General features: G+C 73.7%; 44 protein-coding genes and 2 tRNA genes (2 of these 46 cut by a window edge). 17 read left to right on the top strand and 29 right to left on the bottom strand.

Annotated elements, in window-relative coordinates:
• Window positions 1–1495 carry the 5' portion of a protein kinase domain-containing protein gene (locus tag B124_RS10235; protein WP_496502408.1) on the bottom strand. 1274 nt of this gene lie to the left of the window's left edge, so the window shows 1495 of its 2769 coding nt (coding positions 1–1495); its start codon is at window positions 1493–1495; the stop codon falls past the left edge of the window.
• A 360-nt stretch (window positions 1496–1855) separates the two neighbouring features.
• On the opposite strand from B124_RS10235, the gene B124_RS10230 reads away from it, so the two are divergent.
• Window positions 1856–2743: an MIP/aquaporin family protein gene (locus B124_RS10230; RefSeq protein ID WP_496502407.1), complete on the top strand. Its 888-nt coding sequence runs from the start codon at window positions 1856–1858 to the stop codon at window positions 2741–2743.
• Window positions 2744–3188: 445 nt separating this feature from the next.
• Here the strand turns inward: B124_RS10230 and B124_RS10225 are convergent.
• Window positions 3189–3262, bottom strand: a tRNA-Ile gene (locus B124_RS10225).
• Window positions 3263–3483: 221 nt separating this feature from the next.
• Window positions 3484–3556 (bottom strand) — tRNA-Asn (locus B124_RS10220).
• 183 nt (window positions 3557–3739) lie between these two features.
• On the opposite strand from B124_RS10220, the gene B124_RS10215 reads away from it, so the two are divergent.
• Both B124_RS10215 and B124_RS10210 read left to right on the top strand, forming a co-directional pair.
• Window positions 3740–4060 carry a YtxH domain-containing protein gene (locus B124_RS10215; protein WP_496502406.1) on the top strand — a complete coding sequence of 107 codons (321 nt, stop codon included), beginning with the start codon at window positions 3740–3742 and terminating at the stop codon, window positions 4058–4060.
• 133 nt (window positions 4061–4193) lie between these two features.
• On the top strand, window positions 4194–5888 hold the full coding sequence (locus B124_RS10210; protein ID WP_496502405.1) for an FGGY family carbohydrate kinase: 1695 nt from the start codon (window positions 4194–4196) through the stop codon (window positions 5886–5888).
• An 845-nt stretch (window positions 5889–6733) separates the two neighbouring features.
• On the opposite strand, the gene B124_RS10205 is transcribed toward B124_RS10210, so the two are convergent.
• The 7 genes from B124_RS10205 to B124_RS10175 all read right to left on the bottom strand — a co-directional run bounded on the left by B124_RS10205 (window position 6734) and on the right by B124_RS10175 (window position 18742).
• The gene (locus B124_RS10205; protein WP_496502404.1) at window positions 6734–8776 is read right to left on the bottom strand and encodes a metallophosphoesterase family protein; all 2043 of its coding nucleotides are present in this window, start codon (window positions 8774–8776) and stop codon (window positions 6734–6736) included.
• On the bottom strand, window positions 8773–12993 hold the full coding sequence (locus B124_RS10200; protein WP_496502403.1) for an FtsK/SpoIIIE domain-containing protein: 4221 nt from the start codon (window positions 12991–12993) through the stop codon (window positions 8773–8775). Before B124_RS10200 ends, B124_RS10205 begins: the two co-directional genes overlap by 4 nt.
• Before the next feature lie 7 nt (window positions 12994–13000).
• On the bottom strand, window positions 13001–13654 hold the full coding sequence (locus B124_RS10195) for an SLATT domain-containing protein (protein WP_496502402.1): 654 nt from the start codon (window positions 13652–13654) through the stop codon (window positions 13001–13003).
• Window positions 13655–13799: 145 nt separating this feature from the next.
• Window positions 13800–15494, bottom strand: a complete 1695-nt coding sequence (locus B124_RS10190) for a glycoside hydrolase family 13 protein (RefSeq protein WP_496502401.1) — start codon at window positions 15492–15494, stop codon at window positions 13800–13802.
• A gap of 91 nt (window positions 15495–15585) precedes the next feature.
• Window positions 15586–16494 carry a sugar ABC transporter permease gene (locus tag B124_RS10185; RefSeq protein ID WP_496502400.1) on the bottom strand — a complete coding sequence of 303 codons (909 nt, stop codon included), beginning with the start codon at window positions 16492–16494 and terminating at the stop codon, window positions 15586–15588.
• Window positions 16491–17378, bottom strand: a complete 888-nt coding sequence (locus B124_RS10180) for a carbohydrate ABC transporter permease (RefSeq protein ID WP_496502462.1) — start codon at window positions 17376–17378, stop codon at window positions 16491–16493. Before B124_RS10180 ends, B124_RS10185 begins: the two co-directional genes overlap by 4 nt.
• Before the next feature lie 80 nt (window positions 17379–17458).
• Window positions 17459–18742: an extracellular solute-binding protein gene (locus B124_RS10175; RefSeq protein ID WP_496502399.1), complete on the bottom strand. Its 1284-nt coding sequence runs from the start codon at window positions 18740–18742 to the stop codon at window positions 17459–17461.
• A gap of 150 nt (window positions 18743–18892) precedes the next feature.
• On the opposite strand from B124_RS10175, the gene B124_RS10170 reads away from it, so the two are divergent.
• Window positions 18893–19933 (top strand): LacI family DNA-binding transcriptional regulator, encoded by a 1041-nt coding sequence (locus B124_RS10170; RefSeq protein WP_496502398.1) that lies wholly within the window; start codon window positions 18893–18895, stop codon window positions 19931–19933.
• A gap of 81 nt (window positions 19934–20014) precedes the next feature.
• Here the strand turns inward: B124_RS10170 and B124_RS10165 are convergent, their stop codons facing one another.
• Both B124_RS10165 and B124_RS10160 read right to left on the bottom strand, forming a co-directional pair.
• Window positions 20015–21436 (bottom strand): alpha-amylase, encoded by a 1422-nt coding sequence (locus B124_RS10165; RefSeq protein WP_496502397.1) that lies wholly within the window; start codon window positions 21434–21436, stop codon window positions 20015–20017.
• Window positions 21437–21678: 242 nt separating this feature from the next.
• On the bottom strand, window positions 21679–22779 hold the full coding sequence (locus B124_RS10160; RefSeq protein WP_496502396.1) for an RNA polymerase sigma factor: 1101 nt from the start codon (window positions 22777–22779) through the stop codon (window positions 21679–21681).
• Between the two features lie 353 nt (window positions 22780–23132).
• Between B124_RS10160 and B124_RS10155 the strand changes: the two genes are divergently transcribed.
• Window positions 23133–23456, top strand: coding sequence for a hypothetical protein (locus B124_RS10155; RefSeq protein ID WP_496502395.1), 324 nt, complete (start codon window positions 23133–23135; stop codon window positions 23454–23456).
• A 25-nt stretch (window positions 23457–23481) separates the two neighbouring features.
• Here B124_RS10155 and dnaG read toward each other — a convergent pair whose 3' ends face one another.
• The 7 genes from dnaG to B124_RS10120 form a co-directional block, all read right to left on the bottom strand.
• Window positions 23482–25425: a DNA primase gene (gene dnaG / locus B124_RS10150; RefSeq protein ID WP_496502394.1), complete on the bottom strand. Its 1944-nt coding sequence runs from the start codon at window positions 25423–25425 to the stop codon at window positions 23482–23484.
• A 110-nt stretch (window positions 25426–25535) separates the two neighbouring features.
• Window positions 25536–25988 (bottom strand): GNAT family N-acetyltransferase, encoded by a 453-nt coding sequence (locus tag B124_RS10145; RefSeq protein ID WP_496502393.1) that lies wholly within the window; start codon window positions 25986–25988, stop codon window positions 25536–25538.
• Between the two features lie 167 nt (window positions 25989–26155).
• The gene (locus tag B124_RS10140; protein ID WP_496502392.1) at window positions 26156–27463 is read right to left on the bottom strand and encodes an NAD(P)/FAD-dependent oxidoreductase; all 1308 of its coding nucleotides are present in this window, start codon (window positions 27461–27463) and stop codon (window positions 26156–26158) included.
• Between the two features lie 559 nt (window positions 27464–28022).
• Entirely contained in the window at window positions 28023–29312 is a 1290-nt protein-coding gene (locus B124_RS10135; RefSeq protein ID WP_496502391.1) for a deoxyguanosinetriphosphate triphosphohydrolase, read from the bottom strand.
• A gap of 192 nt (window positions 29313–29504) precedes the next feature.
• Window positions 29505–29885 carry a nitrite reductase small subunit NirD gene (gene nirD, locus B124_RS10130; RefSeq protein ID WP_496502390.1) on the bottom strand — a complete coding sequence of 127 codons (381 nt, stop codon included), beginning with the start codon at window positions 29883–29885 and terminating at the stop codon, window positions 29505–29507.
• The gene (gene nirB, locus B124_RS10125) at window positions 29882–32512 is read right to left on the bottom strand and encodes a nitrite reductase large subunit NirB (RefSeq protein WP_496502389.1); all 2631 of its coding nucleotides are present in this window, start codon (window positions 32510–32512) and stop codon (window positions 29882–29884) included. The genes nirD and nirB overlap by 4 nt, the downstream gene beginning before the upstream one ends.
• A gap of 2 nt (window positions 32513–32514) precedes the next feature.
• The gene (locus B124_RS10120) at window positions 32515–34116 is read right to left on the bottom strand and encodes an NAD(P)/FAD-dependent oxidoreductase (RefSeq protein ID WP_496502388.1); all 1602 of its coding nucleotides are present in this window, start codon (window positions 34114–34116) and stop codon (window positions 32515–32517) included.
• On the opposite strand from B124_RS10120, the gene B124_RS10115 reads away from it, so the two are divergent.
• Together B124_RS10115 and B124_RS10110 are read left to right on the top strand one after the other, a co-directional pair.
• Complete coding sequence (locus B124_RS10115; RefSeq protein ID WP_496502387.1) at window positions 34028–34477, top strand: Scr1 family TA system antitoxin-like transcriptional regulator; 450 nt, start codon at window positions 34028–34030, stop codon at window positions 34475–34477. The two genes, B124_RS10120 and B124_RS10115, sit on opposite strands and share 89 nt — an antisense overlap.
• A complete protein-coding gene (locus B124_RS10110) occupies window positions 34474–34689 on the top strand; it encodes a DUF397 domain-containing protein (RefSeq protein WP_496502386.1) in 216 nt (71 codons plus the stop codon). Before B124_RS10115 ends, B124_RS10110 begins: the two co-directional genes overlap by 4 nt.
• A gap of 55 nt (window positions 34690–34744) precedes the next feature.
• On the opposite strand, the gene B124_RS10105 is transcribed toward B124_RS10110, so the two are convergent.
• Both B124_RS10105 and B124_RS10100 read right to left on the bottom strand, forming a co-directional pair.
• Window positions 34745–35599, bottom strand: coding sequence for a helix-turn-helix domain-containing protein (locus B124_RS10105; protein WP_496502385.1), 855 nt, complete (start codon window positions 35597–35599; stop codon window positions 34745–34747).
• 5 nt (window positions 35600–35604) lie between these two features.
• Entirely contained in the window at window positions 35605–36120 is a 516-nt protein-coding gene (locus B124_RS10100) for a DUF6879 family protein (protein ID WP_496502384.1), read from the bottom strand.
• A gap of 634 nt (window positions 36121–36754) precedes the next feature.
• Between B124_RS10100 and B124_RS10095 the strand changes: the two genes are divergently transcribed.
• From B124_RS10095 to B124_RS10085, 3 genes are all read left to right on the top strand, one after another.
• On the top strand, window positions 36755–36913 hold the full coding sequence (locus B124_RS10095) for a hypothetical protein (protein WP_496502383.1): 159 nt from the start codon (window positions 36755–36757) through the stop codon (window positions 36911–36913).
• 175 nt (window positions 36914–37088) lie between these two features.
• Window positions 37089–37214: a hypothetical protein gene (locus tag B124_RS10090; protein ID WP_496502382.1), complete on the top strand. Its 126-nt coding sequence runs from the start codon at window positions 37089–37091 to the stop codon at window positions 37212–37214.
• Window positions 37215–37282: 68 nt separating this feature from the next.
• Window positions 37283–37720, top strand: a complete 438-nt coding sequence (locus tag B124_RS10085; RefSeq protein WP_496502381.1) for a hypothetical protein — start codon at window positions 37283–37285, stop codon at window positions 37718–37720.
• Window positions 37721–37798: 78 nt separating this feature from the next.
• Here the strand turns inward: B124_RS10085 and B124_RS10080 are convergent, their stop codons facing one another.
• Entirely contained in the window at window positions 37799–38518 is a 720-nt protein-coding gene (locus B124_RS10080) for a SanA/YdcF family protein (protein WP_496502461.1), read from the bottom strand.
• Window positions 38519–38825: 307 nt separating this feature from the next.
• Here B124_RS10080 and B124_RS10075 point away from each other — a divergent pair, with 307 nt between their 5' ends.
• Window positions 38826–39605 (top strand): sulfite exporter TauE/SafE family protein, encoded by a 780-nt coding sequence (locus B124_RS10075; protein WP_496502380.1) that lies wholly within the window; start codon window positions 38826–38828, stop codon window positions 39603–39605.
• A complete protein-coding gene (cutA, locus tag B124_RS10070; RefSeq protein ID WP_496502379.1) occupies window positions 39602–39925 on the top strand; it encodes a divalent-cation tolerance protein CutA in 324 nt (107 codons plus the stop codon). Before B124_RS10075 ends, cutA begins: the two co-directional genes overlap by 4 nt.
• Before the next feature lie 107 nt (window positions 39926–40032).
• Here cutA and B124_RS10065 read toward each other — a convergent pair whose 3' ends face one another.
• Window positions 40033–42126: a molybdopterin oxidoreductase family protein gene (locus tag B124_RS10065; RefSeq protein ID WP_496502378.1), complete on the bottom strand. Its 2094-nt coding sequence runs from the start codon at window positions 42124–42126 to the stop codon at window positions 40033–40035.
• A gap of 159 nt (window positions 42127–42285) precedes the next feature.
• On the opposite strand from B124_RS10065, the gene B124_RS10060 reads away from it, so the two are divergent.
• Together B124_RS10060 and B124_RS10055 are read left to right on the top strand one after the other, a co-directional pair.
• Complete coding sequence (locus tag B124_RS10060) at window positions 42286–43296, top strand: sirohydrochlorin chelatase (RefSeq protein WP_496502377.1); 1011 nt, start codon at window positions 42286–42288, stop codon at window positions 43294–43296.
• A 163-nt stretch (window positions 43297–43459) separates the two neighbouring features.
• Window positions 43460–44134 carry a hypothetical protein gene (locus tag B124_RS10055; RefSeq protein WP_496502376.1) on the top strand — a complete coding sequence of 225 codons (675 nt, stop codon included), beginning with the start codon at window positions 43460–43462 and terminating at the stop codon, window positions 44132–44134.
• Window positions 44135–44193: 59 nt separating this feature from the next.
• Here B124_RS10055 and B124_RS10050 read toward each other — a convergent pair whose 3' ends face one another.
• Window positions 44194–46452, bottom strand: coding sequence for a WD40 repeat domain-containing serine/threonine protein kinase (locus tag B124_RS10050; protein ID WP_496502375.1), 2259 nt, complete (start codon window positions 46450–46452; stop codon window positions 44194–44196).
• Window positions 46453–47053: 601 nt separating this feature from the next.
• On the opposite strand from B124_RS10050, the gene B124_RS10045 reads away from it, so the two are divergent.
• A complete protein-coding gene (locus B124_RS10045; protein WP_496502374.1) occupies window positions 47054–47488 on the top strand; it encodes a DUF6196 family protein in 435 nt (144 codons plus the stop codon).
• Between the two features lie 157 nt (window positions 47489–47645).
• On the opposite strand, the gene B124_RS10040 is transcribed toward B124_RS10045, so the two are convergent.
• The 3 genes from B124_RS10040 to ppdK form a co-directional block, all read right to left on the bottom strand.
• Window positions 47646–48185 (bottom strand): NUDIX domain-containing protein, encoded by a 540-nt coding sequence (locus B124_RS10040; RefSeq protein ID WP_496502373.1) that lies wholly within the window; start codon window positions 48183–48185, stop codon window positions 47646–47648.
• Between the two features lie 23 nt (window positions 48186–48208).
• Window positions 48209–49432: an NsdA family TPR-like regulatory protein gene (locus B124_RS10035; RefSeq protein ID WP_496502460.1), complete on the bottom strand. Its 1224-nt coding sequence runs from the start codon at window positions 49430–49432 to the stop codon at window positions 48209–48211.
• Window positions 49433–50428: 996 nt separating this feature from the next.
• On the bottom strand, window positions 50429–53263 hold the full coding sequence (gene ppdK / locus B124_RS10030) for a pyruvate, phosphate dikinase (RefSeq protein WP_496502372.1): 2835 nt from the start codon (window positions 53261–53263) through the stop codon (window positions 50429–50431).
• A gap of 539 nt (window positions 53264–53802) precedes the next feature.
• Between ppdK and B124_RS10025 the strand changes: the two genes are divergently transcribed.
• Window positions 53803–55797: an amylo-alpha-1,6-glucosidase gene (locus tag B124_RS10025; protein WP_496502371.1), complete on the top strand. Its 1995-nt coding sequence runs from the start codon at window positions 53803–53805 to the stop codon at window positions 55795–55797.
• An 82-nt stretch (window positions 55798–55879) separates the two neighbouring features.
• Window positions 55880–56443 (top strand): dihydrofolate reductase family protein, encoded by a 564-nt coding sequence (locus B124_RS10020; RefSeq protein ID WP_496502370.1) that lies wholly within the window; start codon window positions 55880–55882, stop codon window positions 56441–56443.
• On the opposite strand, the gene B124_RS10015 is transcribed toward B124_RS10020, so the two are convergent.
• Window positions 56440–56916 carry an NUDIX hydrolase gene (locus B124_RS10015; protein ID WP_496502369.1) on the bottom strand — a complete coding sequence of 159 codons (477 nt, stop codon included), beginning with the start codon at window positions 56914–56916 and terminating at the stop codon, window positions 56440–56442. The two genes, B124_RS10020 and B124_RS10015, sit on opposite strands and share 4 nt — an antisense overlap.
• 142 nt (window positions 56917–57058) lie before the next feature.
• Window positions 57059–57671, bottom strand: the 3' portion of a protein-coding gene (gene dusB, locus B124_RS10010; RefSeq protein WP_496502368.1) for a tRNA dihydrouridine synthase DusB. It continues 524 nt past the right edge of the window; only the last 613 of its 1137 coding nucleotides appear in the window; the start codon falls outside the window, past its right edge; it ends in the stop codon at window positions 57059–57061.

Raw genomic sequence — 57671 nt, 5'->3', positions numbered from 1 at the left:
CGGTCATGTCCGCCCGGCCCGCCTCGCTGACGACCTCCAGCACGTTGAAGCGCGTCAGATGGCGCAGCAGGCGCTCGGCGGTGGGGCTGTCCATCCGCAGCAGCGGATCGATCCCGGGCTCGTTCCCGCCGCCGCCGAAGATGTCCGCGGCGGTGAAGGAGCGGCCCCTGCTGCGCAGTGCCCAGTCGACCACGTGGTAGCCGCCGAGCCGCCAGCGGTCCTGGTCCAGGGGTACGGCGGTCAGGCCGGCGGGTCTGCCGTCGGACACGGCCGCGGCCACGAGCAGTTCCAGCTCGCTGTAGAACTTGATGCGCTCCCAGTCCTCGGCGGGGATGCGCAGGCACGGCGCGCTGTTCTCCCAGGCGACCAGGCCGTTGAACTCCTGCAGGAGACGCCGCGTCAGCCCGCGCGCCTTGTAGCTGAGATAGCGGACGAACTCGGCCCGCCGCCACGGGTTCAGGCCGCCCTCGACGGCCTCCGGCCGGGCCCCGGCCGGAGGCCGGGAACCGCTCTGGGCGCTCCGGTCCGGGGAGGTCAGCGATCGTACGAGCCGCTCGGGCGCCTCCCACAGGCACGGGACGTACATCCGCCAGGCGAAGACGCTGTCGTAGACGCCGTTGCCGCGTTCGGCGTCGCGGATCGCCCGCTCGTGCAGGTCGATCCCGGCGACGAGGACGAAGTGCGCGCCCCGCGCGGTCAGCACGTTCTTGAGCCGGGCGAGCAGCGTCTCCAGATCCGCCAGCGCCTCCTCGCGGTTGTCGGTGAGTCTGTCGATCTCGTCGAGCACCACGACGGGGTGGATCCGCAGCGGTCCGGGCCGCCTCCGGCGGCGGAGCAGCCGGCGGCGCGGCCGGGCCGTCCGCCCTTCCCTGCCGGAGAGCAGCCGGATGATGCGCAGCAGGTCGTACTCGACGTCGGTCTCGGAGTAGGCGAGGAACGCCGCCTCGGTGGCCTGCGCCTGGATACGCCTGCCGCTGAGGCTGAGCGAGGGGGCCAGGGCGGCGAGACCGCCGCGCCGCACGCCCGCGCCGAGGGTGGCGCCGCGTTCGGTGCTCTCGGAGTGCGTCTGGGTGTACGACAGCGAGGTGCGCATGTACGCGAGCAGCAGCTTGTCCTGCACGTCGGGCGGCAGGCGCTGGAGCAGCTCCCGGTCGTCGAGGGTCTCGACGATCCGCCGCACGATGGCGAACAGCAGCTCGTCCGCCGTCATCGCCCGCGCCACCGTCAGATGGACCGCGAGCAGTTCCTCGTCACCCCGCCACTCCCCCGCGGCCGCGGTCAGCGCCCGGCCCACCAGGGTGGACTTGCCGACCCCGCGGAACCCGGTGACGAGGAAGGCACCGCCGTGCGAGTAGCGCAGGCGCTCGTCGAGCGCGCCGATCAGCTCCTCGTGGCCGAGGGTGGGTAACGCGCTGTCGCCAGCGGGTAATGGCTCGTGGATATACCGGAAATCCCGGTGCAGTTGCACGTCCAGCACCGCAGGCGCCCCCCACATCGTCTCTTCGCTCCCAGCTTAGGGCCCGCAGCCGCGGAGGGTGGGGTGGTCGCGGGCGACGGCGGAGGGTGGGGCGGGTGGGACTCGAACCCACGACCGGCGGTACGGAACCTGGCGGGCGGCAAGCAGCGCGGCACGGCCGGGGTCGGTCAAGGTAACGGGTTGGCCGACGTTCTGGGGCGGCTGGTGTCCCGGGTGACCAGACTTCGTTGAACCCCCTGCGCCATAGCCTCACTGCCTGTCGCGCGGGTTGCTCCGTATAGGTGAAATCTGCGGATTCACCGGCGCGTCTACCCCGAATAACCCTGCGTTTCGGGTGAGGAATTGAAGGTCCCGTGGCTTTCTGACCGAGGAGGGTACATGGCTGAACGCATCGTTCGTCGACGCGGGTATCGAGAAGGACTCGGCGGCGAGATGGCAGCCGAGTTCCTGGGCACGTTCGTGCTGATTCTGCTGGGTATCGGGTCGGTGGCTGTCGCAGTCGCCGGCCTGCCGGGATCAGGCCGGCAAACCGGCGACTTCGGGCCCGCCAACTGGCTCATCATCTCGTGGGGATGGGGCCTCGGCGTGGTATTCGGCGTGTATGTGGCAGGAGGTATCAGTGGAGCCCACATCAATCCCGCAGTGACCCTCGCCTTCGCGGCTCGACGGGTTTTCCCCTGGAGGAAGGTCCTGCCCTACTGGCTGGCGCAGGTCGTGGGCGCCTTCGTCGCCGCAGCGCTCGTCTACGCGACCTACAGGTGGGCCATCGACGCGGCCATCACAAAAGAGGGTGTCCCGCGGGACAAATCACTGTCCACATACTCGATCTTCGCCACGTTCCCCGCCGAATACTTCGGAGACTCCTGGTGGGGTCCCTTGCTCGACCAGATCGTGGGGACCGGCATCCTGCTTCTGCTGATCTGCGCACTCATCGACAAGCGCAATACGGCTCCGATGTCCAACCTCCATCCGTTCCTCATCGGTTTGGTGGTCGTCGTGATCGGTTTGACTTTCGGCACAAACGCGGGGTACGCAATCAATCCAGCACGTGACTTCGGCCCCCGATTGTTGACGTATTTCGAAGGCTGGGGCTCTATTGCTCTCCCCGGTACGTTCGAGTGGTTCAGCAGCTATTGGTGGATCCCCATCGTCGGCCCGCTCATCGGCGGACTCGTCGGTGTCGCGGTGTACGACCTGATCATCTCCCCGCTGATCAGGGCCAGGGGTGCAGAGCCCGAAGAAGGCCCCGCCACCGAGGAGCCGTAGAACACGAAGCAGGCTGTCCGCCGTTCCCGGGCAGCTACTGGCCGAGCCGCCCAGCCCAGGCTGTCCCCTGCTCAGCACTCCCGCGGCCTCGCAGGAGTGCTGAGCGCCTACAGGGCCAGGCCGTAGCCCGGTCACTCCCACGGACCCATGGGAACGCTCGGGAACCCTGCCGGCCACCACCCCGGAGGGGGGCACTTGCCATCGTAGAACGCCCGGCCCGCCCCGAGCCGCTCCGCGAGATCGCAGCGTGTCCCCACCGCGTGCGCATGGCGGACCGGTGGTGGCTGCCGTGAGTCCCTCCGCGGCGCGGCGAACTCAAGATCGCTTAGCGTTCGGGCCAGCAGCGGGCCGGCAAACGATCTCCACGGCTGCCCGGAACGCGTGCGCCGACCAGAGCTGAGCAGGAAAGCCCTGGTCAGAACGACCCTCTGGGTGAGCCTCCGGGTGGGGCGGGTGGGACTCGAACCCACGACCGACGGATTATGAGTCCGTTGCTCTAACCGGCTGAGCTACCGCCCCGTACGGCGCGTCACGTACAGATGTGCGCGCCGTCTGCCGCAGCATAGCCGCTCATACGATCTGTCGCCCGGAGACCCCTTCGTCGGGGTGAGGCCGGGCCGCTGCGCATGTCCGGAAAGACGCGGGCGGACCGCGTCCGGTTCCGGGGGCGGCGGTGGGGCTGGGAGGGTGGCGCGGGCAGAAAAGGCGCGAAGGCCCCGGTCGGGGCCTTCGCGCACCTGCTCCCCCGACTGGACTCGAACCAGTAACCTGCCGGTTAACAGCCGGCTGCTCTGCCGATTGAGCTACGGAGGACTGCTCCGCACGGAGGCCCTTCCGGCTCCCGGGGGGCGCTCCTGTGCTGCTCGCAATACATTAGCGCATGGCTGGGTCCGCTCCGAAATCGGTATTCACCCCTGCCCCCTCTCCCGGGTAGCCGTACCGGTGACGGCAGGGCGGCACAGCCCAGTCGTGGCAGTCCGAGGGAAGGTGGAGACCATGCGGTACCGGGTGAGCTTCGTTGCGGGGATCGCAGTCGGGTACGTCCTGGGCAGTCGGGCCGGGCGGGAGCGCTACGAGCAGCTACGGAAGGCGGCGCAGCAGTTCAGCGAGAACCCCGCCGTGCGCAACGCCGCCGAGGCCGCCGCGCTGACCAGCCGGGACGCCGTGACGAAGGCGGCGAACTCGCTCTCCACGAAGTTCGCGGACGTCGTGCCGGAGAACCTCGCCTCGCGCGTCCACCTCCGCCACGGGAACGGACACGCGAACGGCAGCGGCCGGCGCGAGGAGTCCGACGACTGGGGTACGACGAACACGTGACCCCTCGGCCGCCCGCCGGGCGGGGGCGCCGGTCCTGGCTCCCCCGTCCCCGGGCAGGCCGGATCCCGCCGGTCCCGCGGCCGAAACCGCTCCGGTGCCCGGGCGGCCCCGCCGATAGGAAATAATCTGCGGCATGGGGATAGTCGCCGGTCTGGACAGCTCGCCTGAAGGCACCAACATCGTCGTCTGCGACGCCGACACCGGCGCGGTACTCAAGCAGGGCTACGCCCCGCATCCGGCGTCCGAGCCGGCCGACGAGGCGGGGGCGGCATACGCGGCATACACCGCCGACCCGCAGACGTGGCTCCTCTCGCTCGGCGAGGCCGCCGACGGCGGCCTGCTGGAGGGCGTGCAGGCCATCGGGGTCGCCGCCCAGCAGCACGCCGTCATCCCGCTGGACGCCTCGGGCGCGCCCGTACACCACGCGCTCACCGGCAACGACAAGCGGGCCCAGGGCGCCGCCGCCGACCTCGTCGGCGAGTTCGGCGGCCGGGCGGCGTGGGCGGAGGCCGTCGGCGCCCTGCCGGACGCCAAGCTGCCCGTCACCAAGCTGCGCCGCTTCGCCGCCACCGAACCCGACCACGCCAAGCGCACCGCGCAGCTCATGACCCCGCACGACTGGCTCGTCTGGCAACTGCTCGGCAAGCCGTCGCGCCGCACCACCGACCGCGGCTCCGCCTCCACCACCGGCTACTGGTCCGCGTACACCGGCGAGTGGCGCCGCGACCTCGTCGAGCTGGCCCTCGGCCACGAGGCCGGCCTGCCGGACGTGCTCGGCCCCGCCGAGGCCGCCGGCCGCACCCCCGAGGGGCTGCTGATCTCCGCCGGCACCGGCGAGACGATGGCCGCCGTCTTCGGCCTCGGCCTCGGCGCCGGCGACGCGGTCGTCACCCTCGGCGCCTCCGGCTCCGTCTACGCCGTGCACGACGCGGCGCTGCCCGACACCGGCGGCACCGTCACCGCGCTCGCCGACGCCACCGGCATGCACCTGCCGGTCGTCCACACCCTCAACGCCCTACGCGCCCTGCGCGGCGCCGCGGAGCTGCTGGGCCTGGCGCCGACCGACCTGGAGCGGCTCTCCGAGATGGCGCTGAACTCCACGCCCGGCGCCCACGGGCTCGTCCTCCTGCCGTACCTCGACGGCGAACGCACCCCGAGCCTCCCCCAGACCGCCGGCTCCCTGCACGGCCTGCGCCGCGAGAGCATGCGGCCCGATCACCTGGCACGCGCGGCGTTCGAGGGCATGTTGTGCGGCCTCGCGGACGCCTTGGAGGTGCTGCGGGCGCGGGGCGTCACCGTACGCCGCGTCTTCCTCCTCGGCGCCGCCGCGAACCTCCCGGCGGTGCAGGCGCTGGCGCCGGCCGTCCTCCAGGCGCAGGTCGTGGTCCCGGCGTCCGCCGACTACGCGGCGCTCGGCGCGGCCCGGCAGGCGGCGTGGGCGCTGGGGGTCGCGGAGGGGCGGCTGAGCGCGGAGGCACCTCCGGTGTGGGAGACGGGGCCGCACGAGACGTTCGAGGCGGACGAGGACCTGGCGCTGGGCCACGCGGTACGGCAGCAGTACGCGGCGGTGCGGGAGTCCGTGCACCCGGGTGCGCTGGGCCTGGCGGCCGGCACGGGGTCGCCTGCGGCGGGCACGGGGTCGCCTGCGGCGGGCACGGGGTCGCCTGCGGCGGGCACGGGGTCGCCTGCCGCGGGCACGGGGTCGCCTGCCGCGGGCACGCCGGGGCCTGCAGCGGGGGCGACGGCGGGTGGTGCCGCGGATGCGGCGGCGGGGGCGGGGCAGGAGGAGCAGGGCCAGGGGGCAGGGCAGGAAGCGGTGCAGAGCTGAGCCGACGGTTCCACGGGACGTCGGCCAGGGTCCGTGCCACGCGGAAGTCGCCGCGCGGTGCGGAGAGACGCCGGGCTCGGGAGTACGGCTTCGGCGGGCCCCGGCCAGGGGCACCCCGCCGCGAACACCGCCGACAGCGGGCCGGGGCCGCCGCGGCGGGCGACCGGCCGGGCCACCGGCGCTGACGTACACCCGGCGCCGCGTGCGGCTGCGCCGCGGCAGGCACCGGCCGCCGGTCGGCGGCGGATGCCGGTCGGCGGCGGATGCCGGCGGTGCACGTCGTTCGGGGCGGGCCGCGGTTTCGCCCGGCTGGCGACGGGCGCCTTCGGCGCCGTCGGTGCGGTGCCGGGTGCGCGGGCGTGAGCGCGGCGCTCTTCCGCGCACCGTGCCGCAGCCAGCGGCCCCGGCCCGGCGCAGCCGCGGCACGGCCGGGAACCGGCCGGACCACCAAGCGCCAGAACACGCGGAGCACCGCGCGCCCTTCCTCCCGCGCAGCGTCGCCGCGTGTCACGGCCTCGACCCGGTCGACGTTGCGGCACCGCCGGGACCACATCGGCTTCGTTCCGGTCGACGTTGCGGCACCGCCGGGACCACAGGACCACCGGGCGCCAGAACACACGGAGCACCGCGCGCCGGACCCCTCCCCCGCCGTCGCCGCACGCCACGGCCCCGGCCCGGCCCACGTTGCGGCACCGCCGGGACCACAGGACCACCGGGCGCCAGAACACACGGAGCACCGCGCGCCGGACCCCTCCCCCGCCGTCGCCGCACGCCACGGCCCCGGCCCGGCCCACGTTGCGGCACCGCCGGGACCACCGGACCACCGGGCGCCAGCGCGCTGGGCGTCACGCGGGGTCGTGGCAGAGGGTGGGCAGGGGGGTTTCGTCTGGGGCGCCTGGGGTGAAGCCGACGGTGGGGCCCGGGGTCCAGGTGCCTGCCTCGTAGCGGACCGTGCGCAGTGCCAGCGCGTGGTCGCCGCCCTCGCGGGCGACGAAGACCTCGTTGTAGCCGTTGCGCTCGTCCGACTCGCGGCTCCCCAGCGCCGGGGCGCCCGCGATGCGGGTGGTCCAGGGGCGGGCGGTGCCCAGCAGGCGTTCGGCCGCGGTGAAGCCCAGGTGGGTGTGGCCGTGCAGGACCAGGGACGTGGCGGCCTCCGCCAGCGTCCACTTCGCCTGGCCCGCGTTGACCACCCCCGAGTACGGGGCGATCTCCACCGCCGGCACCGGCGACAGCGGGTGGTGCAGGGCCGCCAGGGTGACGTAGCCCGGTGCGCGCGTGAGCCGGTCGAGTACGCCCCGGGCGATGATCCCGGGGTCGTGGCGCTCGAAGTCCAGCACGATCCGGTGTACGGCCTCTCCGTCCGCCGCGTCCGCCGCCGCCACGTACCTCTCGCGGAACCGCTCCAGCCGCTCCCGGTCCCGGTCGTGCGCCGGTTCGCCGCCGGACTCGGCGGTGCCGAGGAGGGCCACCCGCAGCCCGGCGTCCGGGTAGGTGACGTAGGCCCGGCGCCTCGCGGTGTCGGGCTCGTGCAGGTCGGGGTGCGGGTAGGGGGCGAAGACCCGGGCGAACCAGCGGTGCCGCGCCTGCGGGTCCTCGTCCAGGCACAGCTCCCACGACACGTCGTGGTTGCCGCCGGTCAGGAGCACCCGCGGGTCGTCGGGGCGCAGGTCGGCGTGGTCGGCGAGCTGGTCCTGGAGCGCGCGCAGCCACGCGAGCGCCGTCTCGCCGTCGGCGTCGACGGGGCGGTTGACGAGGTCGCCCGTGGCGATGATCAGGTGCGGCGCGCGGCCCTGCCCGGCGAGCTGGCGCACGTGGTCCAGGTACGCGTCCAGCGGCGAGCCCGCGCCCGCCAGCTCCGCGAGCCGCTGCCCGGCCTGCGAGGTGTCCTTGGCGTCCACGTTGGCGCGCAGCCCGCCGCCGTGGTGGAGGTCGGTGACGTGGTGGACGCGCAGCACGTCGGGCAGGTGGCGGACGAGCACCGGGTCGTCCGCGGGCGGCGTGTGCGCGGCCCGTACGGCGACCTCCACGCCCGCGTCGCGCCACCGCCGCGCCCGCAGCGCCGCCCGGTGCTCGGGGGCCAGGCCGTCGTGGAACCACTGCGGCACGTACTGGTGCCGGCCGCACGCCTCCTCGTACGCGGCCGTCGCCAGCCGCGCCGCGTCGGTGCGCAGCGCGGGGTGCTCTTCGGCGGTCTGCAGGGCGAGTTCGAGGAGGAACGGCGTGTGCAGCCACGCGGGTTCGACGCCACGCAGCAGCTCGACGACCCCGGGCGCCCACTCCGGGGCGCGGGCGGCCATGCGCGCGCACTCGTCGTCCGCGAGCGGCGGCGGGCGCAGCACGTCCTTGGGTGCGTCGGCACCGAGGTGCGGGGCGAGCAGCAACTGCTCGGCGGGGGTGGCGAAGACGACGGGCACGGCGCCCACGTCACGCACCTGCTCAAGACCGGCGGCCAGCGCCGCGGGGTCGACTCCGGCCGGGGGCGGGGGCGCGGGGCTGCGCAGTGCGGCGCGGGTGAGGGGATGCGTACGGGCCGGGCCGCCGGCGCCCTCCGCGCGCCGCGCCAGCGCCGGCTCGTCGACCAGCACCACGCACCCGTGCGGCACCCCCGGCGGCTGCCGGGTGCCCCGCAGGCACGACAGGCCCCGGCGCCGTATCGTCTCGGCGGTCGAGCGCAGGTCCACCCGGCGCGACGGCTGCTCGCCCCGGGCCCGTGCGACGGCATGCGCCAGCCACGTCTTGCCCGCCCGGCGGGGCAGCTCCACCAGCCACGCGGCGGAGTTGGGCAACTGGCCCTCGACCAGGGGCCGCGCCCAGCCGGGCAGGTGATCGCCGGGGAACCGGACGTCCAGCTCGGGCTGGTAGGCCCGGCTCGGCCGGAAGCAGCTCATGGGGCTGGCTCCTCATCACTGTCGCTACGGGGGCCGTCGCCCCGTGGGTTGTCCGCCGACGGCCCGGCGGGGCCGGGAGCGGAGGCGGGGCCGGGAGCAGGGGTGGCCGGAGGCTGGCGGCCTCCGGCCCGGAACGACTCGTCCCGCAGGCTCACCTGGCTCAGCGCGATCCACTCGAAGAACGGCCGGTCCGCCAGCCACACGTCCCCCGGCCGCAGCAGCCCGACGTCCCGCAGCTCCATCCGCTGCGCCGGCGCCGGCTCCGGCGGGGGCGCGCCGGGGGACTGCAGCAGCGCGGCGCGGCCGGCGGGGCCGATCTCCGCCCAGCGGGACTGGAACTGCTCGCTGCGCCCGATCAGCAGCTCCTGCCGGCACAGCTCTTCGAGCGCCGGCCCGCTCGTCAGCGGACGGCGGTCGTCCGCCTGGACGGCCCGTACCACCGCGTCGCCCATCACCTGGAGGTAGAACGGCCAGGTGCCGACCAGCGCCAGGATGCGCGCGCCCGCGCGGCCGGGCTCGATGTCGACGCCGAGGTTCGCGGCCGTGCCGGTGAGGAACGCCAGCGCATGCGGCTCGCCGAGGGGGCCGAGGATGCGTTTGTCGACGTCGTTGCCGAAGCTGGAGCCGGGGGCGGTGAGCGCGGAGCGCACGACGGTCTGCCAGTCCTTCTCGGTGCCGGTGTAGACGAGCCACGCGCCGGCCTGGCCGAGGTCGCGCAGCCAGGAGACGGCCGCGGGGTGGTATTCGGCGAGCCGGCCGACCTCGTCGAGCAGGAACGCCTCCCGGTCGGCGTGCGCCGCGCGCTCGGCGGCCCGCGTGAGCAGCGCCTCGGCGGGGCTCGTCGCGCCGCGCACGGCGGGGTCGAGGAGGGCGGCCAGCTCGTCCGGGCTGTCCACCTGGCTGGCGCGGTGGGGGATGGTGAGCTTGCGGACCCGGCGCGCGCCGTCCGCGACGAGGCGCCGCTCCAGCTCGCCGAGCACCCACGTCTTGCCCGCCCGGCGCGGGCCGAGCAGCGCGACCGAGGTGCCGGTGGCGTACCGGTCGCGCAGCCATGCCAGCTCCGCGTCCCGGCCCACCGGCCGGCCCGTACCGCCGCCGACGTGGAAGCGGTCGGCGGCGAAGTCCAGCGCGTCCACCCGGAACGGGCGCTGTGTCAGCGGCACTTGGGCGTCCCGTTCCCGGGCCGCCTCGCCGATCCTGGCCAGCGCCTCGGCCTGGCCGCGGGCCGTGGGAACGCCGGGCAGGAGCGCGACCTGCATGACGGTACGGTCCCGGCCCTGGGCGGAAAGGGCGCGGCCGGGGGGCAGGTACTCCGGCACCCGGCGGGGGTTGATGCCCGCCTCCTCGTAATCCCGGTGGTCGCTGAACGGCAGCACGAGCGTGTTCGAGGCCGTCCTCCTGATCCGGGCGGACAGCACCGCCCGGCCGCCGGCGACGACCGGGTGGACGCCGACCCGCGGCCCTTCCCGGAAGAGCCAGCGGCAGTCATCGACGTACTTGCCGTGCTCCGCGTCCTCGAGCACCTCCTGCAGGCCTTCCCAGCCGTCCAGGAGCACCAGCAGATACGGCAGCCGCCGGTGCGTCGCCACCGCCTGCCGCTGTGCGGCGATGTCGGGGAACGCCCCGGCGGCGAGCTGCGACTGCCGTACCCGCACAGTGGTGGTGAGCCGGTCCAGCAGCCTGGTGAGCCGGTCGCGTTCGCTGCGGGAGACGACCGCACCGCAGTGCGGCAGTTCGCCGAGCACCTGCAGCGCGCCGCTGCCGCAGTCGATGCCGTAGAGGTGCACGTCGACCAGGCTGTGCCGGCGGGCGACGGCGCCGGCCACGGTGCGCAGGAGCTGCGAGCGCCCGCTGCGTGGGCCGCCGGCGACGAACAGCGGCGTGTTGTCGGACAGATCCAGCATCGCGAGGTCCTGCCGCTGGGCGTCGGGGGCGTCCGCCAGGCCGATCGGCACGGGCACCAGGTCGCGCCACCGCTCGGGCTGCGCGTCCGGCGCGGGCCGGCCCGCGGACAGCGCGTCCAGGTCGATCTCCTCGCGGAGCGGGGGCGGCAGCAGCGCCGTGGGCCTGGGGATGCCGGCGGCAGCGACGGCATCGCGGATGACGTCCACGAGGGTGGCGAGATCCGTCCGCCCGGTCGGTTCCGGCTCGACGCGAAGGGATCTGCCGCCCTCCTCGTCGCCCGCCCACGGGGCGCCGCGTACCCGCACGAGCGGCTCACCGCCCGGGCCGACCACCGAGAGCACGCCGACACGCGCGGTGCGCAGCCGCACGAGCGCCTCGGCGCCGGTGCGTACGTACGCGGCCCCGGGCTCGGACGTGTCGAGCCAGGCCGCGTTCGGCGCGTCGATCACGTCGATGCTCTCGCCCTCGGCCGCGACCCGCAGGGCGATACGCAGGTTGGTGTTGGCGCGGATCTCAGTGGTCGCCACGGCGCCGGGCCGCTGGGTGGCGAGCACCAGGTGGACGCCGAGGGAGCGACCGCGCCGCGCAACCTCCACGAGGCCGCGGACGAAGTCGGGTAACTCACTGATGAGCGCCGCGGCCTCGTCCACGACGAGCACCAGCCGGGGCAGCGGGTCACGGGCGCGTTCGTCCCCGGCCGCGTATAGGTCGGCGTAGCCGCTGATGTCACGCGCTCCGGCCCTCATCAGCAGTCCCTCGCGTCTGCGTAGTTCGGCGGCGAGGCCGGTGAGGGTGCGTTCGACGAGATAGCCGTCGAGGTCGGAGAGCATCTCGACGGTGTGCGGCAGCCGGACGCAGTCGGAGAACGCGCTGCCGCCCTTGTAGTCCACCAGCACGAACGACACGGCGTCGGGCGGGTGGGCGGTGGCCATGGAGGCGATCCAGGTGCGCAGGAACTCCGTCTTGCCGGAGCCGGTCGTGCCGGCGACGAGGGCGTGCGGGCCGTCGCGTACAAGGTCAATGGCGACCGGGACGCCCTGGGACTCGCCGACCGGGGCGGAAAGCTCGGGGGGAAGTCCCCACCGGCCCCGGCGTTGCTCGTTGACGTCGTACGGCGGAAGGTCGAGCAGGTCGAGCAGGCGGGGGCTGCCCGGCTCCGCGAAGACTGCGGGGTCGCGGAGGGGTGCGAGGATGCGGCCGATGCGATCGGTCTGTGCGCGGCTGGCCCGGTGCGCGTGCCAGCCCTCGTGTGCGGGCCTTCCCTCCTGCAGCAGCCGGGGGGTTCCGTCGATCTCGCCTGTCGCGCGGCACTCCGAGGGCAGCAGCCGCGCGTACTCCTCCAGGCAGATCGAGAACACCGCGTGCTCGGGTCCGTGCTGGAGCAGTTCCGAGACCGCCGGCAGCGCACGCAGCCTGCGGGCTCCGTCGAGCACGAGCACGGCCGCGGTCGGCTGGGGGCTTCCGGGCGGGGCGGAGCCGCGGCTCAGGAGGTCGTGGATGTGCCGGGCAGCCGTCTCGGCGTCGTAGGCGATCCGCGGGCCGGACGAGGGGGTGTGCGGGATCAGGCGGAGGAAGTCCCAGACGCGGCGGTCCCGGCCGCTGGTCAGGACGTGCACGTCGACGTCTGCGGGGCTGTGCGTGGCCAGGATGGAGGCGACGAGCCACGCGCCGGCCTCGCCCGCCTGCTCACCCGCGAGGCCGAGGACCCCGACGTCGGGCAGGTCCACCAGGACCGGCACCGGCTGCCTCGGCTCGGGGAGGTCGAAGTCGTAACCCAGCATGAGCTGGAGGAACGGCGCGCTGCCCGGAGCCCGATGCCATAACTGTGCCTCGCCGAAGAGCAGGCTGCGGGGGTCCTGGAACCATGACTGGCCGCCGGGCTCCCTGTCCGGATCCTGTCGCCTGCCCGGCAGCAGGCGCCGCCAGCCACTGCGCCCGGGCCTCGGGACGTCCGGGTCACCTCCGCGGCGGGAGACCAGGAGCGTGCCGCCGTCGCGCGGTTCCGCGACTCCCTTCTTGAGGAGCTGGCGGTGGATGAACTCGGGCGTGACGTGGTTCCACACCGGTTCGGCGGGCGGTTCACCGAGCCAGAGCCGGGTGCCGGGGCGCACGGGCACGTCCGCGAGCGTGGCGTCGGGCGGCAGTTGGCTGGCGTCGGCGAAAAAGAGCGGATGCGGGCCGGGTGGGCGGCGGCACCAGTCCGCGAGCCGCCGCGCCACCATCGCCACCGACGTGTTGTCGGGCGCCTCCAGCACGACATCCTGCTCCGCACCGTCCGGCAGGACGACCGTCAGCATCCGCTCCGTGGCCACCCGCGCCTCACGCCCCCGCGGCCATCGGCGGCCCCGCGTGGTCCTGGAGCTGCTGCGCCGTGGCCCGGAACTCCGTCAGCCACTCCGCCGTCTCCGCCTCCACGTGCCGTCGTACGGCCTCGACCAGCGACGTCAGCATGGCGAGCCGGCGCTCCAGCACTGCCGGATCGAGGGCGCCCGCGGCCTCGTCCGTACGCTCAGCCGACCGCAGGTGCTCCGCCGCCCACGCCAGCCGGAAGTCGTTCAGCGCCGCGCGCAGCGCCTGCGCCGCGGCGATGTCGCGCATCCAGCCCGAGGACAGCCCGAAGAAGTGGTCGAAGCCCTTACAGCCCGCGGCCAGCGCCAGCAGCACGTATCCCCAGCCCTGCGGCGGGCCGCCGGAGAGGACGCTCGCCAGCGGGACGAGCGTGCCGGCGACGGCGAGGAGGATCGTCAGGGCGCTGATGACGCGGGAGCCGAGGCGTTTGCGGCGCTTGTCGGCCAGATACCACTCGATGGCGTCCTCGGCCTCCTGCTCGGCCCAGGCCCGCAGCTCCCGAAGGATCTCCGTCTGGCCGCCGGCGGCCTCGAGCGCGGCGCGGGGGAAGGTGCGGCCCCGCAGGTCCCGGCGTCTGCCCCGCCCGCCCCCGGCGTCCGGCGTCCCCGTCTCCTGACCCGGCATCAACTGCCTCCGCGCTCGCCTCAGTCCAGCTCATCGAGGCTATCGGCAACGGGTCGCCCGGGTGGTGGCTCAGGGGGAGGAATCCGCCACCACCCGGGCGTGGCAACCTGTCGTACGTCGGGGGTGTGCGCCCGGTGCGTACCGCTCAGGCTCCCTCCGCCGACCACCACACCGTGGTGTCCGCCGGCAGCTCCACCTCGCCGCCGGACTCCCCGCCCGGCTCCCCGCCCGTCGCATCCGCACTCGCCAGCAGCATCCGCCCCGCCGGCACCGTGATCCGCACCGCCGCCCCCGTGGTGTTCGCCGCGCAGACGAACGCGGGACCGCTGCTTGGCGTCCGCCGGAACAGCAGCACCCCCGCCGGCGCGGCCAGCCACTCCACCCCGTCGCCCGCACCCAGCGCCGGGTGTTGGCGGCGCAGCGCCAGCGCCGCCCGGTACAGCTCCAGCGTGGAGCCCGGGTCGCCGGTCTGCGCCTCGACGCTCAGCTCGCCCCAGCCCGCCGGCTGCGGCAGCCAACTGCCGCCGGCGCCGAAGCCGTACGAACTGCCCGCCACCGTCCACGGGATGGGCACCCGGCAGCCGTCGCGGAACCCGTCCTGTCCCGCCCCGCGCGCGAACGCCGGGTCCTGCCGCACCTCGTCGGGCAGGTCGGTGACGTCCGGCAGGCCCAGCTCCTCGCCCTGGTAGAGGTACGCGGAGCCGGGCAGCGCGAGCATCAGCAGCGTCGCGGCGCGGGCGCGGCGCAGGCCGAGAGCGGAGTCCCCCGCGGACCGCAACTGGGTGCCCAGGCCCGCCGGGTTGGCGAAGCGGGTGGTGTGGCGGGTGACGTCGTGGTTGGACAGCACCCAGGTCGCGGGGGCGCCGACGGGGCGCATGGCGGCCAGCGAATCGTCGATGACGGGGCGCAGCTCGGCGGCGTCCCAGTACGTGCCGAGGTACTGGAAGTTGAACGCCTGGTGCAGCTCGTCGGGGCGTACGTAGTTGGCGGTGCGCTCCACCGTCGGCGTCCACGCCTCGGCGACGGCGATGCGCCGGCCGGGGTACTCCTCCAGCACGCGGCGCCAACTGCGGTAGACGGCGTGCACGCCGTCCTGGTCGAAGTACGGCATGGCGGCGTTGCCGAGCAGCCTGAGCTGGTCTTCGCCGCCGATGTCGGGCAGCCCGGCGGCCTTGACCAGGCCGTGGGCGACGTCCACGCGGAAGCCGTCCACGCCCATGTCGAGCCAGAAGCGCAGGATGGAGCGGAACTCGTCGGCGACCGCCGGGTGGTCCCAGTTGAAGTCGGGCTGCTCGGGCGCGAACAGGTGCAGGTACCACTCGCCGTCGGGGCAGCGGGTCCAGGCGGGGCCGCCGAAGATCGACTCCCAGTCGTTGGGCGGCAGTTCGCCGTCCGCGCCCTTTCCCGGGCGGAAGTGGTAGCGGGCGCGCAGCGGGGAGCCGGGGCCTTCGGCGAGGGCGCGGCGGAACCACTCGTACCGGTCGGAGGAGTGGTTGGGCACGACGTCCACGATGATCCGCAGGCCCAGTTCGTGGGCGTCGCGGATGAGGGCGTCGGCGTCGTGGAGGGTGCCGTAGACGGGGTCGATGGCGCGGTAGTCGGCGACGTCGTAGCCGCCGTCGGCCTGCGGGGAGGCGTAGAACGGGCTGAGCCACACCGCGTCCACGCCGAGTTCGGCGAGGTAGGGCAGCCGGGCGCGGATGCCGGGCAGGTCGCCGGTGCCGTCGCCGTCGCCGTCGGCGAAGCTGCGCGGATAGACCTGGTAGATCACCGCGTCGCGCCACCAGTCGAGGGCGTCGGCGGAGTCGGCGGCCGTACGGGCGGCAAGGTGCTGGGTCATGTCTTCCCCGGGTCGTCGGTGGGCGGGCGGCCTGCGGGCCGCGTCCAGTGGCTTGCGGGTGGGGGCGGGGCTAAGGGTGCGGGAGGGCCGTTCACGACTTGGCGGCGCCGGCCGTCAGGCCGGTCACCAGGTGGCGCTGGACGAGGTAGAAGAACGCCGCGGCCGGGATCCCGATGAGCACGCCGGTGGCGGCCATCAGGTTCCACTGCTGGTCGTGCTCGCTGACGAAGGTCGCCAGGCCGATGGGCAGGGTGTACTTGTCGGAGCTGAGCATGAACACCGACGCGAAGGCGAACTCAGCCCACGAGGTGATGAAGGTGTAGAACGCCGCGACGGCCATGCCCGGCCGGGCCAGCGGCAGCACCAGCCGCCAGAACGTGCCGAAGGGCGTGAGCCCGTCGACCCTGCCGGCCTCGTCGATCTCGTGCGGGATGGTGTCGAAGTAGCCCCTGAGCAGCCAGGCGCAGTACGGCACGGCCTGGGTGAGGTTGACGGCGATCAGCGCCCAGTACGTGTCCAGCAGGTCGAGCCCGGCCAGGATGTTGTACAGCGGCACGATGAGGATGGCGAACGGGAACATCTGCGTGACCAGGAAGGTCCACATGAGCTGCCGGTGGCCGGGGAAGCGCATGCGCGAGACGGCGTACGCGGCGCTGGCGGAGACGAAGACGCCGATCAGGCAGGTGCCGAGGCTGACGATCAGCGAGTTGCCGACCCACTGCAGGAAGTCGGTGTCGGACAGCACGGTCGTGTAGTTCGACAGGCTCATCTTCCCGGCTATGTCGCCGGCGTGCAGGAAGTCGGTCTTGTCGGGGCCGAGGGAGACCCAGGCGAGCCAGGCGACCGGGAAGAGCGCGACGAAGCTCGCGGCGAGCAGCGTGCCGTGCAGTGCGACGGACGCGGCCGTGCTGCGCTCGCCACGGCCGCGCGGGCGGGGGCGGGGGCGGGGGCGCGGGCGCGGGCGCGGGCGCGGGCGCGGGCGGGAGGGTACGCGGGTCATCGGACGGCCGCCTCCTCGTTGCGGTTCAGCCAGCGGCGGTAGACCGACACCAGCACGACGAGCATGGACAGGATGATCACGCCGTACGCGGCGGAGCCCGCGTAGTCCCGCGGCGTCTGGCCGAAGCCGAGCCGGTACGCCCAGGTGACCAGGATCTCGGTGTCGGGCGCGGTGGAGCCGAACAGCAGGAAGATGACGATGAACTGGTTGAACGTCCAGATCACGCCCAGCATGATCACCGTGCTGCTCACCGCGCGCAGGCCGGGCAGCGTCACGTACCGGAAGCGCTGCCAGGGCGTGGCGCCGTCGGTCTCCGCGGCCTCGTACAGCTCGTCGGGGATGGATTGCAGCCCGCCGAGCAGCGAGACCATCATGAACGGCACCCCGCACCAGGTGTTGACGACGATCGCCGCCGTGCGCTGCCAGAACGGCTCGCTGAGCCAGGCCGGTTCCGGCATGCCGACGGAGGCGAACGCGGAGTTCAGCACGCCTCCGTCGGCGAGGATCATCCGCCAGGAGAAGACGGTGACGAACGTCGGCACCGCCCACGGCAGGATCAGCGCCAGCCGGTACAGGGTCCGCCCGCGCATCTTGCGGTTGAGCAGCACGGCGAGGCCCAGGCCGATGCCGTAGTGGAGGGTGACGCAGGCGGCGGTCCAGAAGAGCGTCCAGACGAACTGCTTCCAGAAGGTGTCGGCGGCGCTGCCGGTGAGGATCTCGACGTAGTGGTCGAAGCCGACGAAGGAGAAGCTGTCCGGGATCTTGTTGACGCCGATGGTGCGGCCGACGTTGTCGCTGGTGGCGTCGGTCAGCGACAGGTAGACGCCGCGGCCCAGCGGGTACGCCACGAGCACGCCGAGGACGGCGGCGACCGGGGCCACCATGGCATAGGCGTACCAGTGGCGGTTGTACGACTTCTTGAGGCTGCTGATCACTTCGGTGCCCTTCCGCGCGCGCCGCTGCTCTACGCGAAGTCGGGGACCAGCTCGCCGAACTCCTCGGCGGTGGCGTCGAGTCCGTCCTTGACGCCGGAATCGCCCTTGAAGACCTTGGCGAGGTTCTGCTTGAAGGCGTCGCCGAGCAGCGTGCTGTACTCGGGCAGCGCGGGGCGCGGCTGCGCGGTCTCGGCGAGGACCTGCCGGTAGCCGGCGATGCCCGGGTCGGCCGTGACCTCGTCGGTGTAGGCGGAGGTGCGGGTGGGCAGGGTGCCGTTCTCCAGCGCGATCTTCGACTGGGTCTTGGCGGAGGTCATCCAGCCGGTGAACTCGATGGCGGCTTCCTTGTGCGCCTCGTCGGAGCCGTTGTAGACGGAGAGGTTGTGGCCGCCGGTGGGTGCGCCGGCTTCGCCGGTGGAGCCGGCCGGGACGGGGGCGACGCCGAGGTTGGCCTTGTCCTTGAAGGCCGGTCCGGCGTAGACGTTGGTCAGCTCCCAGGGCCCCTGGATGATCATGGCGACCTTGCCGTTGACGAAGGCGTCCTGCATGTGGGCGTAGGCGTCGGCGGTGACGTCCAGGTCGGCGGTGCCGGGGGCGTCGACGATCTCCTTGGCCTTCTCGACGCCGGTGACGGCCTCGGGCGAGTTGACGGTGATCTCCTCCGCGCCGGTGTCGACCATGTCGGTGCCCTCGCCGAAGAGGAACGGCAGCGTGTAGTACGGGTCCTGGTTGAGCCAGAAGCCGTCGGCGCCGGCCTTGGACTCGACGTCGGCGGCGATGTCCATCAACTCGTCCCAGTCGGCGGGGGGCGCGTCGTGGCCGGCCTTCTTCAGCAGGTCCTTGTTCCACATCAGCGCGAGCGTGTCGGTGACGATGGGGGCGCCGTAGGTGGTGCCCTCGTACTGCGCCTGCTCCAGCAGCGACGGCGTGAAGTCGTCCGGCTTCGCCAGGGCCGCGGTGTCGTCGAGCGGGGCGAGGAACTGCGACTTGGCCCAGGAGGCGGTCCAGCCGACCTCGGTGCGGATCACGTCCGGGGCGCCCTTGGTGCCGGCGGCGGTGGTGAACTTGTTCTGCGCCTGGTCGAAGGGGACGTTGACGTACTCGACCTTGATGTCCGGGTGGGCCTTCTCGAACTCCTTGATCAGCGCCTTGTACGTGGGCGCCTCGTTGGTGGCGTTGGAGGTGTCCCACCAGGTGATCGTCACCTGGCCGCCGGCGCTCCCGCCGCCGTCGCCGTCGCCGTCGTCACCGCAGGCCGTCGCCACCAGCGCAAGTGAGGCGGCCAGGGCGGTGGCGGCTATGCCACGTCGCATAGTGAACTCTCCTTCAGCAGGGGAACCGCGACCGCACAGCGCGGCGCCGGACGCCGAGGAAGTTAACAGGATTGAAAGCCGACCGAAAGACCTTGCAAGAGATTTCTGCAAGGAGTTACGGTCGCATCCGAGAACCAGGGAGGACACGACGTGCGCCAGGAACAGTCAGGTCCCGCGACCGCGCGGCTCGCCGACATCGCGGCCCAGGCCGGGGTGAGTGAGGCCACGGTCAGCCGGGTGCTGAACGGCAGGCCGGGCGTGGCGGACACCACCCGGCAGGCCGTGCTGGCCGCGCTCGACGTGCTCGGCTACGAGCGGCCGGTGAAGCTGCGCCGGCGCAGCGCGGGCCTGATCGGGCTGCTCATCCCCGAGTTGGACAACCCGATCTTCCCCGGCTTCGCCCAGGTCATCGGCCAGGCGCTGACCCGGCAGGGCTACACCCCGGTGCTGGCCGCGCAGACGCCGGGCGGCTCGACGGAGGACGAGCTGACCGAGATGCTCGTGGAGCGCGGCGTGGACGGCATCGTCTTCGTCTCCGGGCTGCACGCCGACACCACCGCCGACATGGAGCGGTACACGCGGCTGCGCGGCCAGGGCGTGCCGTTCGTGATGATCAACGGCTACTCGGAGAAGTTCCAGGGCACGTTCATCTCCCCCGACGACCGGGACGCCATGCGGCTGTCGGTGACCCACCTGGCCTCCCTGGGCCACCGCCGCATCGGGCTCGCGCTCGGACCGGGCCGCTTCGTGCCCGTACAGCGGAAGGTCGAGGGGTTCCTCGACTCCATGCGCACCGTGCTGTCCGTACCGGAGGAGGAGGCGCGGGCGGGGATCGAGCACTCGCTGTACTCGCTGGAGGGCGGGCAGGCCGCGGCGGCGGCGCTGCTGGACCGCGGCTGCACGGGGATCGTGTGCGCCAGCGACATGATGGCGCTGGGCGCGATCCGCGCGGCCCGCCAGCGCGGACTCGCGGTGCCGGCGCAGGTGTCGGTGGTGGGCTACGACGACTCCCCGCTGATCGCCTTCACCGACCCGCCGCTGACCACGGTGCGCCAGCCGGTGACGGCGATGGGCCAGGCGGCGGTGCGGGCCCTGCTGGAGGAGATCGGCGGCACCCCGGCGCCGCACGCCGAGTTCGTCTTCCACCCGGAGCTGGTGGTACGCGGCTCGACGGCCTCGGCGCCCGCGTAAGCGGCTCGCCGGGCCCGGGTGCCGAAAGCGGCTCCACCGGGCCCGGTGCCGATGAATCCGGGGGCCGTGCCCCCAGACCCCCTACGGATGGAACGCGACGGCGCCCTTGGCGGGCAGGTCGAGCGTGACCCGTCCGCCCGCGACGGTGACCTCGGTGGCGCAGCCGTCGAGGACGTTGCAGTACGTGCCGTCCGCGACCGCCGTGCCGAACTCCTGGCTCACCGGGTCCGCCGTGTTGTTGAGCGCCACGAACCCGCGGTCGCCGCGGCCGAAGCCGACGACGTTGGCGCGCGGCGACTGCCAGTCGGTGACGTCCGCATCGCCGGTGGCGTTGCGCCAGCCGACCATCCCCGTGATCCGCGGGTCGCGGTCCAGGCAGTACCAGCCGGCGCCGCAGTCGGTGCCGGTGACGAAACCCCCGGAGTCGGCGGGCGGCGAGTCGTCCTTTCCGGCGAACTCGAAGCCCGCGTAGACGGTGGGCGGGGCGTGCTTCCAGCCCAGTTGGAAGACGTTGGCGAGGACGGCGGTGTCGCCGTCCTTGTACGTCAGGTGGCGGCCGTCGCGCTCGGTGTCGTGGTTGGTGACGAACGACACCGAGTTCTGCGCGGGCAGCAGCCCCTGGTCGGGGCCGAGGTTCTCCAACTGGGCGATGTCGCCGAGGAACGCGGCCTTCAGCCGGTCGCCGAAGGTGAAGTCCAGCACCCTGCCGCTGCCGAAGTACTCCTCGGGCGCGGGGGTGCCGCCGGGGAAGACTTCGTGGAAGACGAACGGCCGGGAGCCGGCCGCGGTGTCGTCCAGCCGGCCGGTGATCGCTTCCAGGTCGGCGGCCGGGATGTGCTTGGCGGCGTCCACGCGGAAGCCGGAGACGCCGCGGGCGATCTGCGCGTTGAGATACCCGGCGATCTTGTCGCGGACGGCGTCGCTGCCGGTCTTCAGGTCCGGCAGGCCGAGCAGTTCGCAGTTCTGCACCTCCCACTTGTCGTTCCAGTTGCTGATCTCGTGGTCGCAGACGTCGACGTTGTAGTCCGCCCGGGAGTACATGGGCGGCGCGTACTTGTCGCCGAGCGCGGTGCCGGCGTAGCCGGTGCCGGTCTGCGCGGCGGTGTGGTTGACGACGGCGTCGGTGTAGACGGCGACGCCGGCGCCGTTGCAGGCGGCGGTCATGGCGGTGAAGTCGGCCTCGCTGCCCAGCCGGCCGTTCAGGGCGTAGCTGTAGGGCTGGTAGACGTCCCACCAGTGGTGCTGGGGGTGGGACAGGGATTCCGCGGGCGGCGCCACCCACACGGCGGCGTACCCGGCGGGGCCGAGGACGTCGGTGCACTCGGTGGCGACCGACGACCAGTTCCAGGACCACAGATTGGCGATGACGTCGTTGCCGGCGGCGGCCGGCCTGGCGCTCGCCTGGGTCGCGGCGGCGGGCAGCAGCGCGAGCACGAGACCGGCGAGTGCCGTCCCGGCCAGCAGGCGTGCGCCGCGCAGCCGTGTGCGTACCGGATGAGCCATGTATAACCCTCCTCGTCCTTCGGAGAGCTGACGCGCCACAGCCACATCGGTGTATCGGTGTTCGGGTCGAAAGATTTTGCAGAGCCGACCGTAGAGGGTGCCCCAGAACACGGTCAACCCATAGGAAAGATGCTTGCAAAGTCTTTCAACACGGCCCCGGTGGTGTTAACTTCGCAGGCGCCGGTCCGGCCGGTCGGGGGTCCTTCACAGGCCCCACGCGCCCGGTCGGCCGGACCGGTTCCTCAGTCCAGGTAGCCGCGGAGCTGGTCAGCGAAGGCGTGGTCGCGCAGCTTGTTGAGGGTCTTGGACTCGATCTGCCGGATCCGCTCGCGGGTCACGCCGAAGATGCGGCCTATCTCCTCCAGCGTCCGCGGCCGGCCGTCGATCAGCCCGTACCGCAACTGCACGACCTTGCGCTCACGTTCGCCCAGCGTGGACAGCACCGCCTCCAGGTGCTCGCGCAGCAGCAGGAACGCCGCCGACTCCACGGGGGAGGCGGCGTCGCCGTCCTCGATGAGGTCGCCGAGCGCGACGTCCTCCTCCTCGCCGACCGGCGCGTGCAGCGACACGGGCTCCTGCGCCAGCCGCAGCACCTCGCTCACCCGCTCCTCGGGCAGCCCGAGATGAGCACCCACCTCTTCGGGCGTCGGCTCGTAGCCGCGCTCCTGGAGCATGCGGCGCTGGACGCGGACGACCCGGTTGATCAGCTCGACGACGTGCACCGGGACCCGGATCGTGCGGGCCTGGTCGGCGAGGGCGCGGGACATGGCCTGGCGTATCCACCAGGTCGCGTACGTGGAGAACTTGTAGCCGCGGGCGTAGTCGAACTTCTCCACCGCGCGGATCAGCCCGAGGTTGCCCTCCTGCACCAGGTCGAGCATCGTCAGCCCGCGGCCCACGTACCGCTTGGCAACGGAGACGACGAGGCGCAGGTTCGCCTCGATCAGCCGGCGCTTGGCCATCCGGCCCAGCACGACGAGCTTGTCCAGGTCCAGCGCGAGCGGCGTGATCAGGTCCGGCTCGGCGGCCAGCTTCTCCTCGGCGAAGAGACCGGCCTCGACGCGCCGGGCCAGCTCCACCTCCTCGGCGGCGCTGAGCAGCGGAATCCGGCCGATCTCGCGCAGATACTGCCGGAACAGGTCGGACGTGGGCCCGCCGCGCTCGGGCCGCACGGCGGAGGCCGGCGGCGGCGCGGGCGCCGGCTCACTCCCGGCCCCGGGCTCGTCGAGCCCCGCCGGAGCCCCGTTCGGCAGGGTCAGGACGTCGGGCGCGCCCTCGTGCCCGGCCCGTAGCGAAGTCTTGAGGGTCTGGGTCTGCACGGGGGCGACCTCCAGGGTGGTCACTGCCGGTTCGGGGACGTGGGGCAGCGGAACGGCTGCGGCGTACTCGCCGCCTTCCGTCCCGATCGTGGATAGCGGATCCCTGGCGGCTTGCCGCCCCTTCCGGGCAGCACCGCCACGCTCCGAGGACTCAGGCACCGCCCCCAGTGTGGGGTACGACACACGCCTGGCAGTAGGGGCGTGCGACCACATTTTGTGCCCGGCCCGTGACCGGATGGTTACGCAACGGACGAATGTGCACGCCCCGGGCAGCGCAACTCCTCGCACAGCGTGACCCTATGGTCACACTGGTGATTTGACCGCCATGCGCAGCGGTGGTCACACTGGGGCCCTCAGCACGAGAGGAACCACTGCTCATGGGCGAGATCGACGAGATTCGTCGACGTATGGAGGCGTTGGAGGCACAGGTGCACGAGCTGGCCGAACAGCAGGCGGCCACCCGGCACCTGGCGGTCAACTCGGACCGCGACGTGGCGGCGCTGCAGGAGCAGCGGCGCGCCGACATACAACTCCTTCAGGCGCTGCGGCAGACGCAGCTTGAGCAGGGCAAGATCCTTGAGGCGCACAGCAAGATGCTCTTGGAGCACGGCAAGGTGCTCGGCGTGCTGGTGTCCGGGCAGGTGGCCATCATGGAGCACCTCGGCATGACCCCGCCGGAGACCGCCGCCGAAGGCGGCTGACCCGGCACCGCCCTCCGCGTCCGCGTCAGAGCGCTGCCGCGCCGCGGGCGCGGAGGGATTCGCGGTACTGCTGGAGCGTCCACAGCTCCTGCTGTGCCGCCTCGAACTGCTCCGGGGGGCCCTGGGCGCCCAGGCGGTGGACCGTGCTGCGGACGTCGGCGATGCGGCGGTCGACCGCCGCGAGGCGGACGCCCGCCAGTTGTTCGCCCGCGTAGATCGCGTCCGGTTCGCGGCGGCTGCGGATGGGTTCGACGGCCAGCTCCGTGATCAGCGACCGGACGCCGTCGTCGGGGGCCGCGTCGCGGACGCGGGCCAGGTACGCGGCGCCGTCGCCGGCGTCGGTGACGCCGCCGGCCGCTTCGATGGCGGCGCGGACCGTCGTATACGGCGCGGCGGTGAACTCGTCGGCGAGGTAGGCGTCGAAGGCGGGGGCGACCAGCTTGGGGTGCTGGAGGGCGAGCTTCAGCAGCTCGCGCTCCCGGTGCAGGGCCGGGGTCCTCATGTACAGCGCCGGGCCGCCGGAGGGGCCCGCGGTTCCGGGGCCGGCCGGTGGCGTACCCGCGCCGCGGGCCGGGGGCTGGCCGCCCGGTCCTGGACGCTGCGCGCGGCCCGGCCCCGAGCCCCGGCCCGCCCCGCCCTGTGCCGCGTACCGCGCGAGCTGGCGGACCCGGTCCACCACGAACCGTTCGTCCAGGATCCCCAGCATCCCCGCCAACTGCACCGCGTACTCGTGCCGGATCGCCACGTCCTTGATCCGCGCCACCACCGGCGCCGCCTGCGCCAGCGCTGCCGAACGGCCCTCCGCCGTGTCCAGATTGTGCTGCCTGACGAACGAGCGGATCGCGAACCCGAAGAGCGGCGAGCGCTCCTCGATGAGCTGCCGCACCGCCTCGTCGCCCTGCGCCAGCCGCAGGTCGCACGGGTCCATGCCGCCGGGGCTGACCGCGATCGACGTACGGGCCGCGAACTTCTGGTCGTCCTCGAACGCGCGCAGCGCAGCCTTCTGCCCCGCCGCGTCGCCGTCGAACGTGAAGACCACCTCGGAGCGGGAGTTGTCCGTCAGCACCCGGCGCAGGATCTTCACGTGCTCGCCGCCGAACGCGGTGCCGCACGTCGCGATGGCCGTCGTCACCCCGGACAGGTGGCAGGCCATCACGTCGGTGTACCCCTCGACGACGACCGCCCGGCCCTGCTTGCCGATGTCCCGCTTGGCCAGGTCGATCCCGTACAGCACCTGGGACTTGCGGTAGATCGGGGTCTCCGGCGTGTTCAGGTACTTCGGCCCGCTGTCGTCCTCGCGCAGCCGCCGGGCGCCGAAGCCGACGACCTCGCCCGTGATGTCCCGGATCGGCCACATCAGCCGCCCCCGGAAGCGGTCGATCGGCCCGCGGCGGCCGTCCTGCGAGAGCCCGGAGAGCGTCAGCTCCTTGTCGGTGAAGCCCCGGCCGCGCAGGAAGCGGGTGAGGTGGTCCCAGCCCGCCGGCGCGTACCCCACGCCGAAGCGCTCCGCCGCGGCCTGGTCGAAGCCGCGCTCGGCGAGGAACCCGCGCCCGATCTCCGCCCCCGCGGAGCCGAGCTGCTCCGCGTAGAACTGGGCGGCGGCCTTGTGCGCTTCCAGCAGCCGGGTCCGCTCGCCCTGCTGCCGGCCGGGGGTGTAGCCCCCTTCCTCGTACCGCAGGGTGATGCCGGCCTGGGCGGCGAGGCGCTCGATGGTCTCGGAGAAGGACAGGTGCTCGACCTTCATGACGAAGTCGACCGTGTCCCCGCCTTCCTGGCAGCCGAAGCAGTGGTAGAGCCCCTTGGCCGGACTCACATGGAAGGAAGGGGACTTCTCGTCATGGAAGGGACACAGTCCCTTGAGGTTCCCGCCGCCGCCCGGGCGGAGCTGCAGATACTCCGAGACGACGGCGTCGATCGGAACCGCGTTCCTGACCGCCCGTACGTCGTCGTCGTTGATCCTGCCTGCCACGAGTGCAGTCTACGGCCGGGCGCCGACAGCCCCGCGCCCCGCCGCCGCGGCCTCCGCAGCCGCCGCCGCACCGGGCGCCGGCCCTCGGTCAGCCGCCGGTCGGCCCTCGGTCAGCCGGCGGGCGTGAGCTTGGCGGTCATCACGACGTGGGGGCCCACGCCCTCGATGACGAACTCCTCGCCGCGGACCTCGAAGCCGTGCCCGAGGTAGAACCCGGCGGCCGACGTACGGGCGTTGCACCAGACCAGGTGCGCGCCGCGGGCCGCCGACTCGGTGAGCCCCGCGGTGAGGACGGCGACGCCGTAGCCCTGGCCGCGGACGGCGGGGGCGCTGGCCATGCCGCGGAAGCGGTAGGCGGGGGTGTCCTCGCCGGGGAGGGGTGCTGAGCAGAAGGAGACGCAGGCCGCGACCGCGCCGTTCGGGTCGTACGCCGCGAGGTGGAAGGCGCCCGGCGCGGCGTCCTCCGCGAACTCCGCCTCGGCGGGCGGGCGGCCGGGGAGCAGCACGGAGTGGCGCAGTGCGAAGATCTCAGCGACGTCGGCCTGAGCGGTGCGGATAGCCATGGGCCGAGGATAGGCCGGGGCCGCGGGACTCCCGCCGGGCGGGCGGGCGTTGCCCGTACCGCGGCGCCCCGGACGCACGCAGGCGCGGGCCCGCGGTACGCGGACGGGGCCGCCCGCGACCGTCGCGGACGACGCTCGCGGGCCCGCCGCGGCCGGGACCCGGGGCCCTACGCGATCAGGTCCCCCAGCGCCACCCCCGGGTCGCCCAGGCGCTCCGTGTCGACCCGCGCGCCGGAGCGGATCAGGTTCTGGGTGCCCTCGGTGACGTCCCACACGTTCATGTTCATCCCCGCGAGCACCCGGCCCTCCTTCAGCCAGAAGGCGATGAACTCCCGCCGCCCCACGTCCCCGCGGCACACCACCTGGTCGTACGACCCGGGCGGCGCGTATCCCGAGTACTCCAGGCCCATGTCGTACTGGTCGGAGAAGAAGTACGGCACCCGGTCGTACGTCACGTCCTGCCCGAGCATGGCGCGGGCCGCGGCCGGGCCGCCGTTGAGCGCGTTCGCCCAGTGCTCCACCCGGAGCCGGCCGCCGTTTGCGGCATGGGAGCCGGCGGCATGGGAGCCGGCGGCGAGAGAGGCGGCGGGGTGGGGGAAGGAGGCGACGTCGCCGGTGGCGTAGACGTTCGGGTCCGAGGTGCGCAGCGAGGCGTCGGTGGCGATGCCGCCGCCCTCCGCGCGCGGCGCGACGTCGAGCCCGGCGGCCTCGGCGAGCGCGGTGCGCGGGGCGGCGCCGATGGCGGCGAGCACGTCGTGCGCCGGGTGCTCCTCGCCGTCGTCGGTGAGCGCGGCCAGCACCATGCCGTCCCGGCCGGTGATCTCCGTCAGCCGCGCGCCGAAGTGGAACCGCACGCCGTGCTCGCTGTGCAGGTCGATGAAGACCTGGCCGATCTCCGGGCCGACGACCCCGTGCAGCGGCGTGGGCTCCGGCTCGACGATGGTGACCTCCGCCCCGTACGAGCGCGCCGCCGCGGCCACCTCCAGGCCGATCCAGCCGGCGCCGGCGATGACGAGCTGCCCGTTGTCGCGGCCGAGGGCGGCCAGGACACCGCGCAGCAGCTCGGCGTGGGCGAGGCGGCGCAGGTGGTGGACGCCGGCGAGGTCGGTGCCGGGGATGTCGAGCCGGCGGGGCTCGGCGCCGGTGGCCAGGAGCAGCTTGTCGTAGTGCACCCGGGTGCCGTCGCCGAGGGTCACGGTCTTCGCAGCGCGGTCCAGCGCGGTGACGGTCTGCCCGAGGTGCAGCTCGACCTCCGCCTCCGCGTACCAGCCGGACGGCTGCGCGAAGACGCTGTCGCGCTCTTCCTTGCCGAGGAGGTAGCCCTTGGACAGCGGCGGTCGCTCGTACGGGTGGTCGCGCTCATCGCCGATGAGGATGACCCGGCCGGTGAACCCTTCGGATCGCAGCGTCTCCGCTGCCTTGGCACCGGCCAGTCCTCCTCCGACGATGACGAACGTCTGATCTGCGTCGACCACTTCACTCCTCCTAGCTCCCGGGCCCCGACCATCCATTTTGCCGTGTCCGTGGCCGTGTTGCCGCCACCGCGAGCCTCCCGCACACAGGCGTGGGGGCGGAAGGGGGAGGCGCGCCAGGGCTCCGCGGGCGAGCCGGGTGGCGGGCGGCGCGGGCCGGGCGCAGGGCGGTGCGGACCCGGCGGCGGCGCAGGGGCGGGTGGTGGGCAACCGGGCTGGTGGGGGCGGTGATGGGCGGGTACGGGGACGGTGCCTGACCCCGGTACGCGGCCGGGGGCGCCCCCGGCGGGCCGCCCGCCCCCGCACCCGCCAGCGCGCCGGTGGCCGGATCTCGCCGTTCACCCTCGCGGCGGTCATGGCGGTCGTGGCGTTCATCGCGATCACGGCGGCCCGCCGTCCCGTACGACGTGCGCCGCAGCCACGCCGCGCCGTTAGCCGTGACACGTGTCACGGCTGGGTCGTGACGTACGACCTGCGCCGCCGCCGCACCCCGCCCCGCCCCGCCCGGTCAGCCACCCGCGCCCTGCCCCGTCAGCCCCGCCCCGTCAGCCCCGCCGCCCCGTCAACCGCGCTCCGTCAGCCGCGCGTGCAGCCGCCGCGCCGCCGCGTCCGTCAGCGCCGCGATCTGGTCGACGACGGCCCGCAGCCGCCCCGCGTCACCCGCCGCCTCTCCGTACAGCGCCCGGAACTGCGGGTCAAGACCTTCCGGCGCCCGCGCCGTCAGCGCCTCGGCCAGCTCCCCCAGCACCACCCGCTGCTCCGCCCGCAGCCGCTCTTGGTCCGGCCGCTGCATCACGAACCGGTCCGCGACCGCCTTGAGCACCGCGCACTCCAGCCGCTCCGCGCGCGGCACGATCAGCTCGGCGGCGTAGCGGGTCAGCGGGCCCGAGCCGTACGCGGCGCGCGTCGCGCCCTCGGCCGCGAGGCAGAAGCGGCCGATGAGCTGACTGGTGGCGTCCTTGAGGCGGGCCTGCGCGGCGGCGGTGCCGTCGTAGCCGTGCGGCCACCAGTCCTGGGCCAGCAGCCGGTCGAGGGCGTCGGCGAGTTCGGCGGTGTCCGTGCCCGGGGCGTACCGCGCGGCGGCGGCGGCGAAAACCTCGGCGCGCTCCGGCCCGGCGAGCAGCACCGCGGGGTCGAGGTGGCCGGCGTGCAGGCCGTCCTCGACGTCGTGCACGGAGTAGGCCACGTCGTCGGACCAGTCCATGACCTGCGCCTCGAAGCAGACCCCGGGACCCGGCGCGCCTTCGCGCAGCCAGGTGAAGACCGGCAGGTCGTCGGGGTAGACGCCGAACTTGGCCGCGTCCGGCCCCGCCGGGTGGCCGCCGCGCGGCCAGGGGTATTTGGTGGCGGCGTCCAGGGCCGCCCGGGTGAGGTTGAGCCCGACGGGCCGGCCGCCGTCGGTGAAGCGCTTGGGCTCCAGCCGGGTGAGCAGGCGCAGCGACTGCGCGTTGCCCTCGAAGCCGCCGCAGGGTGCGGCCAGCTCGTCGAGCACCTGCTCCCCGTTGTGCCCGAACGGCGGGTGCCCCAGGTCGTGCGCGAGGCACGCGGTCTCGACGAGGTCGGGGTCGCAGCCGAGGGCCGCGCCCAGCTCGCGGCCGACCTGGGCGCACTCCAGCGAGTGCGTGAGGCGGGTGCGGGGCGTGGCGTCGGCGAACGTCACGGTCTGGTCGCCCTCGCCCTCGCCCTCGCCGTCGTCGCTGACGCCGGGCGTGACGACCTGGGTCTTGCCGGCGAGCCGGCGCAGGGCGGCGGAGTGCAGCACGCGGGCGCGGTCGCGCTGGAAGGCGGTGCGGCCGGGGCGCTTGTCGGGCTCGGGGGCCCAGCGTGCGAGGTCGGCGTCGGTGTACCCCATGGACGGAACGGTAGCCCGACGGCCATGCCGGGCCGGCGGCGGTCCGCGCCGCTCCGGGACGGCACGGGTGGGTGCGGGCCGGTTCCACCTCGCCCGTTCCACCCCTGCCCACTCAACCCCGCACTCCCACCCAAGGGTAGGCCGCCCCACCGACAGCGCCGCCTGCCCGCGTCTGAGGGCCCGTACCCGCCGCTACGCCGCCACCTCCGCGATCCGCGCCGCATACGCCGGCACCGTCACCTCCTCGTCGTCCAGGCACCGCCCCGTCTCCAGGTCGAACCGCTGCTTCAGCAGCGGCGACGCCACGAACGCCCGCCCGTTGGCGGAGCCCAGCAGCCCGCGCGACAGCACGTACGCGCCGGTGAACGGGTCGCGGTTGCCGATCGCGTAGGCGGCGCCGGTGCGGCCGAGGAAGACCGCGGCCTGCGTGCCGTCCGGGAGGAGCGCGGCGACGCCGCGGCCGTGGGTGAGCAGACCGAGGTCGCACACCGGGTGCCAGCCGGCCGCGGTGCGGATCTCGACGCGCCGCACGGTCCGGGGCGGCGCCTCCGTCGTTGTTGTTGCCGTCGTCATGCGGAGGCTCCTTCCAGCGTCCCGCGCACCGGGATCTCGGGTCCTGACAGCAGGGTGAGGTCGGGCTTGACCTGGTCGCGTTCGGGGACGAACCGCACGCTGGGGTCCGGCACGCCCGGCGCGTTGACGAACGACACGAAGCGCGCCAGCCGCTCGGGGTCGGCCAGGGTGGCGGCCCACTCGTCGCGGTAGTGCGCGACGTGCGCGGCCATCAGCTCCTCCAGTTCCGCCCCGATGCCGAGCGAGTCGGCGACGACGACGTCCCGCAGGTGGCCGAGGCCGCCCGGCAGCCGCTCCAGCCACACCGAGGTGCGCTCCAGCCGGTCGGCGGTGCGGACGTAGAACATCAGGAACCGGTCGATGGTCCGTATCAGCTCGTCGTCGGCGAGGTCCTGGGCGAGCAGGTCGGCGTGGCGGGGGGTGGCGCCGCCGTTGCCGCAGACGTACAGGTTCCAGCCGTTCGCGGTGGCGATGACGCCGAAGTCCTTGCCCTGCGCCTCGGCGCACTCCCGCGAGCAGCCGGAGACGGCGGCCTTCAGCTTGTGCGGCGAGCGCAGCCCGCGGTAGCGCAGCTCCAGATCGATGGCCATGCGGACGCTGTCCTGCACGCCGTAGCGGCACCAGGTGGACCCGACGCAGGACTTGACGGTACGCAGCGCCTTGCCGTAGGCGTGCCCGGACTCGAACCCGGCGTCGACCAGGCGGGCCCAGATGGCGGGGAGCTGGTCGACGCGGGCGCCGAAGAGGTCGACGCGCTGGCCGCCGGTGATCTTCGTGTAGAGCCCGAAGTCGCGCGCCACCTCGCCGAGCACGATCAGCTTCTCCGGGGTGATCTCGCCGCCGGGCACGCGCGGGACGACGGAGTAGGAGCCGTTGCGCTGGAGGTTGGCGAGGAAGTGGTCGTTGGTGTCCTGCAGCGCGCCCTGTTCGCCGTCGAGTACGTAGCCGTCGGCGCCGATGACGGGCGCGAGGGAGGCGAGGATCGAGGCGACGGCCGGCTTGCAGACCTCGCAGCCGTCGCCGCTGCGGGCCTCCTTGCGGCCGTGCTCGTCGAGGAGGCGGACGTACGAGCTGATGCGCTTGACGCGGACGATCTCGTACAGCTCGGTCCTGGTGTGCGCGAAGCACTGGCACAGGCCCTTGTCGACGGCGACGCCGCGGGCCTCCAGCTCATCGTTGACGAGCGCGCCGACGACCTTCACGCACGAGCCGCAGCCGGAGCCGGCGCGGGTGCACTTCTCGACCTCGCGGGCGGTGGTGCAGTCGTGGTCGGCGACGGCGCCGCGGATGGTGGCCTTGGTGACGTTGTGGCAGTTGCAGACGACGGCGTCGTCGGGGAGCGCGGACGGGCCGAGGGCGGCGGGGGCGCCGGCACCCGGGGGCAGCACGAGCTGCTCGGGCGGGACGGGCGGCACGCTGCCGGTGAGCGGGCGGAGCATGCCGTACGCGTCGGTGTCGCCGACGAGGACGCCGCCGAGGAGGGTGCCGTCGCGGTCGACGACGAGCTTCTTGTACAGGCCGGCGCGGGAGTCGGAGTAGACGACGTCGAGGCTGCCGGCGGCGGTGCCGAGGGCGTCGCCGAAGGAGGCGACGCCGACACCGAGGAGCTTGAGCTTGGTGGAGGTGTCGGCGCCGGTGAAGGTCTTGGCGCCGGGCTCCGCGGCCTGTTGGGCGGCGATCGCGGCGGCGGCGGTCTCCGCCATGTCGTACCCGGGGGCCACCAGACCGTAGACCCGGCCGTCCGCGGCCTGCGCGCACTCGCCGATGGCGAAGACCGCGGGATCGGAGGTACGGCACCGCTCGTCCACGGCGACGCCGCCGCGCTCGCCGACGTCCAGGCCCGCGTCGCGGGCGAGTTGGTCGCGGGGCCGTACCCCGGCGGAGAAGACGACGAGGTCCGCGGCGACCGCCGAGCCGTCCGACAGCTCCATCGCCGCCACCGCGCCCGCGGCGTCGGTGCGGATCTCCTTCCCGGCGACGCCGGTGTGCACGTCGAGCCCCATGTCGCCGATGGTGCGGCGCAGCGCGGCGCCGCCGCCCTCGTCGACCTGGACGGGCATGAGCCGCGGCGCGAACTCCACGATGTGCGTCTGCAGCCCCAGCCCCCGCAGCGCGCCGGCCGCCTCCAGCCCGAGCAGCCCGCCGCCGACGACGACGCCGGCGCTCGCGCCCTGCGCGTACGCCTCGATGGCGAGGACGTCCTCGACCGTGCGGTAGACGAAGCAGCCGCGGGCGTCCTTGCCGGGGACCGGCGGGACGAACGGGTACGAGCCGGTGGCCAGCACCAGCACGTCGTACGGGACGGTGCGGCCGGCGGCGGAGGTGACGGTGCGCGCGGCGCGGTCGACGGCGACGACGGGGTCGCCGACGTGGAGTTCGATGCCGTGCTCGGCCGTGAAGCCGTCGGGGGTGAGGGAGAGCCCGTCGGGGGTGGTGCCGGAGAAGTAGGAGGTGAGGTGCATGCGGTCGTAGGCGGGGCGGGGCTCTTCGCAGAAGACGACGACGCGGGCGGTCTCGGTGACGCGGTGCTCGGCGAGGGCTTCGAGGAACCGCTGCCCGACCATGCCGTGCCCGACGAGCACGATCGTCCGGGGCGGGGGCGTCGGGGAAGTGGGCGTGGTCGCCATCGTCAGGAGCCTCCGAGGTGGTCGGTGAGCAGGTGGTGCAGCGGGGTGCCGGGGGGCAGCGGGGCGTCGCCCTCCCAGGCGCGGGCGAGGGTGCCGACGGCGCCGAGGTCGCCGAGGAGGATGCCGCCGACGAGGCGGTCGGCGCGGACGACGACCTTGCGGTAGACGCGGCGGGTGGCGTCGGCGAGGTGCACGACGTCGTCGCCGGGCGCGGGCTCGGTCTCGCCGAAGGCGGCGAGGTCGAGGGGGCGCTCCCCTGCGGGGAGGGTGAGGCGGGTCAGCGCGCGGGTGCCGGCGTAGCGGGGCGGGCCGCCGCCCTCGCTGCGGGAGCCGGTGAGGACCCGGGCGAGCAGGTCGGCCTGGTCGAGGGCGGGGGCGGCGAGGCCGTAGAGGACGCCGGCGTGCTCGGCGCAGTCGCCGATGGCATGGATCGCCGGGTCGCTGGTGCGCAGCTCGTCGTCCACGACGGCGCCCTTCGCGACGTCGAGCCCCGCGGCCCGGGCGAGCCCGACGCGGGGGCGGACGCCGCAAGCGAGGACGACGACCTCGGCGTCGAGAACGTAGCCGTCGGCGAGTTCGACGCCGGTGACGGTACGGGTGCCGGGGCCGGGGGCGCGCACCGCGGAGGCTGCGGCGGGAGGGGCGGGGGCTGCGGTACCGGCTGGGGCGGAAGACACAGCGGTGCCGGCCGGGGTGGAGGTGGCGCGGACCGCAGGCGCGGCGGGGCCGTCGCCGGCGTCGATACCCGGGGTGCCGGCCGGAGCCGCGGCCAAGCCATCACCCGCATCGGCACCCCGACGGCCCGCCGGAGCCGCGGCCGAACCGTCGCCCACATCGACGCCCCGGGCCTCACGGGCCCGAGGCGCTGGCGTACGGCCCGCGCCGCTCGGCGGCGCCGGGCTCGTACACACCCCCCGTACCCGGCACTCTGTGTGCACCTCCACCCCCAGGTCCTCCAGGTGCGTCCGCAGCAGTCGCGCCGCGGCCGGGTCGAGGTGCCGCTCCATCAGCCGCTCCCCCTGCTGCGCCAGCACCACCCGCGCCCCGCGGAGCGCCAGCGCCCGCGCCGCCGAGACGCCGAGCAGCCCGCCGCCGACCACGACGGCCGCCGTGCCGCGTGTCGTGCCCGCGGCGAGCGCAAGGCAGTCGTCCATGGTGCGGAAGGGGTGCACTCCCGCCGGCAGCGCGCCGCCTTCGTCGTCGAACAGCCCGCGCAGCGGCGGCAGCACAGGACCGGCGCCGGTGGCCAGGACCAGCACGTCGTACGGCACGGCCCGCCCGTCGTCGCACTGCACCCGGCGCGCGGCGCGGTCGACGCGGACCACGCGCACGCCGCGCAGTGTGCGGACGGCCGGGGCCGCCGGGAGGTCGGGGAGGCGGATCACGCCCGGTTCGTAGCGCCCGGCGAGAACCTCTGCGAGCAGCACCCGATTGTACGCGGCGTGCGGCTCCTCCCCGACGAGCGTCACCCGCGCCCCGGCGGGCGCGAGCTGCCGGGCGAGCCGGGTACCGGCCATGCCGCCGCCGACGATCACGACGCGGCGTCCCTCGGCGGAGGCGGCGTCGGTCGCCGAAGCTGCGGGTACGGACACGGTCGGGCTCATGCATCCACCCTGCGGCGAACCCGTTACCCCGCCGAATCACTCCTGTTTCCGCCGCGCAACGCTGCCCTCAGCGCCGGCGGGCCGGGGCTGTGAGCGGCCGGCGGGCGGCGCGGGACCGCACACTTCGCTGACCTGCATCCACCCGCACAAGATCGGGCTGGAGCCGGACCGCATCGTGCTCGGCTTCGAGGGAAACCGGGATGTCGACGTGGCGCACTCGGAAAGCCTGACCGCGGCCTCGTACATCGAGGACCGGGAACTGGTCAGCGTCTACCGGGACGCCCTCAGCCGGCTACGGGCTGCCGCCCTGCCGGTCGAGGCGTCCGCCAAACTAATCGCAGAGATGAGGGATCACGCATGAACCACATAGGCAACGCCTCAGCCCTCGCCGTGGCCTGGTGGAAGTCCAGCCACAGCGGCGCGCAAGGCGACTGCGTCGAGGTCGGCATCATCGATGAGCAGTCCGTCGTGGTGCGCGACAGCAAGGACCCGTCAGGACCGGCGCTGCTGCTGACCCGCGACCAGCTCGCCGGGCTCGTTGCCGCCGTCCGCGCGGGTCGCCTCGAGGTCTGAGCGACATGACGAATCGCCCCCTGCACGGCCATGCAGGGGGCGATTCGTCGTGCTCTCAGCCCAGCGCTTCGATCGCCTTGAGGATCAGCGCCCGCGCTTCCGCGCCGTACACAGCAAGCTGTGTGAACTTCGCGAACGCCTGCTCGTACAACTCGATCTCGCTGGGCGCGGTGACTCGCACGCGCGCGGCCAGCAGTTCAATGTTGACCTGCGAGTCATCGAAGATCGTGAACGCCTCCAGCGGCCACATGACCGTCTCCCGCGGCGTGGCAGTGGGCACGATGCCGAGGGAGACCGCGGGCAGCGTCATGCACGCGAGCAGGTTGCCCAACTGGCCCGACATCACGCCCGCGTCGCCGAGGCGATGGTTCAGCACGTGTTCCTCGACGAGTACCGCGAAGCGGTGGTCGCCTTCGCGGATTACCCGTGAGCGCCGCATGCGCGCGGCCACGGCCTCGCTCACGTCGTCCGGGGTGCCGCGGAAGCCGGCGATGGTGCCCATCAGCGCGGTGGCGTAGGCCGGTGTTTGCAGGTAGCCGGGTACGACGTTCGAGGCGTAGGTGCGGAAGGCCCGGGTGCGTTCGTACAGCGGTGCGGCGGCTTCCTGCAGTCGGCGCAGTCCGGTGCGTTGGAGCCGCCGCCACTGGACGTACATCTGGTCGGCCTGCCGGTTGGCGGCGATGAGGTCGGGCGCCTGCTCCTCGGCGTGGCACGCGGTGCACCAGGCGCGTATGTCGGCGTCGGACGGGGCGGTGTGGGCGTTCTCGATACGTGACGGCTTGGCGACCGACCAGCCGCAGCGCGCGGCGAGTTCCTTGCTGGTGATTCCCGCGTCCAGGCGCAGCTCTCGCAGCCGGGCCGCGAGAGCTGCGCGCGCCTCATGGGCTCTGGACGATGGGGACAGGGGCATCGGGGCTACTGGATCTCGTACTCGTCGTGCGGGATCGCGCGCGCCCAGACCTTCTCGAACGCCGCAGCGCAGCGCCCGACGAGGGACGGATCATCCTGCAACTCCTTGTCGACCCACTGTCCGTCACCGGAGAATTGGTGGATGCGGATGAGCCGGTCGTCGAGGATCCAGAAGTCGCAGGCGGGGAGGAGCAGGTCCGCGGTGTGGCGCCGCGGTAGCCATCGCACCAGCTCGCCGGCCTTGACGTTGGCGGTGGTGACGTAGTGCTCCCAGCGGATGTAGTCGCTCACCGGCTCGCTGACTGCCCGGGCCCGGCGCATCGACACGCCGCGGGAGACAGCGGCTGCGACGTCGTCGTGGAACGGCCGCCACCAGGAGGCGCGGTCCTCCCAGTCGACGCGGTGACCGCGCTGCCACGCCTCGAAGCGCGGGTTCGAGAAATACTGATCGCGCATCTCCAGGCGGACGGCGGACTGCTTGGCGCCGGCGAGGAGTTCACCGAACTCCGGAATCGAGTTCATCGCACGCCCTCCTGAGTGCGGGGATCATCCTGTGCGGGATCCTGATGATGGTCTCCTCCGGCGGCTTCGGCGATCGCGCCGGTGATGTGCTGTCGCAGGCAGCAGTCGTCTCGTCGTCGGCGGAGTAGCTCTGGATGAGTAAGTCTCCCGCCTCTGGGGCGACCCACACTGTGGGGCATCCGTCTTCGTCCGTCTCCGGGTCGATCCCAACGAATCGAATGGTCGTGGCAACCTTCTTGTCTCGCGAGCTGGTTACGGGGAATTTCACCACGTTCAGCCGGTGAGGTGACGCTGTCAAGGGCGCGTTGCGGTAGCACACCAGGACATCTCAAGACGCGCGTAATTCTGTGTAACCGTTCTCCAACACGCCGCCGTGCTTCCCTACCTTCCTGGGTATGGCCGCCCATGCAGAGGCGCCGTCGGCGTCTGAACGTCCGTTGCTGACCCTGCGCGTGTCCCGCGACAGCGGGCGCACCTGGGGGCGCGAGAAGAATTTCTACGCCCGCGACTGCCTGCCTCCCCTGCTTAACAGCACCATGCCGCCGTGCGAGTGCCCGCGCTGTAAGGGGAGGCGGTGACCGTGACCGCCGATGCGGGGGGCGCACGCGGCCGTCGGACCTGTCCTGAGCCGCCCGTGGTCCTCGCGGTCCGCGACGGCAGGGAAGCGCAGCCCGTCCGCGGCTGCGAGACGTGCAGCCAGCTCGGCAAGGAGCGCCGGGACGCGCGCAACCGCGGCGACGACTCGGCCGCCACCGACTGCTCCGTCCTCATCCGCCGGCACCCCGCCCACTGAACTCCCGCCCCCTGGCCGGCCGAATCCTCCGGCCAGGGGGCGGGCTCCGGCCGACCGACCGCACATCGGCCCGGCCCGACGCGCCCCCGCCTGCCGCAACCTGCCGGCCCGGCAGGCGGGGCGCCGCACCACCGCCCCGGGCGGTCCGGGGCGCGCCGGAGAGGAGGCACACCCGATGACCTTCAACAACCCGCTGACGATCAACCCCGCCGCCTGGGGCGACCCGGGCGACGAGGACGACAACACCGACATCGAGGACGGCGACGGCGGAGGCGGCAACCCGTCCCCCGGCCACCGCTGACATACCGCGAAATGTCAGTCCCCGCGGCTACCGTGCCGCGGGGGCCGACACAGACCGACAGGAGCAGCATGGGCAGCGAGCAGACCGGCACCGGCCGCGTCACCGTCTTCCCGCTCACCCACCACTGGCCAGACCACCGCTGCCTCCTCGCCTACACCACCACCGACCACTTCGGCACCACCGCCATCGTCGGCGTCCTCCCGGTGCCGGAGCTGGAGCACCCCGACCTGCTGGCAGTCGCCGCCGACCACCACCCCCAGGGCCTCTACGGCTCCCGCGGCGGCCACGAGAACGCCTGCGCCGGCTGGGTGATCTGCACCGGATGGTCCGCCCGCATCGGCGGCTCCGGCCCCCGCCTCGATGTCAAGAGCACCGGCTGGAGCCTGCGCCTGGACCGCCGTATCGCACTGGCCACGCAGATGTACGGCCACGACGTACTCCACACCGGCACCTTCACCCTCAACGACGACGACCTGATGAAGCAGGCCCTCCAACTCGTCCGCTGAACGTCCACCGCCGGCACGGCGGACGATCCCCATCAGCCCCGACCGCCCCGCCGCGCGCGGCCGGGCACCCGCCGCCGCCTACCGCCCCGCCGCCACCGCCTCGTCCACCGCCCGCTCCCGCGGGCCCAGGAAGTGCGGGTCCGGGGTGAAGACCACGTCGTACGCCGCCTTCACCGCGCCGGGGATCTCCCGCAGTCCCCCGTAGTACCAGGTCGCCCGGTGCGGCTCGGCCACCCCGACCCCGTACGCGTCGATCCCCGCCGCCCGGCACAGCGCCAGCGCCCGGCGGATGTGGAAGCCCTGGCTGACGAGCAGTGCCCGGTCGACGCCGAAGACGCGGTGGGCGCGGGCGCAGGAGTCCCAGGTGTCGAAGCCGGCGTGGTCGCGGACGACGGCCTCGGCGGGGATGCCGCGGTCGACGAGGTAGCGCCGCATGGCGGTGGGCTCGTTGTAGTCGCGGGTGCTGTTGTCGCCGCTGACGAGGATGGCGTCGACCTTGCCCAGTTCGTACAGCTCGGCGGCGGTGTCGAGCCGGTGCGCGAGGTACGGGGACGGCTCCTCGCCCCACAGGCCGGCGCCGAAGACGAGGGCCACCGGGGCGTGCGGCGCCCGCTCGGCGGCGACGACGCGGTTCCCGGCGGCGACGAAGAGCCACGCCGAGGGCAGCAGGGCGAGGACGCAGCCCAGCGCCGCGACGCGCAGCGCCCGCCGCCGCCCGGCCAGCGTCCGCGGCAACCGGGACCGGAGCGCCGACCGCAGCCCGTACTCCGACAACTCCCGCGGCCCCGGCCACCGCAACTCCGGCAGCACCCACCCCCGCGACGGCACCACCGGCCCCCGCGACCGCAGCACCGGCACCCCCGGCCCACGCGACCGCACCCCCGGCCCTCGCGACCGCACCCCCGGCAGCAGCCCCCCGCCCGGCCGCCGCCCCCGCGCCCCCGGCAGCAGCCTCCGTATCCGTACCGCCAGCCGTATCGCCCGGTCCCCCCAGAGAATCCCCACGAAGAACTCCCCCTCCCACCCCTTGAACGCCCCCGGCGCGATCCCCGGTTCCACCCCGCCGACCGGGCCCCTCCCCACCTCGGGTTACGCTCGCCCGATCATGCCCGACATATCCCTGTTGACCCTGGTCGTGCTGTGTGTCGCCGCCGCCGCGGCAGGCTGGATCGACGCCGTGGTCGGCGGCGGCGGGCTGCTGTTGCTGCCCGCGCTGCTCCTCGGTTTCCCGCAGCACCAGCCCGCGTATCTGCTCGGTACGAACAAGGCCGTGGCCATCGTCGGCACCTCCGCCGCGGCGGTGACGTACGCCCGCAGGTCCCCGGTCGACGTGCGGCTGGCCGGCCGTATCGGGGCGGCGGCGCTCGCCGGCTCCGCGCTGGGGGCGTTCTTCGCCGCCGGGGTGAGCAGCGACGTGCTGCGGCCGGTGATCATGGGGGTGCTGCTCGCGGTGCTCGCGTTCGTCGTGCTGCGCCCGTCGTTCGGCACGGACGCCCCCGCGACCGGCCCGGTGACGGCGCGCCGGGTGGCCGCCGCGGTGGTGCTGGCGGGTCTTGGCATCGGCTTCTACGACGGGCTGATAGGCCCGGGTACGGGCACCTTCCTGGTCCTCGCGCTGACCGCCGTCCTGCAGATGAACCTCGTACTGGCGTCCGCCACCGCCAAGATCGTGAACGTGTGCACCAACTTCGGCGCACTCGTGATGTTCTCGGTCCAGGGCACGGTGCTCTGGTCGCTGGCCGCGCTGCTGGCGGTCTTCAACCTCGGCGGCGGCTGGCTCGGCGCGCACATGGCACTGAAGAAGGGCAGCGGCTTCGTGCGCGGGGTGCTGGTCGTCACGGTCGTGGGACTGGTCGCCAAGCTCGCCTACGATCAGTGGTCATGACGGACTTTCTGACGGTGCTCACGACGACGGACGCCCGCGAGAAGGCCGAGGCGCTGGCCCGCGGGGCGGTGGAGGCCGGACTGGCGGCGTGCGCGCAGGTGAGCTCGCCGGTCACGTCGGTCTACCACTGGCAGGGAGCGGTCGAGGAGCAGACGGAGTGGCAGGTGCTGCTCAAGACGACGGCCGCGCGGTACGCGGAGCTGGAGACCCACCTGCGTACGGCCCACGACTACGACGAACCGGAGATCATCGCCACCCCGGTCACCCACGGCAGCGCCGGGTACCTGGCGTGGGTGGAGAGCGAAACGGCGGCGCACTGACGGCCCGTACGGCACCGGCCGCACCGGCCCCGGTCCTCCGGCCCCGCCACCGGCCCTCCGACGCCGGCCCCGCCCCCGCCCCCCGCGCGTACGCGACGGGGCCGGAGCTACTCCCCCGCCCGCTCCACCCGTACCGCGCACACCTTGAACTCCGGCATCCGCGACACCGGGTCCAGCGCCGGGTTCGTCACCGAGTTCGCCCGGCCCGCGCCCGCCCAGTGGAACGGCATGAACACCGTGTCGGACCGGATCGCCGTGGTGATCCGGGCCGGTGCCACGGCCCGGCCGCGGCGGGAGAGGACCGCGACCGGGTCGCCCTCGGCGGCGCCCACCCGGGCGGCCAGTTCCGGGTGCATCTCCACGTACGGGCCCGGGGCGGCGGCCGTCAGCTCGCGGACCCGGCGCGTCTGGGCGCCGGACTGGTACTGCGCGAGTACCCGGCCCGTCGTCAGCCACACCGGGTAGTCCGCGTCCGTCTCCTCCGCCGCCGGCCGGTGCTGCACCCCCGCGAACCGCGCCCGCCCGTCCGGCGTCGCGAACCGGTCGAGGAACATCCGCGGCACCGGCTCGCCGCCCTCGGGGCACGGCCAGAACACGCCGTCCTCCGCCTCGATCCGCGCGTATGTGATCCCCGAGTAGTCCGCCTTCCCCCCGGCCGACGCCCGCCGCAGCTCCGCGAAGACCTCCTCCGCCGCCACCGGGAACCCCGCCGCCCGCTCCGGCGCCAGCCGCTCGGCAAGACCGCGCAGCACGTCGAGGTCGCCGCGGACGCCGGGCGGGGGGTCGACGGCGCGGCGGCGCAGCAGCACCCGGCCCTCCAGGTTCGTCAGCGTGCCGGTCTCCTCGGCCCACTGCGCGACGGGCAGCACGACGTCCGCGAGCGCCGCGGTCTCGGACAGCACCACGTCCGCCACCGCCAGGAAGTCCAGCGCCCTGATCCGCTGTTCGACGTGCGCGGCGCGCGGCGCGGAAACGACCGGGTTGGAGCCCATGAGCAGCAGCGCCCGGATGCCGTCGGGCCCGGGGGCGCCGAGGGCGTCGAGCAGTTCGTACGCGCTGCGCCCCGGCCCCGGGAGCGTACCGGGGTCGACACCCCAGACGGCGGCGACGTGGGCGCGGGCGGCGGGGTCGGTGAGCAGGCGGTAGCCGGGGAGCTGGTCGGCCTTCTGGCCGTGTTCGCGTCCGCCCTGCCCGTTGCCCTGGCCGGTGAGGCAGCCGTAGCCGGAGCAGGGGCGTCCGGGGCGGCCGGTGGCCAGGCACAGGTCGATCCACGCGCCGACGGTGTCGGTGCCCTTGGCCTGCTGCTCGGGGCCGCGGGCGGTGAGGACCATGGCGGACTCCGGCGCGCAGAACAGCTCGACGGCCCGGCGTAGCTGCGGCACGGGCACGCCGGTGATCCGCTCCACCAGCTCCGGCCAGTGGGCCATGGCGGCGGCGCGGGCGGCGGGCCAGCCGGTGGTGCGTTCCGCGATGTAGGCGTCGTCGGTGCGGCCTTCGGCGATCACGAGGTGCAGCAGGCCGAGGGCGAGCGCGAGGTCGGTGCCGGGGCGGGGGGCGAGGTGCAGGTCTGCCTGCTCTGCGGTGCGGGTGCGGCGCGGGTCGACGACGACGAGGGTGCCGCCGTTGGCGCGCAGCTCGGTGAAGTAGCGCAGGGCGGGCGGCATGGTCTCGGCGGGGTTGGCGCCGACGAGGATCACGCAGCCCGTACGGGGGATGTCGGCGAGGGGGAAGGGCAGGCCGCGGTCGAGCCCGAAGGCGCGGGTGCCCGCGGCGGCGGCGGAGGACATGCAGAAGCGGCCGTTGTAGTCGATCTGGGAGGTGCCGAGGACGATACGGGCGAACTTGCCGAGCGCGTACGCCTTCTCGTTGGTCAGCCCGCCGCCGCCGAAGACCCCGACGGCATCCGGCCCGTGCCCGGCGCGGGCGCGGCCGAGCCCGGCGGCGACGCGGTCGAGCGCCTCGGACCAGGAGGCCGGGCGGAGCGGAGCGGCTGGATCGTCGGGGTCCTCGCGTACCAGAGGCTCGGTCAGGCGGGCGGCGGAGTCGAGGACGGCGGGCGCGGTACGGCCCTTGCCGCACAGGGCGCCGCGGTTGACGTCGAACGCCGCCCGCTCCCGTACCGCGAGACCGCCCTCCCCGGCGGTTTCGAGGGTCATGCCGCACTGGAGGGAGCAGTAGGGGCAGTGGGTGTCGACGGTCATGCGCCGAGCCTGCGGGACGGATGTCACCCCTGGTGGACGGGGGTATTACAGGACGGGTTCGCCGTCCTCAGCGGCCGGGGCGTACGGGCGTGAGCAGCCGTCAACACGACGACGCACGGGTGAAACGGGGGCGCAACGGCGATGGGCGAGGCTCGCGGCATGACGGCCATATCACCGCACCCGGGAACCGCGGCAGAGCTGATCACCAGCATCACCGCCGAGCTGAGCACGCGGCTGGCGACCGTGGGCGCGAGGCGCGGGCGCCCGGGGGTTCCGGTCCTGGTGGCGGTGGCGCACGGGAGCAGGGACCCGGCGGCGGTACGCACCGTACGCGCGCTGCTCGCGACGGTACGGGCGCTGCGGCCGGGGCTGCCGGTGCGGCTGGGGCACGTGGAGCTGAACGAGCCGCTGCTGTCGGACACGTTGGGGACGCTGGCGCGGGAGGGGGGCGAGGCGGTGCTGGTGCCGCTGCTCTTCGGCCGCGGCCACCACGTGACGCGGGACATCCCGGAGATGCTGCGGACGGCGGGGCGGGGCACGGAAGCGCGGTGGGCGGAAGCGCCGGGCCACGCCGCGTCACACCCCGGGGTGGCGCCCGTACGGGACCACGAGAACGACCACGTCCGCAACCGCGCCTCCTCCGCAGTGGGCCGTCCCGGCACCCCCGCGGGCGACCGCCCCGCCGCCCCCGAACACCCCTTCGCCGCCCGGATCGCCGCGCCCCTCGGCCCGCACCCCCTCCTCGCCGACGCCCTCGCCGCCCGGCTGGCCGAGGCCGGCGGGCGCGGCTGCGACGCGGTGGTACTCGCCGCCGCCGGGTCCCGCGCCGCCCGGTCGGCGGCGGACACCGAGGCCACCGCGGCGCTGCTGGCCGCCCGGCTCGGGGTGCCGGTGCTGCCGGCGTACGCCTCGGCCGCCGCGCCGACCGTCGCGGAGGCGGCCCGTACCCTCGCCGCCCGCGGCCACCGCCGCATCGGCGTGGCCTGCTGCTTCACGGCGCCGGGACTCTTCGCCCGGCGCACCGCGGCGACGGCCCGCGCCCTGGGCCTGCCCGCCGCGGCACCGCTCGGCGCGCACCCGGCGCTCGCGCGGCTCGTACTCCACCGCTACGACGAACAGCGCGCCGCCTCCGCCACCCCGCACCCCACCCACCACCACACCGCTGCCTGAGCACGCCGCGCACGATGCGGCGGGTCAGGTCGGATCGTGTCCTGTTACGGTGGCGCCCCGCCCTGTCCGGGCATGCGGACACGGGGGCGACAGGGATGGCAGGGGGACGACGGTGCGGCGACACGGCTGCTTGCGGCATGGCTGCTTAGTGCCGGCTGCGGTGATGGCGGTCGTGCTGGGGGCAAGCGGGTGTGAGGACGTCCGCAAGCCGGGCGCCTCGGTGCTGCCCGAGTCCCCGACGCCGTGCGCCTCGTGGAGCCCTCAGCGCACTTCCGAACCGCCGGACAGCACCCGGCTCACCTACCGTGCCGAAGAGTTCGAGGACGGCTCGGTGGCCATGACCGTGGGCGACGTGGACGCAGCCCCCGAGGACGACGATGCCGTGCGCACCATCGACCACCGGACGCCGGCCGCCGTCACGGAGTGCGAGGACGTGCGGATCGAGAAGGTCACCGGCTGGTGGTGCACCACCACCGTCGAGCCGATCGCGGTCGAGGGGGAGATCGTCGTGGGGGGTGCCGAGCCCCGTGCCGAGATCGGCGGCGAGCGGTTCGCCACCGAGTGCCACGGTGAGCTGCCAGGCCGGATGCGGCAGGTCTACGCGCTTGAGCGTGACAGCTGGTCAGGCTGGCGCCACTACGGCGACCCGCGGCACACGTCGTGGACGAGGGCGCCGAGCCAGCAGGGCCCCGCCGTCACGGAGCTGTGCCCGCAGGGCAGGACGGGCACGTACAACTACCGCCTCGCGGTGAGGGTCGAGGTCGAGCCCGTCACGGTCGGCGAGTCGTGGGCCGCGAGCCCGCACATCCGTACCGACTGCGGCACGGGCGTGAGCTAGCGGCGCGCTTTCCCGGCGGACGGCCGGTACGACGGGCCCCTTCCGCGCCTGACCGACCGCTACCGCGCCGCCGATCCGGGCGTCTGCCACAGCCGGACGGCGCGGTCCTTGCGGTCGGCACCCGCGATCAGCCTCCCGTCCTGGCTGAACGTCACCTCTTCGACCACGCCCTTGCCTCGCCCGTCCTCCTCGCCGGTCGCCAGCCGCGCAGCCGGCTTGCCGCGGGCCACGTTCCACAGCAGCACGCCGCCGCCGCTCTCCGAAGTGGTGGCGAGCGTCTTCCCGTCCGGGCTGAACTCCAGGTCGGCGACGGCGGTGAGGTAGTCGTTGCGCAGAGTCCGCTGCTTGTGGCCCGTGGCCACGTCCCACAGCAGGACCTTGCCGTCGGGGAAGCCGACCGCGAGGGTCTCGCCGTCCGGGCTGAACGCCACGGCAGTCGCCTCCCACGGCTGGTCGAGGACCTTGGCCGGGTCGCCCTGGCCGTACGGCTCCGGGTCGCGGCCGGCGACGTCCCAGAGCTGCGTCGTGTCGTTCCGGCCGGAGGTGCTGCCGGAGTCGTCGCCGACGGAGGCCAGCGTCTTGCCGTCCGGGCTGAAGGCGATGGCCGTGACGTCATGCTCGTGGTCGAAGTACGCGGTGATGTCGTCGCCGCGCTCGGCGGGGTCGAACAGGTACACCGAGCCCGTCCTGCTGCCGATGCCGAGCAGCTTGCTGTCCCGCGAGAACGCCACGCTCCCGCCGCCCATGTGCAGGAAGTTGAGCGACCGCCGCTCGGCCACGCTGTACAGGCCGGTCCCGCCGTTGTCGGTGCCGGTGGCGAGCAGCTTGCCGTCGGGGCTGAACGCGACGTTGAGCACCCCGGGCACGTAGTTGCTGATGCTCTCCTGGGTGAGGGCGTCGCTCTGCTTGCGGCGGGCGACGTCCCAGAACCGGATCTTGCCGTCGTCGCCGCCGGTGACCAGCGTCTTGCCGTCGGGGCTGAAGTCGATGCCGGCGGGGCCCGCGGCACGGGCGGGGAAGGCGAGGCTGCCGGTGGGCTCGTACGTCTTGTACGGGGAGTCCGGCTCCGGGTTGTCGGAGGAACCGGACGTGGGCAGGAGAACGACGATGAGGACGAGGATGAGGACGACCACGCCGACCCCGCCGAGCTGCAGTGCAAGGGGCACGGGGCCGCCGGTGCCGGCCTCGGGGTCCGGGGCGTGGGGGGCAGACGGTCCGGCGGCGACGGTCGGGGCGTACGGGTCCGCGGCGGGGGTGCCGCCGGGTGGGGCGGGGGCGCTGGGGGTACCGGCCGCCGGGGCGGCGGCGGTGCGGGTGACGAGGTCGGGCGCGCCGGGGGCGGCAGGGGCGGCGGGCACGGTATCCCCCGCCCCCGGCGCCGCCACGACCGTCTCCGGATGCCCCCCGTCAGGCACTCCGCCGTGCCCTCCGTCCGCAGCCGCCAGCCGGCACCGCTCGATGACCTCGGCGGGCGTCGGCCGCCGCTCCGGGTCCTTCGCCAGGCAGGCGGCGGCGACGGCCCGCACGGACGGCGGACAGCCGTCGAGGTCGGGCTCCTGCTCCAGGATGCGGTAGACCACGCCGTGGTCCGTACCGCCCCCGAAGGCGTGCCCGCCGGTGGCGGCGAAGTGGGCGACGCCGCCGAGGGCGAAGATGTCGCCGGCCTCGGTGACGGTCTGCCCGCGGATGTACTCCGGCGCCATGTAGGCGGGGGTGCCGGTGCGTACGCCGGTGGCGGTCACGGCGGTGAGGTCGGCGGCCCGGGCGATGCCGAAGTCGATGACCTTGGGGCCGTCGGCGGTCAGGAGGATGTTGGAGGGCTTGAGGTCGCGGTGGATGACGTCGGCGGCGTGGATGGACTGCAACGCCTCCGCCACCCGGGCGATCAGCGCCAGCGCCGCATCCGCCGGCAGCGGCCCGCTCTCGGCGACCGCCTGCTGGAGGGACGGCCCGGGCACGTACGCGGTGGCGAGCCAGGGCTCGTCGGCCTGGAGGTCGGCGTCGACCACCGGCACGGTGTAGAGGCCCTGCACCCGCCGGGCGGCGGCGACTTCCTGAGCGAAGCGCTTACGGAACGCCGCGTCGCCCGCGTACTCGCGGTGGACGACCTTGACCGCGACCGCGCTGCCCGCGGGCGTACGCGCCAGGTAGACCCGGCCCATCCCACCGGCGCCCAGCACCGCCTCCAGCCGGTACGGCCCGGCCACGGCCGGGTCGGCGGCCCCCAGCGGCCGGTGCGCCGGCACGGCCGTAGGCCACCCCGGCTCCCCGGCACGGGCCAGCGGCACGGCCGGCCGCCCGTCATCCGGTCGGGACATGGTCCCCCTCACCCCCCGGCGGTCTGCCGACCACCTCGCCTGGCCCGGACCGCCGCCACCCGCGGCCCGGTTCGCGCGAGCGACAGCGTAACGAACCGACCGCCGCCCGGCGGCGGGGGCCGGGGGCCGCCGCGCAGGACGACGGGAGCCGACGGCTCCGAACCGCCGGGACGCGTCCGGCGGCGGGTCGGTCGTCTACGCACCCGGGCTGCCGACCCAAGCCGCGCCGTACCTCCCTGACACCCGCACTGCCGACCACCCGCCCGGCGACGACCGTGACCCGCCGCAACGCCACGCGCCCGCCGGACCAGCCAGGGAAGGCGCCGTCGGCGGGGCGCACTCGGCTGATCTGGGCCTTGCGCCGCACGGCGGAGGTGGCCCGGTGGCAGGTCGTCCAGCACCCCGTGCCTCGAAGATTACGCACGCCCGCTCCTGGTCGAGCCCACGAGGGGCCCCGCGGTCCTCGGCTCCCGGCTCTGCGCCCAGTCCGGCTAGCGTTGCGACGGCGGTGCCCTGTCAGGAGTCTTCGTTCCGGCAGGGGAGGCTAGGCACGATGGTCCCCGGGTGGGATCACGGCCTCACAGATCAGGGAGTCCGGCTGATGGTCAGTGTGAATATGGAGACTGCGGAACAGACGGAGCAGCGGCTACGTCGTGTGATCGCCCAAGCCGACCTCGTCGTGCACGACGGCGTCTGGTGCTTTGAAGAGTCTCCGGCCGACCAGCCGCCGCCACTCACCGGCGAGACGCTGGCGGTGGTTCGGGACCGGGAGAGTTGGAGCCGCCTGGTCCCGCTCGTCCAGGAGAGTGCCGGCGTCGAACGCTTCGGAATCTTCTCTTTCCACTTCGCCGACCAGGCGGACAACAGCGGTTTCGTCGGCTGGCTGGCCACCCACCTCAAGGTTGAGCTGGGGACCGGTGTATTCGTCGTCTGCGGCAGCAACCGCGCCCGCGGCGGCATCTACGACCACTGGGGCTGCCCCATCGACTTGCTGGATCAGGCCGTCGCGGTCGTCAAGACCCTACGAGTCGGCTGATCTCTCCCCCGCCTCCTGCCCGGCGGAGAGGCGGAGGCACGTGCTGGTCGAGAGGGTGCTCCCCGCACCGGGGAGGGGTGCCGTCGGTCCCATCCGTCACCGGGCCGCGCAGGGGTGCTGCGCCGCCACCGAGGGACCGGGCAGATTCCAGGCGCGGCTACGGTGTGCGGTCGTGCCGGAGCGTATGCAGCATCAGCAGCGCCGCGACCGCCGATGCGCTGCGGACCTCGCCGCGGGCGACCAGGTCGGGGACGTTCTTCAGCGGCACCCATTCCCGGCGGGTGGACTCGTGGGCGTCCTGCGGTTCGCCGACATACTCGGCGGTGTCCGTCCAGTACACGCGGTGGTGGCTGGTGGAGATGCCGGGCATGGGGTCGACGTCGAGGAGGTGCCGCATCTGGCCGGGACGCCAGCCGGTTTCCTCCTCCAACTCGCGGGCGGCTGCTGCGGCCGGGTCTTCGCCTTCGGCGCTACCGCCGGACGGGAGTTCCCACGCCCAGGCGTCGGTGATGAAGCGGTGGCGCCACAGCAGCAGCACCTCGTTCGCCTCGTTGACGACGGCCGTCACGGCAACGGGCCGGACCCTGATCACGGTGTGGTCGAGGTGCCGGCCGTCCGGCACCTCGACGTCGGCCATGTTCACCGTGACCCACCGGTTCTCGTACACGGTGCGTTCGCCGCGGTTGCGCCACTGCATCGCGGCAGTATCGCAGCCGAGTGTCACAGCGGCAGGCGAAGGGCGTCGTCGATGCGCTGGACAACGTCACCGGTCGTTCTGCTTTCGATGCTCGACATGGTCGCGCGGAGTTTCACCAGGCGGTCCCTGAGCCGCTGGGACTCCATACCTTCCATGGTGTCCAGCACCTCACCGGCGGTGGTCGCGGCCTGCTCGGCGTCACCTGCCCGTAGCTGGACGTCGGAAAGCGTCGCGAGCCGGTGGACATGGCCGCGTGCATGGGTCTGTGTAGCTACGGCTTCGGTTGCGTACTGCTGGGCAGGGTTGGTGTCGCCAAGCCGCATGAGGGCGTCCGCGAGATTGGCCTCCAGCAGGCCAGGCTGGATGTAGCCGGTCTCCGCGGGTTCCTCATCTGGGCGGATCCGGCCGGCCGAGATCTCGGCGAGCATCATCGCGCGGTGCGCCGAGGTCTGGTCACCCATGCGGGAGAACGCCTTGGCCTGCATCGCGTGGAGGTCGCAGGCGAGCGCGGGGGAGACGGCGTGCCCAGCGGTCCGTACGGCGGCTTCGGCGAAGGCGACGGCCTGACGGTATTCGCGCATGTAGAGGGCCTGGTTGACGAGCAGGGCGATGACGTAGCCGCCGACCGCGCGGTGCAGTTCGCGCCCGGTGGAGTCCGAGTACGCGCCGCGTAAGAGAGGTGCGGTCTCGGCGTTGAGGAACAGCAGGACGCGGGCGCGGGTCGCGACGCCGCCTGCCTTGCGGTACATCTGCTCGTAGTGGGATCGGGCGCTGCGGAGTACTTCGACGTCGGAGAGGCCGACGTGGGGTGTGCCGGTGCGGGAGACGTCGGCGTCGTCCGGCGGGTTCTCCCACTCCCATACGGGACCGACTGCGGGTAGACCAGTGATGACGCGGGTGGTACGTAGTTCTTCGCGCTGATGCAGGTCGCTGCGCCACATGGCCGTGGCCCGCTCCACGAAGCCCGTCAGCGAGGCGCTGGGGGCCGTGGCGGGGTTGTTGCCCATGCCGATGTCCTCCAGGTGCAAGAGGCGGCCCAGACGCTCGCCGAGCACGATGCAGATCAGGTTGGGAACATCGCCGCGGGGGCGTTGGCCGCGGAGCCAGCGGATTACCGCGCTGTGGTCGTAGCGCAGTGTCTTGCCCTTGGCGGCGCCGGCAGCGTTGACGCGCTTGGCCAGGCCGAGGCGGGACATGCCGGCCTCGTCAAGGAGCGCGTCGAGCAGGGTGTTCGGCTCCGGTGTCATCTGGGCTCCCGAATCACTCACTGTGTGAGCGTAGCCACAGTCAGTTCACACAGTGTGTGAACCCTCCGCGGATGGTGACCCCGCCTACACACTCCCGCGCAGCCCGTTTGCGGAGTCAGGATCTCCTCACAGCCGCCGCGGAAGGAAAGAGGAGGTGGACTGAGTGACCATCGTGCCGCCGAGCTGGCGCCAGAGCACCGGGACAGCAGTCTCGGCGACAAGCAGCGTCGAGGTACAGCAGCCGCCTGAACGGCCGTTGCTGACCCTGAGGGTGTCTCGTGACGGCGGGCACACCTGGGGGCGTCAGATGCAGTTCTACGCCGGTGACTGTGTCCCGCTGGACACCACCGCGCTGCCACCGTGTGAATGCCCGCGCTGCCGCGGGGGTGGGGCATGAGCAGCGTCCGGAAGCACGGAGAGCCGTACAACGTCTGGCCGGCCCCGGCGAGTCCCGGGGAGGCGCCGGACTGGCGCGGCTGCCCACCCACCACCCGAAAGAAGGGACCGTGATGCGCTACTGCACCCACTGTGGCCAACTCGGCACCACGCAGAATCCGGTGGAGTCGGTGGGCGAGCCCGGCGAGTCCGGCGGCGGATCGGTCGTCTACGCACACCCGGGCTGCCGACCCAAGCCGCGCCGCACCTCCCCGACACCCGCACTGCCGACCAGACCCGCCCGGCGACGACCGTGACGTACCGCTACGCCGCGCGCCTGCCGGGCCCCGTACGCGAGCACGCCACGTATACGCCCGCAGACGGAGGGGCAAAACTCGCGGTAACCCGCCTACCAAACCCGGGCAAATCGCCCACGGGGGTCGACTTTCGCTCACCTACACGCACTCGGCCGGCGGCAGGCAGGGAGACCGGAGTCGTCCGCCGCCGGCGTCGCGGCGGCTGCAGGGGGTGAGGGGCGGCGCCCCCGCACGGGCGCCGCCCCTCCGGAACCGGTCTGCCGTCGGGTGAGGGTCAGGGCACATCGCCGACGGCGGCCGGGGGTCAGGTGGCCGGTGGTGACGTGGCCGCCGCGCGGGCGGCCTCCAGGCGGGCCACCGGGATACGGAACGGGCTGCACGAGACGTAGTCCAGGCCGACGTCGTGGAAGAAGTGGACCGACTCCGGGTCGCCGCCGTGTTCGCCGCACACGCCCAGCTTCAGGTCCGGCCGCGTCGCGCGCCCCGCCTTCACCGCGTCGCGGACCAGCGCGCCGACGCCGTCCTTGTCGATGGTCTCGAACGGGGAGACGCCGAAGATGCCCTTCTCCAGGTACGCGGTGAAGAAGCTCGCCTCCACGTCGTCGCGCGAGAAGCCCCACACGGTCTGGGTGAGGTCGTTGGTGCCGAACGAGAAGAAGTCCGCCGACTCCGCGATCTGACCCGCCGTCAGCGCCGCCCGCGGCAGCTCGATCATCGTGCCCAGCTTCAGCTTGAGCGCCACGCCCCGCGCCGCCTCGACCTCGGCGATGACGGCCTCGGCCTCGTCCCGTACCAGCTCCAGCTCCTGCACCGTGCCCACCAGCGGGATCATGATCTCCGCCCGCGGGTCGCCCTTCGCCTCCAGCCGCTGCGCCGCCGCCTCCGCGATGGCCCGTACCTGCATCGTGAACAGCCCGGGGATGACCAGACCGAGGCGCACGCCGCGCAGGCCCAGCATCGGGTTCTGCTCGTGCAGCCGGTGGACGGCCTGGAGAAGGCGCAGGTCGTTCTCGTTGTGGTCCTTGCGCGACTCGGCGAGCGCGACCCGTACCGACAGCTCCGTGATGTCCGGCAGGAACTCGTGCAGCGGCGGGTCCAGCAGCCGCACCGTGACCGGCAGCCCGTCCATCACCTCGAAGAGCTGCACGAAGTCCCGCTGCTGCAGCGGCAGCAGCTCCTTCAGCGCCGCGTCGCGCTCCTCCTCGTGGTCCGCGAGGATCAGCCGCTCGACCAGCTCGCGCCGCTCGCCGAGGAACATGTGCTCGGTGCGGCACAGCCCGATGCCCTGGGCGCCGAAGCGGCGGGCGCGGGCGGCGTCGTCGAAGTTGTCGGCGTTGGCCCGTACGCGCAGCCGGCGGATGCGGTCGGCGTACGACATGAGGCGGTGCACGGCGACGACGAGTTCGTCGGCGTCCTCGGCGCCCGCGTGCATGCGGCCCTCGAAGTACTCCACGACCGGCGACGGCACGACCGGCACCCGGCCGCGGTAGACCTTGCCGCTGGAGCCGTCGATGGACACGATGTCGCCCTCGTCGATGACCACGCCGCCGGGCGCGGTCAACTGCCGGCGCTTGGTGTCGACCTCCAGCTCCTCCGCGCCGCACACGCACGTCTTGCCCATGCCGCGGGCGACGACGGCGGCGTGGGAGGTCTTGCCGCCGCGGGAGGTGAGGATGCCCTCGGCGGCGATCATGCCGTCGAGGTCGTCGGGGTTGGTCTCGCGGCGGATGAGGATGACCTTCTCGCCGGAGCGCGACCACTTCACCGCGGTGTACGAGTCGAAGACCGCCTTGCCGACGGCGGCCCCCGGCGAGGCGGCGATGCCGCGGGCGAGCCGGTCGCCTTTGTGGCCGTTGTCGAACCGGGGGAACATGAGCTGCGCCAACTGCGCCCCGTTGACGCGCTGCAGCGCCTCGGCCTCGGTGATCAGCCCCTGGTCGACGAGTTGTACGGCGATACGGAACGCCGCCGCCGCGGTGCGCTTCCCGACGCGCGTCTGGAGCATCCACAGCTTGCCGCGCTCGATGGTGAACTCGATGTCGCACAGGTCGCGGTAGTGCGTCTCCAGCGTCTCCATGATCCGCAGCAGCTCGTCGTACGACGCCGAGTCGAGGTCTTTGAGCTTCGCGAGCGGCACGGTGTTGCGGATGCCGGAGACGACGTCCTCGCCCTGCGCGTTCTGCAGGTAGTCGCCGTAGACGCCCTGCTGGCCGCTGGCGGGGTCGCGGGTGAAGGCGACGCCGGTGCCGGAGTCGGGGCCGAGGTTGCCGAAGACCATGGAGCAGATGTTGACGGCGGTGCCGAGGTCGCCGGCGATGCGCTCCTGGCGGCGGTAGAGCTTGGCGCGCTCGCCGTTCCAGCTCTCGAAGACGGCCCGTACGGCCAGGTCCAGTTGCTCGCGCGGGTCCTGCGGGAAGGGCCGGCCGGTCTCCTTTTCGACGATGTCCTTGAACGTGGCGACGAGGGCTTCGAGGTCGGCGGCGTCCAGCTCGACGTCGGTGGTGACGCCCTTGGCGCGCTTGGCGTCCTCCAGGGCGCTCTCGAACAGCTCGCCGTCGATGCCCTGCACGGTGTTGCCGAACATCTGGATGAGGCGGCGGTAGGAGTCCCAGGCGAACCGCTCGTCGCCGGCCTGGGCGGCGAGGCCGGGCAGGCAGGCGTCGGAGAGGCCGATGTTGAGGACGGTGTCCATCATGCCGGGCATGGAGAACTTGGCGCCGGAGCGTACGGACACCAGCAGCGGGTCGCCGGCCTGGCCGAGCTTCTTGCCCATGCGCTGTTCGAGGGTGTCGAGGTGGGCGCTGACCTCGTCGCGCAGGGCGGGGGGCTCGGCGCCGCTGGCGAGGTAGACCTTGCACGCCTCGGTGGTGATGGTGAAGCCCGGCGGGACGGGCAGGCCGAGGTTGGTCATCTCGGCGAGGTTGGCGCCCTTGCCGCCCAGGAGGTCCTTGAGGTCCTTGTTGCCCTCGTGGAAGTCGTAGACGAACTTGGCCGCGGCCTCCTTGCCCGCGGACGCGGACTTCCGCGCGGGGGACGTCTTCGAGGCCGTCGCCTTCTTCGCTGGCTTCTTCTTTTCCGGCACGGGATCGACTCCTCGTGTGGGCCCCTGGCGGGGAGCTGCCCTGACGGCGAGGAACATACCCAGATCGAAGGCCCGGAGGGATGAGCCGTAGACGATCACGAGGGGTTTCGGCCCTTACGCCTGGGATCCTGCCGGGGACCGGGAGCCGCGCCCCTTCTTCACTTCTCTAAACGACGATCCCGGACGGGCGCGTACCGGCAAGCCGGGACGGTCATCCGCGTGACGGAACGCAGCCGCGCCTTCAAGGTGTGAAGAGATACGAGTGGCACTCAGTGCCGCGCATACGAGAGATGACGCCCACATTTGAGCGCTCATGTGAGCGCAACCCCTATCAAGCGTGGCAAGAATCACGCGATCGGGCAGCCCGAATCTCATCATGTGGACATAGTCAGTGCCCGAAACGCGGGACGCCCGGACGGTGACGGGAAAGCGACCGGGACGGCAACAGGGGCGGCGCCTGGGGCTCGCGGGGCGTGCTCCCGCAACGTGCTTGCGTGCGACCCCGGTTCTGCTTGTCGACCCGACAGTGGCGCGCTAGTTTTGCGTGCCTACCAGTCGTAACTACGCGACGACACCTCGCTGAGGGAGGCGCTCGGATGAGCGGCGCGGAACACCGGCTTCTCTTCCACGGCGGGGCGTTCGCCGCCGTCGCCCGCTCCGGAGACGTCACCGGCGCCCGCGGCGCCCAGCCGGACGGCTTCTTCCTCGGGGACACCCGGCACCTGAGCCGCTGGCAGTTGACCGTGGACGGGGCGGTGCCGACGCTGCTGGTGTCGGAGCCGGGCGCCAGCGGCCCGGCCGCCGCCCGCTGCGTCCTCGTCCCGCCCACCGGCCGCGACGAGCCCCCGGCCCACACCGTCTTCCGCGAGCAGCGCGTCGCGGGCGGCTCGCTCGTCGACGTCCTGCGCGTCACCGGCAACCGCGCGGAGCCGGAGAAGCTGTGGCTCGCGCTGACGGTGGACGCGGACTTCGCGGACCAGTTCGAGTTACGAGCCGACCACCGCGTCTACGACAAGCCGCACGCGGTACGGGCCCGGGAGGTGCTCCCGGACGGGGTGGAGTTCCGCTACCGGCGCGGGGAGTGGCGCGGCCGTACGACGGTCACGGCGGACCCGCCGCCGGACGCGGTGGAGGAGACGGGGAGCGGCGCGCGGCGTCTGGTGTGGCGGCTGGCGCTGGAACCGCACGAGACGACGGAGGTGACACTGCGTGCCGCGGCGGCGTCGGGGACGGCGGTCGCCTGGAAGACGGAGGCCGGGGCGCCCGACACCGACGCCCCGGCCCCGGTCCGTACCGCCACGGCACCTTCCCCCGCACCGTCCGCGGCCTCCGCCACACACCAGGCCCCGCCCCCCGCCCCATCCCCCGCCTCCGCCACCGCCTGGCCCGACCTCGCCCGGGCCGCCGAGCAGGGCCTCGCCGACCTCGACGGGCTCCTCATCTCCGCCGCAGGACCCGGCGGTGAAGAGATGCAGGTGCCCGCCGCCGGGGTGCCGTGGTTCCTGGCGCTCGTCGGCCGGCACGCGCTCGTGACCTCCCTCTTCGTGCTCCGCCACCGCCCCGGGCTCGCCCGGGCCACGCTCCTCGCGCTCGCCGCCGTCCAGGCCGGCGACGCGGACGGCGAACCGGGGAAGATCGTGCACGAGGTGCGCCACGGTGAGCTGGCGCACTTCGGCCAGGTACCGTACGGGCGCTACTACGGCGCCGTCGACACCACCCCCCTCTTCCTCGTCCTCCTCGGCGCCGTCACCGAGCACAGCGGCGACGACAAGCTCGCCCGCCGGCTGGAGCCGCAGGCCCGCGCCGCCGTCGAGTGGATGTTCCGCGACGGCGGCCTCACCGACACCGGCTACCTCCGCCACCGCGCCGACGACGGCAGCCCGGCCTACCAGAGCTGGCGCGACTCCCCCGGCGCCCTGTGCGCCGCCGACGGCACCCGCACCACCGGCGCCCTCGCACCCGCCGCCCCCCAGGGCTACGCCTACGCCGCCCTCACCCACACCGCCCGCCTCGCCACCACCGCCTGGGCCGACCCGGCACTCGCCGACCGCCTCACCGCCGCCGCCGACGACCTGCGCGCCCGCTTCCTCACCGACTTCTGGCTGGCAGGCCCCGACTTCCCCGCCCTGGCCCTCGACGGCACCGGCCACCCCGCCGACGCCCTGGCCTCCGACGCCGGACACCTGCTGTGGTCCGGCCTGCTGGACCCCGACCGGGCCCGGCGGGTGGGACGGCGGCTGCTGGAGCCGGACTTCTTCTCGGGCTGGGGCGTACGGACCGTGGCCGCAGGGCAGGGGGCGTACCACCCGATGGCGTACCACCGCGGCAGCGTCTGGCCGCACGACAACGCGATCCTGGCCCTGGGCCTGGCCCGCTACGGCCTCCACGAGGAGGCCCGCACGGTGGCGACGGCCCTCACCGACCTGGCGGCCCACACCGGCTACCGCCTCCCGGAAGCCGTCGCCGGCTACCCCCGCACCACCCAGCCGGCACCGGTCCCGTTCCCGCACGCCTGCTCACCGCAGTCGTGGTCGGTGACGGCACCGCTGGCACTGCAGACGGCGGTCGCGGCGGCGGAGGGGCAGGCGTAGGCCGCTGCGGTCCTGCGCGTTGCGATGAGTCCTCGGGGGTTCGGGGGTCCTACTGTCGAACCCCTTGACGAGGAGGACGTGCATGCGCAGCGTGATGTGCTCGATGGCGGTTTCGCTCGATGGCTACATCAACGGGCCCGACGGCGGTATCGACTGGGGAGCGCCCAGTGAGGAGGTCTTCCGCTTCTCCATCGGGGAGATCCAGGACGTCGGCGTTCATCTGCTGGGGCGGCGGCTGTACGAGACGATGCTGTACTGGGAGACCGCCGCGCAGGACCCCTCGCTCGGCGGGGCGGAGCGGGAGTGGACCAGGCTGTGGAACCCGCTGCCCAAGGTGGTGTTCTCCCGCACCCTGACGGCCGTCGAGGGCAACGCCCGGCTGGCCTCCGGGGGGCTCGCCGAGGAGATCACGCGGCTGCGGGCCGAGCCGGGCGAGGGGGTCATCGCGATCGGCGGGGCGACGCTCGCCGCGCAGGCGGCGGACCTCGGGCTGATCGACGAGTACCGGATCAGGGTGAACCCGGTGCTGCTCGGCGGCGGCACCCCGTTCTTCGCCCGGCACGAGCGCCAGGTGGACCTCGAACTCGTCGAGACCCGCACCTTCGACTCCGGCGTCGTCTACCTCCACCACCGGGTGAAGCGCTAGCCGTCCGCGGGGCTCCCCCACGGGCCGTCCGGGGCGAGGTCGGCGAGGACGTCCTTCAGATGCGGGGGTTCGAGGGGGTCCGGGAGGGCGGGGATGTCCGGCCAGGCGAGCCAGGCGTGGCCGGCGAGGGTGACCTGCTCGTCGGGGAGGAGGCCGGTGCGGCGCAGCGGGGGGCGGTCGTCGGGGTAGCGGGCGAGGAAGAAGTGCTCTACGCCGGCGAAGTGGGTGCCCTTCCAGTGGAAGTCGCGGTCGACGGGCACCCCGCGGTCCAGGACGGCGGCGGGGTCAAGGCCGGTCTCCTCGGCGAGTTCGCGGCGGGCGGCGGCCAGCGGGGTCTCGTCCGGCTCGATGCCGCCGCCGGGCGGCTCCCAGATCAGGGCGCCGTCGAAGGGGTCGCGCCAGCGCAGCAGCAGTATGCGCTGGGCGGCGTCGAGGCAGATGACCCGCGCGGCGGGCCGGTGCGTCTTGTCCACCGGTCCGAGGCTAGCCGCGGGGGGTGCGGCGCGGGAGCGCCGGGGGGCGCGCTCGCGGCGTAGAGACATGCCGGGGGCGTACGAAACGGCGGGGGCCGGGCGGCGAAGCGCCGCGGGCCGGCTCAGGGCGGGGCCCTCCGCCTCAGCCGCCCGACGTGTCCAGCTCCGCGCCCGCGTCCACCCGCGCGCACTCGTACGGGTCCGCGAGCCACCCCTCCGGCAGCACCACCTTGTTCCGCCCCGCCGTGCGCCCCCGCGGACCGTCCGCGCCCGCCGCCGGCCACGGCTGGTCCAGGTCCAGGGTGCCCAGCAGGTCGTCCAGCTCGGCCAGGGAGCCGGCCATCGCCATCCGGTGGCGCAGCCCTTTGCCCACCGAGAAGCCCTTCGTGTACCACGGCACGTGCTTGCGGAAGTCGATGACGCCGCGCCGCTCGTCGCCGAGCCACTGCCCCAGCAGCTCCGCGTGCCGCCGCATCACGCCCGCGACCTCCTTCAGCGAGGGTGCGTACGACGCCACGCCCGCCCCCGGTTCGAACGCCGCCACCAGGTCGCCGAAGAGCCATGGCCGCCCCAGGCAGCCGCGGCCGACCACCACGCCGTCGCAGCCCGTCGCGCGCACCATCCGCAGGGCGTCGTCCGCCGACCAGATGTCCCCGTTGCCCAGCACCGGGATCTCCGGCACGTGCTCCTTCAGCCGGGCGATGGCGTCCCAGTCCGCGGTGCCGCCGTAGTGCTGCGCCGCCGTACGGCCGTGC

The organism is Streptomyces sp. CNP082 (assembly GCF_059570535.1).
The sequence above is the reverse complement of the archived record's forward strand: the minus strand, read 5'-3'. Positions and strand labels throughout refer to the sequence as shown.

What these genes read in the sequence shown, in the direction of transcription:
- B124_RS10230 (WP_496502407.1), top strand. Translation starts at nt 1,856, where the DNA reads ATGGCTGAACGCATCGTTCGTCGACGCGGGTATCGAGAAGGACTCGGC.
- B124_RS10215 (WP_496502406.1), top strand. Translation starts at nt 3,740, where the DNA reads ATGCGGTACCGGGTGAGCTTCGTTGCGGGGATCGCAGTCGGGTACGTC.
- B124_RS10210 (WP_496502405.1), top strand. Translation starts at nt 4,194, where the DNA reads ATGGGGATAGTCGCCGGTCTGGACAGCTCGCCTGAAGGCACCAACATC.
- B124_RS10205 (WP_496502404.1), bottom strand. Translation starts at nt 8,776, where the DNA reads ATGAGCTGCTTCCGGCCGAGCCGGGCCTACCAGCCCGAGCTGGACGTC.
- B124_RS10195 (WP_496502402.1), bottom strand. Translation starts at nt 13,654, where the DNA reads ATGCCGGGTCAGGAGACGGGGACGCCGGACGCCGGGGGCGGGCGGGGC.
- B124_RS10190 (WP_496502401.1), bottom strand. Translation starts at nt 15,494, where the DNA reads ATGACCCAGCACCTTGCCGCCCGTACGGCCGCCGACTCCGCCGACGCC.
- B124_RS10185 (WP_496502400.1), bottom strand. Translation starts at nt 16,494, where the DNA reads ATGACCCGCGTACCCTCCCGCCCGCGCCCGCGCCCGCGCCCGCGCCCG.
- B124_RS10180 (WP_496502462.1), bottom strand. Translation starts at nt 17,378, where the DNA reads ATGGTGGCCCCGGTCGCCGCCGTCCTCGGCGTGCTCGTGGCGTACCCG.
- B124_RS10175 (WP_496502399.1), bottom strand. Translation starts at nt 18,742, where the DNA reads ATGCGACGTGGCATAGCCGCCACCGCCCTGGCCGCCTCACTTGCGCTG.
- B124_RS10165 (WP_496502397.1), bottom strand. Translation starts at nt 21,436, where the DNA reads ATGGCTCATCCGGTACGCACACGGCTGCGCGGCGCACGCCTGCTGGCC.
- B124_RS10155 (WP_496502395.1), top strand. Translation starts at nt 23,133, where the DNA reads ATGGGCGAGATCGACGAGATTCGTCGACGTATGGAGGCGTTGGAGGCA.
- B124_RS10145 (WP_496502393.1), bottom strand. Translation starts at nt 25,988, where the DNA reads ATGGCTATCCGCACCGCTCAGGCCGACGTCGCTGAGATCTTCGCACTG.
- B124_RS10135 (WP_496502391.1), bottom strand. Translation starts at nt 29,312, where the DNA reads ATGGGGTACACCGACGCCGACCTCGCACGCTGGGCCCCCGAGCCCGAC.
- nirD (WP_496502390.1), bottom strand. Translation starts at nt 29,885, where the DNA reads ATGACGACGGCAACAACAACGACGGAGGCGCCGCCCCGGACCGTGCGG.
- nirB (WP_496502389.1), bottom strand. Translation starts at nt 32,512, where the DNA reads ATGGCGACCACGCCCACTTCCCCGACGCCCCCGCCCCGGACGATCGTG.
- B124_RS10115 (WP_496502387.1), top strand. Translation starts at nt 34,028, where the DNA reads ATGCCGCCGCCGACGATCACGACGCGGCGTCCCTCGGCGGAGGCGGCG.
- B124_RS10120 (WP_496502388.1), bottom strand. Translation starts at nt 34,116, where the DNA reads ATGAGCCCGACCGTGTCCGTACCCGCAGCTTCGGCGACCGACGCCGCC.
- B124_RS10110 (WP_496502386.1), top strand. Translation starts at nt 34,474, where the DNA reads ATGAACCACATAGGCAACGCCTCAGCCCTCGCCGTGGCCTGGTGGAAG.
- B124_RS10105 (WP_496502385.1), bottom strand. Translation starts at nt 35,599, where the DNA reads ATGCCCCTGTCCCCATCGTCCAGAGCCCATGAGGCGCGCGCAGCTCTC.
- B124_RS10100 (WP_496502384.1), bottom strand. Translation starts at nt 36,120, where the DNA reads ATGAACTCGATTCCGGAGTTCGGTGAACTCCTCGCCGGCGCCAAGCAG.
- B124_RS10090 (WP_496502382.1), top strand. Translation starts at nt 37,089, where the DNA reads ATGACCTTCAACAACCCGCTGACGATCAACCCCGCCGCCTGGGGCGAC.
- B124_RS10085 (WP_496502381.1), top strand. Translation starts at nt 37,283, where the DNA reads ATGGGCAGCGAGCAGACCGGCACCGGCCGCGTCACCGTCTTCCCGCTC.
- B124_RS10075 (WP_496502380.1), top strand. Translation starts at nt 38,826, where the DNA reads ATGCCCGACATATCCCTGTTGACCCTGGTCGTGCTGTGTGTCGCCGCC.
- cutA (WP_496502379.1), top strand. Translation starts at nt 39,602, where the DNA reads ATGACGGACTTTCTGACGGTGCTCACGACGACGGACGCCCGCGAGAAG.
- B124_RS10065 (WP_496502378.1), bottom strand. Translation starts at nt 42,126, where the DNA reads ATGACCGTCGACACCCACTGCCCCTACTGCTCCCTCCAGTGCGGCATG.
- B124_RS10060 (WP_496502377.1), top strand. Translation starts at nt 42,286, where the DNA reads ATGACGGCCATATCACCGCACCCGGGAACCGCGGCAGAGCTGATCACC.
- B124_RS10055 (WP_496502376.1), top strand. Translation starts at nt 43,460, where the DNA reads ATGGCGGTCGTGCTGGGGGCAAGCGGGTGTGAGGACGTCCGCAAGCCG.
- B124_RS10050 (WP_496502375.1), bottom strand. Translation starts at nt 46,452, where the DNA reads ATGTCCCGACCGGATGACGGGCGGCCGGCCGTGCCGCTGGCCCGTGCC.
- B124_RS10045 (WP_496502374.1), top strand. Translation starts at nt 47,054, where the DNA reads ATGGTCAGTGTGAATATGGAGACTGCGGAACAGACGGAGCAGCGGCTA.
- B124_RS10040 (WP_496502373.1), bottom strand. Translation starts at nt 48,185, where the DNA reads ATGCAGTGGCGCAACCGCGGCGAACGCACCGTGTACGAGAACCGGTGG.
- B124_RS10035 (WP_496502460.1), bottom strand. Translation starts at nt 49,432, where the DNA reads ATGACACCGGAGCCGAACACCCTGCTCGACGCGCTCCTTGACGAGGCC.
- ppdK (WP_496502372.1), bottom strand. Translation starts at nt 53,263, where the DNA reads ATGTTCCTCGCCGTCAGGGCAGCTCCCCGCCAGGGGCCCACACGAGGA.
- B124_RS10025 (WP_496502371.1), top strand. Translation starts at nt 53,803, where the DNA reads ATGAGCGGCGCGGAACACCGGCTTCTCTTCCACGGCGGGGCGTTCGCC.
- B124_RS10020 (WP_496502370.1), top strand. Translation starts at nt 55,880, where the DNA reads ATGCGCAGCGTGATGTGCTCGATGGCGGTTTCGCTCGATGGCTACATC.